At 68.0% G+C, this 57,671-nt stretch carries 50 protein-coding genes and 1 riboswitch (2 of these 51 cut by a window edge); of the genes, 26 read left to right on the top strand and 24 right to left on the bottom strand.

Features of this window, described 5'->3' with window-relative positions:
• Nucleotides 1-1,329 carry the 5' portion of a fatty-acid--CoA ligase FadD5 gene (gene fadD5 / locus NX1_RS18420; protein WP_068060616.1) on the bottom strand. Its footprint begins 243 nt before the window's first position, so the window shows 1,329 of its 1,572 coding nt (coding positions 1-1,329); it begins with the start codon at nucleotides 1,327-1,329; the stop codon falls past the left edge of the window.
• 441 nt (nucleotides 1,330-1,770) lie between these two features.
• On the opposite strand from fadD5, the gene NX1_RS18425 reads away from it, so the two are divergent.
• From NX1_RS18425 to NX1_RS18435, 3 genes are all read left to right on the top strand, one after another.
• Entirely contained in the window at nucleotides 1,771-2,742 is a 972-nt protein-coding gene (locus NX1_RS18425) for an NAD(P)H-dependent flavin oxidoreductase (protein ID WP_169812252.1), read from the top strand.
• 566 nt (nucleotides 2,743-3,308) lie between these two features.
• The gene (locus NX1_RS18430) at nucleotides 3,309-3,605 is read left to right on the top strand and encodes an acyl carrier protein (RefSeq protein WP_084501539.1); all 297 of its coding nucleotides are present in this window, start codon (nucleotides 3,309-3,311) and stop codon (nucleotides 3,603-3,605) included.
• The gene (locus NX1_RS18435) at nucleotides 3,602-8,416 is read left to right on the top strand and encodes a type I polyketide synthase (protein WP_068060622.1); all 4,815 of its coding nucleotides are present in this window, start codon (nucleotides 3,602-3,604) and stop codon (nucleotides 8,414-8,416) included. The genes NX1_RS18430 and NX1_RS18435 overlap by 4 nt, the downstream gene beginning before the upstream one ends.
• Before the next feature lie 172 nt (nucleotides 8,417-8,588).
• Here the strand turns inward: NX1_RS18435 and NX1_RS18440 are convergent, their stop codons facing one another.
• The 3 genes from NX1_RS18440 to NX1_RS18450 form a co-directional block, all read right to left on the bottom strand.
• A complete protein-coding gene (locus tag NX1_RS18440) occupies nucleotides 8,589-8,984 on the bottom strand; it encodes an RNA-binding S4 domain-containing protein (RefSeq protein WP_068060625.1) in 396 nt (131 codons plus the stop codon).
• Between the two features lie 77 nt (nucleotides 8,985-9,061).
• Nucleotides 9,062-9,718: a C40 family peptidase gene (locus NX1_RS18445; protein ID WP_084501540.1), complete on the bottom strand. Its 657-nt coding sequence runs from the start codon at nucleotides 9,716-9,718 to the stop codon at nucleotides 9,062-9,064.
• Between the two features lie 15 nt (nucleotides 9,719-9,733).
• Nucleotides 9,734-9,904, bottom strand: a riboswitch (cyclic di-AMP (ydaO/yuaA leader).
• A gap of 206 nt (nucleotides 9,905-10,110) precedes the next feature.
• On the bottom strand, nucleotides 10,111-10,395 hold the full coding sequence (locus tag NX1_RS18450; RefSeq protein WP_068060629.1) for a hypothetical protein: 285 nt from the start codon (nucleotides 10,393-10,395) through the stop codon (nucleotides 10,111-10,113).
• A gap of 147 nt (nucleotides 10,396-10,542) precedes the next feature.
• Here NX1_RS18450 and NX1_RS18455 point away from each other — a divergent pair, with 147 nt between their 5' ends.
• From NX1_RS18455 to NX1_RS18485, 7 genes are all read left to right on the top strand, one after another.
• A complete protein-coding gene (locus NX1_RS18455) occupies nucleotides 10,543-11,724 on the top strand; it encodes an ATP-binding protein (protein WP_068060632.1) in 1,182 nt (393 codons plus the stop codon).
• Nucleotides 11,725-11,922: 198 nt separating this feature from the next.
• Nucleotides 11,923-13,875 (top strand): acyl-CoA dehydrogenase family protein, encoded by a 1,953-nt coding sequence (locus NX1_RS18460; RefSeq protein WP_068060827.1) that lies wholly within the window; start codon nucleotides 11,923-11,925, stop codon nucleotides 13,873-13,875.
• Nucleotides 13,876-14,259: 384 nt separating this feature from the next.
• Nucleotides 14,260-15,222 (top strand): alpha/beta fold hydrolase, encoded by a 963-nt coding sequence (locus NX1_RS18465; RefSeq protein WP_068060635.1) that lies wholly within the window; start codon nucleotides 14,260-14,262, stop codon nucleotides 15,220-15,222.
• 262 nt (nucleotides 15,223-15,484) lie between these two features.
• Complete coding sequence (locus NX1_RS18470; protein WP_068060637.1) at nucleotides 15,485-15,772, top strand: Rv0250c family protein; 288 nt, start codon at nucleotides 15,485-15,487, stop codon at nucleotides 15,770-15,772.
• Between the two features lie 465 nt (nucleotides 15,773-16,237).
• Nucleotides 16,238-17,068 (top strand): succinate dehydrogenase subunit SdhC, encoded by an 831-nt coding sequence (sdhC, locus tag NX1_RS18475; protein WP_068060641.1) that lies wholly within the window; start codon nucleotides 16,238-16,240, stop codon nucleotides 17,066-17,068.
• Between the two features lie 27 nt (nucleotides 17,069-17,095).
• The gene (locus NX1_RS18480) at nucleotides 17,096-19,036 is read left to right on the top strand and encodes a fumarate reductase/succinate dehydrogenase flavoprotein subunit (RefSeq protein WP_068060644.1); all 1,941 of its coding nucleotides are present in this window, start codon (nucleotides 17,096-17,098) and stop codon (nucleotides 19,034-19,036) included.
• 2 nt (nucleotides 19,037-19,038) lie between these two features.
• Nucleotides 19,039-19,785 (top strand): succinate dehydrogenase/fumarate reductase iron-sulfur subunit, encoded by a 747-nt coding sequence (locus NX1_RS18485; protein ID WP_068060649.1) that lies wholly within the window; start codon nucleotides 19,039-19,041, stop codon nucleotides 19,783-19,785.
• A gap of 63 nt (nucleotides 19,786-19,848) precedes the next feature.
• On the opposite strand, the gene NX1_RS18490 is transcribed toward NX1_RS18485, so the two are convergent.
• The 4 genes from NX1_RS18490 to NX1_RS18505 all read right to left on the bottom strand — a co-directional run bounded on the left by NX1_RS18490 (nucleotide 19,849) and on the right by NX1_RS18505 (nucleotide 21,482).
• On the bottom strand, nucleotides 19,849-20,034 hold the full coding sequence (locus NX1_RS18490) for a hypothetical protein (RefSeq protein WP_245668565.1): 186 nt from the start codon (nucleotides 20,032-20,034) through the stop codon (nucleotides 19,849-19,851).
• A gap of 166 nt (nucleotides 20,035-20,200) precedes the next feature.
• Nucleotides 20,201-20,434, bottom strand: a complete 234-nt coding sequence (locus NX1_RS18495) for a DUF397 domain-containing protein (protein ID WP_068060654.1) — start codon at nucleotides 20,432-20,434, stop codon at nucleotides 20,201-20,203.
• 2 nt (nucleotides 20,435-20,436) lie between these two features.
• Nucleotides 20,437-20,640, bottom strand: a complete 204-nt coding sequence (locus NX1_RS18500; protein WP_068060658.1) for a DUF397 domain-containing protein — start codon at nucleotides 20,638-20,640, stop codon at nucleotides 20,437-20,439.
• A complete protein-coding gene (locus NX1_RS18505) occupies nucleotides 20,637-21,482 on the bottom strand; it encodes a helix-turn-helix domain-containing protein (RefSeq protein ID WP_068060660.1) in 846 nt (281 codons plus the stop codon). The genes NX1_RS18500 and NX1_RS18505 overlap by 4 nt, the downstream gene beginning before the upstream one ends.
• 462 nt (nucleotides 21,483-21,944) lie before the next feature.
• Between NX1_RS18505 and NX1_RS18510 the strand changes: the two genes are divergently transcribed.
• A complete protein-coding gene (locus tag NX1_RS18510; protein ID WP_307651033.1) occupies nucleotides 21,945-22,235 on the top strand; it encodes a hypothetical protein in 291 nt (96 codons plus the stop codon).
• Nucleotides 22,235-22,441 (top strand): hypothetical protein, encoded by a 207-nt coding sequence (locus NX1_RS18515; RefSeq protein WP_068060666.1) that lies wholly within the window; start codon nucleotides 22,235-22,237, stop codon nucleotides 22,439-22,441. The genes NX1_RS18510 and NX1_RS18515 overlap by 1 nt, the downstream gene beginning before the upstream one ends.
• 1 nt (nucleotide 22,442) lies before the next feature.
• Here NX1_RS18515 and NX1_RS18520 read toward each other — a convergent pair whose 3' ends face one another.
• Both NX1_RS18520 and NX1_RS18525 read right to left on the bottom strand, forming a co-directional pair.
• On the bottom strand, nucleotides 22,443-23,372 hold the full coding sequence (locus NX1_RS18520) for a DNA-3-methyladenine glycosylase family protein (RefSeq protein WP_068060831.1): 930 nt from the start codon (nucleotides 23,370-23,372) through the stop codon (nucleotides 22,443-22,445).
• Between the two features lie 340 nt (nucleotides 23,373-23,712).
• On the bottom strand, nucleotides 23,713-26,553 hold the full coding sequence (locus NX1_RS18525) for an FAD-binding and (Fe-S)-binding domain-containing protein (protein WP_068060671.1): 2,841 nt from the start codon (nucleotides 26,551-26,553) through the stop codon (nucleotides 23,713-23,715).
• A gap of 138 nt (nucleotides 26,554-26,691) precedes the next feature.
• On the opposite strand from NX1_RS18525, the gene NX1_RS18530 reads away from it, so the two are divergent.
• The gene (locus NX1_RS18530) at nucleotides 26,692-28,572 is read left to right on the top strand and encodes an ABC transporter ATP-binding protein (protein ID WP_068060673.1); all 1,881 of its coding nucleotides are present in this window, start codon (nucleotides 26,692-26,694) and stop codon (nucleotides 28,570-28,572) included.
• Nucleotides 28,573-28,632: 60 nt separating this feature from the next.
• On the opposite strand, the gene NX1_RS18535 is transcribed toward NX1_RS18530, so the two are convergent.
• Nucleotides 28,633-29,628: an oxidoreductase gene (locus NX1_RS18535; protein WP_068060835.1), complete on the bottom strand. Its 996-nt coding sequence runs from the start codon at nucleotides 29,626-29,628 to the stop codon at nucleotides 28,633-28,635.
• Between the two features lie 102 nt (nucleotides 29,629-29,730).
• The gene (locus NX1_RS18540) at nucleotides 29,731-30,798 is read right to left on the bottom strand and encodes a DNA polymerase IV (protein ID WP_068060838.1); all 1,068 of its coding nucleotides are present in this window, start codon (nucleotides 30,796-30,798) and stop codon (nucleotides 29,731-29,733) included.
• 90 nt (nucleotides 30,799-30,888) lie between these two features.
• On the opposite strand from NX1_RS18540, the gene NX1_RS18545 reads away from it, so the two are divergent.
• Together NX1_RS18545 and NX1_RS18550 are read left to right on the top strand one after the other, a co-directional pair.
• Entirely contained in the window at nucleotides 30,889-31,470 is a 582-nt protein-coding gene (locus tag NX1_RS18545; RefSeq protein WP_068060675.1) for a TetR/AcrR family transcriptional regulator, read from the top strand.
• On the top strand, nucleotides 31,467-31,907 hold the full coding sequence (locus NX1_RS18550; protein WP_068060677.1) for a PaaI family thioesterase: 441 nt from the start codon (nucleotides 31,467-31,469) through the stop codon (nucleotides 31,905-31,907). Before NX1_RS18545 ends, NX1_RS18550 begins: the two co-directional genes overlap by 4 nt.
• A 140-nt stretch (nucleotides 31,908-32,047) precedes the next feature.
• Here the strand turns inward: NX1_RS18550 and lon are convergent, their stop codons facing one another.
• Nucleotides 32,048-34,423 carry an endopeptidase La gene (gene lon / locus NX1_RS18555; protein WP_068060841.1) on the bottom strand — a complete coding sequence of 792 codons (2,376 nt, stop codon included), beginning with the start codon at nucleotides 34,421-34,423 and terminating at the stop codon, nucleotides 32,048-32,050.
• Nucleotides 34,424-34,690: 267 nt separating this feature from the next.
• On the opposite strand from lon, the gene NX1_RS18560 reads away from it, so the two are divergent.
• From NX1_RS18560 to NX1_RS18585, 6 genes are all read left to right on the top strand, one after another.
• Nucleotides 34,691-36,046, top strand: a complete 1,356-nt coding sequence (locus tag NX1_RS18560; protein WP_068060679.1) for a DUF445 domain-containing protein — start codon at nucleotides 34,691-34,693, stop codon at nucleotides 36,044-36,046.
• 110 nt (nucleotides 36,047-36,156) lie between these two features.
• Nucleotides 36,157-36,948, top strand: coding sequence for a TIGR03084 family metal-binding protein (locus tag NX1_RS18565; protein ID WP_068060681.1), 792 nt, complete (start codon nucleotides 36,157-36,159; stop codon nucleotides 36,946-36,948).
• Nucleotides 36,949-37,308: 360 nt separating this feature from the next.
• Complete coding sequence (locus tag NX1_RS18570; protein ID WP_157119837.1) at nucleotides 37,309-37,980, top strand: hypothetical protein; 672 nt, start codon at nucleotides 37,309-37,311, stop codon at nucleotides 37,978-37,980.
• Nucleotides 37,981-38,052: 72 nt separating this feature from the next.
• Nucleotides 38,053-39,243 (top strand): L-2-hydroxyglutarate dehydrogenase, encoded by a 1,191-nt coding sequence (lhgD, locus tag NX1_RS18575; RefSeq protein ID WP_245668566.1) that lies wholly within the window; start codon nucleotides 38,053-38,055, stop codon nucleotides 39,241-39,243.
• 95 nt (nucleotides 39,244-39,338) lie between these two features.
• Nucleotides 39,339-39,809 carry an SRPBCC family protein gene (locus NX1_RS18580; protein ID WP_068060690.1) on the top strand — a complete coding sequence of 157 codons (471 nt, stop codon included), beginning with the start codon at nucleotides 39,339-39,341 and terminating at the stop codon, nucleotides 39,807-39,809.
• Between the two features lie 10 nt (nucleotides 39,810-39,819).
• Nucleotides 39,820-40,428 carry a ribonuclease H family protein gene (locus NX1_RS18585; protein WP_068060693.1) on the top strand — a complete coding sequence of 203 codons (609 nt, stop codon included), beginning with the start codon at nucleotides 39,820-39,822 and terminating at the stop codon, nucleotides 40,426-40,428.
• 93 nt (nucleotides 40,429-40,521) lie between these two features.
• Here the strand turns inward: NX1_RS18585 and NX1_RS18590 are convergent, their stop codons facing one another.
• From NX1_RS18590 to NX1_RS18630, 9 genes are all read right to left on the bottom strand, one after another.
• Nucleotides 40,522-41,283, bottom strand: a complete 762-nt coding sequence (locus tag NX1_RS18590; RefSeq protein ID WP_068060696.1) for an Rv1363c family protein — start codon at nucleotides 41,281-41,283, stop codon at nucleotides 40,522-40,524.
• A gap of 129 nt (nucleotides 41,284-41,412) precedes the next feature.
• The gene (locus tag NX1_RS18595; protein WP_068060698.1) at nucleotides 41,413-42,591 is read right to left on the bottom strand and encodes an MlaD family protein; all 1,179 of its coding nucleotides are present in this window, start codon (nucleotides 42,589-42,591) and stop codon (nucleotides 41,413-41,415) included.
• Nucleotides 42,588-43,679 (bottom strand): MlaD family protein, encoded by a 1,092-nt coding sequence (locus NX1_RS18600; RefSeq protein WP_068060844.1) that lies wholly within the window; start codon nucleotides 43,677-43,679, stop codon nucleotides 42,588-42,590. Before NX1_RS18600 ends, NX1_RS18595 begins: the two co-directional genes overlap by 4 nt.
• An 8-nt stretch (nucleotides 43,680-43,687) precedes the next feature.
• Nucleotides 43,688-44,797, bottom strand: a complete 1,110-nt coding sequence (locus NX1_RS18605; protein WP_068060700.1) for an MCE family protein — start codon at nucleotides 44,795-44,797, stop codon at nucleotides 43,688-43,690.
• Nucleotides 44,797-45,795 (bottom strand): MCE family protein, encoded by a 999-nt coding sequence (locus NX1_RS18610; RefSeq protein WP_068060703.1) that lies wholly within the window; start codon nucleotides 45,793-45,795, stop codon nucleotides 44,797-44,799. The genes NX1_RS18605 and NX1_RS18610 overlap by 1 nt, the downstream gene beginning before the upstream one ends.
• Nucleotides 45,792-46,835, bottom strand: a complete 1,044-nt coding sequence (locus tag NX1_RS18615) for an MCE family protein (protein ID WP_068060706.1) — start codon at nucleotides 46,833-46,835, stop codon at nucleotides 45,792-45,794. The genes NX1_RS18610 and NX1_RS18615 overlap by 4 nt, the downstream gene beginning before the upstream one ends.
• Nucleotides 46,832-48,301: an MCE family protein gene (locus tag NX1_RS18620; protein ID WP_068060708.1), complete on the bottom strand. Its 1,470-nt coding sequence runs from the start codon at nucleotides 48,299-48,301 to the stop codon at nucleotides 46,832-46,834. Before NX1_RS18620 ends, NX1_RS18615 begins: the two co-directional genes overlap by 4 nt.
• 7 nt (nucleotides 48,302-48,308) lie before the next feature.
• Nucleotides 48,309-49,172 carry an MlaE family ABC transporter permease gene (locus NX1_RS18625; protein WP_068060715.1) on the bottom strand — a complete coding sequence of 288 codons (864 nt, stop codon included), beginning with the start codon at nucleotides 49,170-49,172 and terminating at the stop codon, nucleotides 48,309-48,311.
• Nucleotides 49,173-49,176: 4 nt separating this feature from the next.
• Complete coding sequence (locus NX1_RS18630; RefSeq protein ID WP_245668569.1) at nucleotides 49,177-49,995, bottom strand: MlaE family ABC transporter permease; 819 nt, start codon at nucleotides 49,993-49,995, stop codon at nucleotides 49,177-49,179.
• A 525-nt stretch (nucleotides 49,996-50,520) separates the two neighbouring features.
• Between NX1_RS18630 and NX1_RS18635 the strand changes: the two genes are divergently transcribed.
• Nucleotides 50,521-51,192 carry a S1 family peptidase gene (locus tag NX1_RS18635; protein ID WP_068060724.1) on the top strand — a complete coding sequence of 224 codons (672 nt, stop codon included), beginning with the start codon at nucleotides 50,521-50,523 and terminating at the stop codon, nucleotides 51,190-51,192.
• 68 nt (nucleotides 51,193-51,260) lie between these two features.
• Here the strand turns inward: NX1_RS18635 and NX1_RS18640 are convergent, their stop codons facing one another.
• Together NX1_RS18640 and lppU are read right to left on the bottom strand one after the other, a co-directional pair.
• Entirely contained in the window at nucleotides 51,261-52,748 is a 1,488-nt protein-coding gene (locus NX1_RS18640; protein ID WP_068060732.1) for an MFS transporter, read from the bottom strand.
• Between the two features lie 19 nt (nucleotides 52,749-52,767).
• Entirely contained in the window at nucleotides 52,768-53,385 is a 618-nt protein-coding gene (lppU, locus tag NX1_RS18645) for an LppU family putative lipoprotein (protein ID WP_068060737.1), read from the bottom strand.
• A 220-nt stretch (nucleotides 53,386-53,605) separates the two neighbouring features.
• On the opposite strand from lppU, the gene NX1_RS18650 reads away from it, so the two are divergent.
• From NX1_RS18650 to NX1_RS18665, 4 genes are all read left to right on the top strand, one after another.
• A complete protein-coding gene (locus NX1_RS18650) occupies nucleotides 53,606-54,124 on the top strand; it encodes a DUF6764 family protein (RefSeq protein WP_068060847.1) in 519 nt (172 codons plus the stop codon).
• Nucleotides 54,125-54,169: 45 nt separating this feature from the next.
• Nucleotides 54,170-55,513, top strand: coding sequence for a cytochrome P450 (locus NX1_RS18655; protein ID WP_068060740.1), 1,344 nt, complete (start codon nucleotides 54,170-54,172; stop codon nucleotides 55,511-55,513).
• A gap of 369 nt (nucleotides 55,514-55,882) precedes the next feature.
• Nucleotides 55,883-56,785: a L,D-transpeptidase gene (locus NX1_RS18660; protein WP_084501543.1), complete on the top strand. Its 903-nt coding sequence runs from the start codon at nucleotides 55,883-55,885 to the stop codon at nucleotides 56,783-56,785.
• A gap of 200 nt (nucleotides 56,786-56,985) precedes the next feature.
• Nucleotides 56,986-57,671 carry the 5' portion of a carbohydrate ABC transporter permease gene (locus tag NX1_RS18665; protein ID WP_157119838.1) on the top strand. The gene runs 244 nt beyond the window's last position, so the window shows 686 of its 930 coding nt (coding positions 1-686); it begins with the start codon at nucleotides 56,986-56,988; its stop codon lies off the right edge, out of view.

Below are 57,671 nucleotides of genomic sequence, written 5' to 3' on the forward strand. Positions count from 1 at the left end.
GTGCCCGAAGAGCACGTTCTCGACCTCGGCGCAGTAGATGTTCTCGCCGCCGGAGATGATCATGTCCTTCTTGCGGTCGACCACCCAGACGAACCCTTCGTCGTCCGCGCGGACCAGATCGCCGGAGTGGAACCAGCCGCCCGCGAAGGCCTCCGCGGTGGCTTCGGGCTTGTTCCAGTAACCCTGCATGAGAGTCGGTCCCCGGTAGACGATCTCGCCGACCTCGCCGGGCGCGACGTCGTTCATCTCGTCGTCCACGATGCGGGCCTGGATGGTCGGGATCGGCTTGCCCACCGAACCGAGCTTGCGCAGCGCGTCCTCGCCTTCCAGCACACAGGTGATCGGCGACATCTCCGTCTGACCGAAAACCGCGACGTTGGCGGCGTTCGGGAAGCATTCGGCCATGGCGCGCAGCACCGAGTCCGACGCGGGCGCCGCGCCCCAGCTGAGCATGGTCAGCGCGAGCTTGCGGTCCTTGACCGTCGGCTCGGCGCAGATGGCCTGCCACTGAGCAGGCACACAGAACGCGGTGGTCGCCTGCTCCTTCTCGATGGCGTCGAGGAACTCGGTGGGATCGAACGCGCCGAGCGGATGCAGCACGGTCTTGCCGCCGAGCAGGAAATACGGTGCGAGACTTCCCAGTCCGGCGATGTGGAACAGCGGCGAGGTGCAGAAGCCGATGGATTCGGGTCCGAGGTCCATGGCCCGGATGCAGGTCAGCGCCTGCGCGTTCATGTTCGCGTGCGAGAGCACCGCGCCCTTCGGGCTGCCCGTGGTGCCCGAGGTGTACATGATCAGGGAGGGGGTGTCCTCGGGAATGTCCAGCGGCGTGTGGGGCGTCCCCTCCTCGGCCAGCGCGTCGTCGTAGCCGAGCACGCCTTCGGCGGTCTTGCCGCCGATCACGATGCAGGTCTCCAGCGCTGGGGCCTGGGCGAGCACGGCGGTGGCCAGCGGCTGCAAGACCGTGTCGGTGACGATGGCCTTGGCCCCGCTGTCGCCGACGATGTAGGCGACCTCCGGCGGGGTCAGCCGGAAGTTCACCGGCACCGCGATGGCGCCGAGCGCATTGATACCGAAGACCGCCTCGATGTATTCGGGGTAGTTCAGCGCGAGGATGAGCACTCGGTCGCCGAACCCGACGCCACGCCTGGCCAGCGCGTCGGCGAACTTCTGCGAGCGCTCGTGCAACTGCTGCCACGTCGTGTCCACGCCACGGAAACGAAGGGCGACCGCGTCCGGGCGCATCTGCGCGTGGGAGGCGATCTGGTTGTTCCAGTGGTTGCGCCGCGACCTGAACGGCTCGTCGAGCGCCTGTGCACCGGTGGTCATGCCACGTACTCCTCTCGGACCGCCTGCGCGTCCGCCGGGTGGCCGACCGCATGGCGGGCTGAATTGAGATGAGAATAACAACTAACTTAACCGAGCGGCAAGAGATCAAGAGATGAATCATCATTAATCGACTCAATGTGGTTCCACGATCGAGAAAACCATCTCTAGCTGTTCTTTTTTCGGTATCGTTCGCCTTCATTCGCGCCTATCGAGCGGCCAACACCCATTAAGTCGTGCGAACGACGGCTCACTTACTAGTTGTAAGCAAGACGATTCCCGTGTCACCATCATGGCGTCGGGGCGGCCCGGCACGCCCACGCGAGCACGGCGGTGCGCGGCGCCGCCACGGTTCGAGGAACACAGCGGTTCCGGCAACACAGCGGTTCGAGGAACACAGCGGTGCGCGATCCCCAACGCCACCGTCACACGGAGGAGAGCGCAATGCTGCGTACCAGGTTCACCGAGGAATTCGGGATCGAGCACCCGATCGTGCAGGGCGGCATGATGTGGGTCGGCCGGGCCGAACTCGTCGCCGCCGTCGCCAACGCGGGCGGGCTCGGTTTCATCACCGCGCTGACCCAGCCGACTCCCGATGCTCTGCGCCAAGAGATCGAGCGCACCCGGCAGCTGACCGACAAGCCCTTCGGCGTGAACGTCACCATCCTGCCCTCGATCAACCCCCCGCCGTACGCGGAGTACGTGCAGGCCATCATCGAAAGTGGCGTGAAGATCGTCGAGACGGCGGGCAGCAACCCGGAACCGTTCCTGCCGTACTACAAAGAGGCAGGCATCAAGGTGCTGCACAAGTGCACCAGCGTGCGGCACGCGCTCAAGGCGCAGAAGATCGGCGTCGACGGCGTGAGCATCGACGGCTTCGAATGCGCCGGACACCCTGGTGAGGACGACATCCCGGGCCTGATCCTGATCCCCGCCGCGGCCCGCGTGCTGGACATCCCGATGATCGCCTCCGGCGGCATCGCCGATGCCCGCGGCCTGGTCGCCGCGCTCGCGCTCGGCGCGGACGGCGTCAACATGGGCACCCGCTTCCTGTGCACCGCGGAGTCTGCGATCGACCAGAAGGTGAAGGAACAGATCGTCGCCAACAGCGAGCTCGACACCCAGCTGATCTTCCGCACCCTGCGCAACACCGCGCGCGTCGCGGACAACGCGATCAGCCGCAAGGTGGTCGAAATCGAGAAGGCGGGCGGCACTTTCGAGGACGTGCGGGAGCTGGTCGCGGGAGCCCGCGGCCGCCGCGTCTTCGAAGAGGGCGACCTGGACGCGGGCATCTGGTCGGCGGGTCTGGCCCAGGGCCTTATCCACGACATCCCGACCTGCGCCGAGCTCATCGGCCGCATGGTGGCGGAGGCGGAGGAGCTCATCAGCGCTCGCCTCACCTCGATCCTCGTCTGAGCCGTCGGTCCGTCCCGAGTCCCGGCCCGCCGCGCGACGGCGAACGCGATCGTCAGCGCGACCGGTTGCGGCGTGGTCGTGACGCCGCGAAGGTGTCGTTTCCGCCGGGCAGGGTGTGGATGACGGCGGAACCGTCGCCGAAACAATCTGCCCCGCGGGAAGGTATCGCCCTGCGCCAGCACGGTTAACCGTACGGTTGCGGAGGGCCGTGGCGGCTCGGCGAAGGTCGGCCGGGCGAGCTGGTTTGCGCCGGGCCGACACGGGCGCAGCAACCGCGCCGGACTAGCGGCGAGCGCGGCACGGAGCGCGGCACGGTGGGCAGCGTCGGCGGCCACTCGGCGCGCGACGCACGGTCGGTTTCTCGCACGGTTGTCACCTTCATTGCCGGGCCGACCTCCGGAAAGCCTCCGGGCGACACGCGCGGCAGCGGAAACTCTCGGCGTGTCGTCAAACGCGCAGGCGCACAGCGGAAAACAGACGTTTTCCGGTCCCTCTCCGGTGCGGCATAATCGCGGGGGTACCGTTCCCGGGCCGCGATCCGCCGGGAGACGGGGAGGGAGGACGAGATGCGGCCCAGTCACCCGGACGGGCGAAGTGATACCGATCGAAACGGCCATACCGGCGTGCGCGGCAGGCGTGCCGCGCTCACCGACGCCGCGGTCACCGCGATCGCCGAGTTACTCGGCGTAGAGCCCGCGGCCGTGTCCACCAGTACGCCGTTCGCCGAACTCGGTTCGAGCTCAGCGCCACTCGCGCGGCTGACCGCACAGCTCGAGGACGCGATGGGCGTCGAGGTGTCGCTGGAAGCCGTGTACGACCACCCCGAGATCGAGCAACTGGCCGCGTTCCTCGCGATGCCATGACGGCGGGCATCCCGTCCACGCAGCCACCGGTCGCCATCATCGGCATGGCGTGCCGGGTACCCGGCGCAGCGGGCTTGGACGAATTCTGGCAACTGCTGACGAGCGGACGCGACGCCACCGGCGACCCGCCGCCTGGCCGCGCGGTGACGAGGCGGGCGGGCTACCTGGACGACATCGAGTGGTTCGACAACGACTGGTTCGCCATCTCCGCCCGCGAGGCCGCGCTGATGGATCCGCAGCAGCGCGTCGCGCTGGAGGTATCCGTCGAAGCGCTCGACGACGCCGGAATCGGCTATCGCACCCGCGGTTCGGACGCGGCGGTGATCTTCGGCGCCTGCAACTTCGACCACGGCGTCACGGTGCTCGGCGGCGGCGAGCAGGACGCGCCGTACGCGGTGACCGGTTCGGCGTTGAGCATCATCGCCAACCGGCTTTCCTACGCGCTGGATCTGCACGGGCCGAGCCTGGTGGTGGACAGCGCGTGCTCGTCCTCGCTCGCGGCGGTGGACCTGGCCCTGCGGCTGCTCGCGGACGAGACGGTGCCGTTCGCGATCGTCGGCGGCGTGAATCTGACGCTGCTCCCGCACACTTCCGACTACCTTGCCGAGAGCGGATTCCTCGCGCCCGACGGACGCAGCAAACCGTTCTCCGCCGCGGCCGACGGCTACACGCGCAGCGACGGCTGCGGCGTGCTGGTCCTGCAGCGCACCGAAGACGCGCGGCGCGAGGGAAATCGGGTGTACGCCGAGATCCTCGGCGCGGCGGTCGGTTCCGGCGGACGCTCGAACGGCCTCTACGCGCCGAACGGGCGCGCTCAGCGCGAGACCATCCGCTCCGCGTGGTCACGCGCCGGGCTCGACCCGCGCGACGCCGGATACATCGAATGCCACGGCACCGGAACGGCGCTCGGCGACGCGGTGGAAGTCGGCGCGCTCGCCGCGGTACTCGCCGACGAGAATGGCGTGGACACCTGGATCGGCTCGGTGAAGTCCAATCTCGGCAACCTCGAGGCGGCGGCGGGCGTCATCGGGCTGATCAAGACCGCGCTGTCGATCCACCGCGGTGTCATCCCGCCGACCATCCACTTCGACACTCCGAATCCGCTGCTGAAGCTCGATGAGCGCGGGCTGCGGGTGCCGCGGGAGCCGGTCGACTGGAGCGCGACCCCGCCGCGGGAGCGGCTGGCCGGGGTGAGCTCGTTCGGGTTCGGCGGGACCAACGCGCACACGGTGTTGCGCGGGTATCCGGAGACGGCGGCATCGCGCGGCGAGGAGCCTCCGGTGCTGATTCCGGTGACCGGGCGCGACGTGGCCGATCTGCAGATCCAGGCGCTGGCGCTGGCGCAGCGGCTCGATGCGGCGGACGAGTCCGCGGCGAATACCTTGGCCGCGGCGGCGGCCCGGTTGCTTCCCGAACACGCGCGCGCGGGCGTAATCGCGCACGACCGGGCGGAGGCGATCGCCGGACTGCGCGCGCTGGCCCGCGGCGAGAGTGGCCCCGGGATCATCGGTCCGAGCACGGGTGGGCAGCGCGGCGGTGTGCTGTTCCTGTTCTCGGGGCAGGGCGGGCAGCATGCGCGGATGGGTCGGGCGTTGGCCGCGCGCTATCCCGTGTTCGCGAGCGCACTCGCAGAGGCCGCGGACGCGATCGCGGCGCAGGGCGGCCCGCGGGTGTGGACACCGCGCTACGGGTTCGGTCTCGGCGGAGACGGCCGCGCGGCCACCGAACTGGTGCAGCCCGCGATCTTCGCCTACCAGGTGGCATTGGCGAAGTTGCTCGGCTCCTGGGGTGTTCGGCCCGACGCGGTTGCCGGGCACAGCCTCGGCGAGATCGCGGCGGCGGCGGTGAGCGGCGGGTTGACGCTCGCCGACGCGGCGCTGGTCGCGGTGCGGCGCAGCCGCGCCTTGGCGCGGCTCGACGGTCAGGGCGCGATGGCGCTGCTCGAGGCGACGCCGGACGAGGCGGAGCGGCTGGTCGCGCCGGTACGGGCCGAGGTCGGTATCGCCGCCGTCAACGGACCTCGTTCGGTGGTGGTGTCCGGGACACCGCGCTATGTCGACACCATCGTGCGGCGAGCGAAGCGCCGCGGCATGTTCGCGCAGCGCATCGCCGTCGACTTCGCCGCGCACAGCCCGCAGGTGGCCTCGGTGCTCGCCGAATTCACCGAAGGATTGACCGATGTGGCGCCGCGCGCTCCGCACACGCCCATGTACTCCACCGCGCGTCGCGCCGCCGTGCTGAAGACCGCCGCGCTGGACCGCGACTACTGGGCCGAGAACGCCTCGGGCACCGTGGAACTCGCGTCCGCTCTGGAACGCGCGGCCGCGGATGGACTGGAGACGGTGCTGGAGTTGGCGCCGCACACCGTCCTCGCTTCGGCGGCCCGGGAATTGCCCGAATTCCGCGATTCCACCCATCCGGTGACGGCCCGCGACGACGAGGCGGGAGCGTTCCTGCGCTGCCTGTCCCGGCTCTACGACGAGGGTCACTCGCTGGACTGGTCCGCGAATGGACGCTATCTCGTCCCGCCGCCGCGAAGACGCTGGCGGCGTACTCGATTCGCGCCGGTGACGCAGACGCGAACGGGGACGTCGATCCCCGCGTTCCGCCCGGATTCGCTGGACGACCATGTGGTGCAGGGTGTTCCGACCGTTCCGGCCGTCTACTGGATCCGCCGGCTGCTGCACCTGGCGCACGGCGCGGCGGCCGGAATGATCGCCGATTTCGTGATCGACGAACGCGCCGACCTGACCGTGCTGACCGCCGCCGAGTACCACGCGGACGACATCAACGTGCGGGTGCGCGCGGGCGACACCGTGCTGGCTTCGGCGCGACCCGCACCGGGCCCTACGCCGGCCGACATCGTCGCGTGGATGCGCGCCGTCGACGCGAATCGCGCCGTCCAGCATCGGATGCGGCCCTTGGCGCCCGGCGCCTTCTACGAAGCGCTGCGCCGCAGGGGACTGGAGTACGGTCCGCGATTCCGTTCGCTCCGTGCGCTTTCGGCCGCCCCCGGTTGCGCCGTCGGGCACTTCGACGCGGCCGAATTGCACAGTGCCGCAACGCTGGACGGTTGCCTGCATCTTCTCGCCGCCGCCGCGGACGGCGCACTGCCCGACGGACTCGTCCCGCTGCCCATCGCGATGGACGCGGCGTGGGTGTCCACCGAGCCGGGGCGCGTCGCGGCCGAGGCGCACGCCGTCGTCCGTGAGCGCACGGCGCGTGGATTGATCGGCGACATCGTCGGCACCGATCAGCACGGTGTGCCGGTACTGGCGTTCTCCGGTGTGCGCGTGCGTTTCGCGGACGCGGCGACGCTGGATCACATCGGTCATGGTGAAGATCTCGCCGACGAGGAAGGCGGCGTCTTCCGCATCGAAACGTGGCAGTCGATCGTCGCGGGTGAGCGCGGCCCGCAGCAGTTTCCGCGAAATGGTCTCGGCCCGAATGCGTCTCATATCGCGCCCCTTCGGCGCGCACTCGTGGTCGGTGACTCCGATTTCGCCGTTCGACTGTCCCGCGCGCTGGAACGCTCGCTGCCGACCGAACGGATCGCGCGCGAACCCGACGCCGCGAGCGCCATTCTCGCATCGGTGTTGCTGGCTCGGGAAGCCGCCGACCGCACCGCGCTGGTCGTGGTCTGGCCGGACGACAGCGCTGATCTCGGCGCGGCCTCGACCACATCGCTCGGCCGGGTGCTCGACCTGCTGCAACGCGCCCAGGCCGACACCTCGATCGTCTCGCTGACAGTGGCGCTTCCGTCGCGTGCGCGGCGCGGCGGTGTCATCGCCAACGCCGTGGCCGGGCTCATTCGCACGCTGCAACTCGAATCGGGCCGCGAGGTGCGGTTGGTGTGGGCAGACTCCGATCCGCGCACGGTCGCCCGGCTCACCGAGCTCGTCACCGAATCCGAGGACACCCTTCCGACGGAACTCGAAGTGGCCGAGGGCGAGATGGCCGTCCGGCGGTTCGTCCCGGCCGCGCCCGACGCCGCGCCGATCGTGATCGATCCGGCCGGAACCTACGTGGTGACCGGTGGTCTCGGTGCGCTAGGTGCGGTAGCTGTGCGCTGGCTGCTCGACTCCGGCGCACGCGACGTGGTGGTGCTGACGCGCTCGCCCCGCCCGGTGCCCGCCGTGCTGGACGGGTCCGAGGATCACGTTGTCGTCGTCCGGTGCGACGTGACCGACCGCAGCGATCTCGCCAACGCGCTCAACGATATTCGCGAGTGCGGTTCCACAATCCGCGGCGTGGTGCATGCCGCGGGCGAGCTGGAGGACGCGGCCTTCGATGCCGTGGACGCGGATCAGCTGGCGCGGATGTTCGCGCCCAAGGTCGGCGCCGCGGCCGACCTGCTCGCGCTGACCGCGGCCGACCCGACCGATTTCGTGCTGCTCTTCTCCTCGGCCACCGGCGCTTTCGGCGCTCCTGGTCAGGCCGCCTACGCCGCGGCCAATGCCGCGATGGACGCGATCGGGGCGTCGGCGGACGGCGAGCGCGTGCTCAGCATCGGCTGGGGCGTGTGGACATCGGGCCTCGCGGCGGCGGCAGGCGGCGCTGAGCATCTGAGACGCGCCGGGATCGCCGCCCTCGATGCGGAGCGAGGCGCGGCGATGCTGGCCAAGACCTTGCGTTACCGCGGTCCGTATCTGCTGGCATTGGACTACACGCCCACCGGCCACCGGTCTCCGGTAGCGGACCGGCTCAGCGAGCTCTTCGGCGAATCGGTATCCGGGCGGATTCCAGACGCGGTCGGTGCGGCGACCCATCGACACGCTGCCGAATCGCGCAACGGGTGGCCGACCCGGTGACACGGACCGAGCTGCCCGCGGCGCCCGTCGGCGAGATCTGGGTGGCGGGACCGAACGTCGGCGCCGGGTACTTCGGCAATCCCGGCGGACCGCGGCGAATGCCGCAGGCTCTTCGGCGCGGGCAGGCTGCCGCACCTGGTCACGATCGGGAACCAGCCGACGGCCTGAGAAGTCAGTCCTCGGTGCGGCCGAGCAGACGGTCGGTCTCGCGGCGCTCGCGTTTGGTGGGGCGACCGGAACCGCGATCTCGGCGCGGCATGGTCGCGAGTACTTCGCGGGAGGGAGGCGGCGGGCTGCGATCGATCAGGCATTGCGCGGCGACCGGAGCGCCGACGCGCTTGGAGATGACCCGCTCGACGATCACGATGCGTTCGACACCGCCTGCCCGGATACGGATTTCGTCACCCGGCCGTACCGGTTGGGCGGGTTTGGCCGTCGTGCCGTTGACGCGGACGTGCCCGCCTCGACAGGCCTCCGCGGCCGCGGACCGGGTTTTGAACAGGCGCACAGCCCAGGTCCAGGAATCTACCCTGGCCTGCGATGGGGCAGTCCGTTCTCCCTGTGGCACTGGTCCAGACTAGGCGTACTCCCGTCGTCGCTCCAGCCGTGCGGCGGGCGACGACGGACCTCGTCCGACGGTGTTCGTCAGTCCACGATGCGACGCGCGGTGACCACCATGTCCGGACGCAGCGGGGTGTAGGACACCGGCTGGCCCGACTGAACGGCGTTGAGCAGCTTGCCGTCGCCCGCGTAGAGGCCGACGTGGCCACCGCCGTTGGTCACGACGATGTCACCGGGCTGCAGGTCCTGGAAAGCGACCGGAGCGCCGACGTGGGACTGCTCGAAGCTGGTACGGGGCAGCTCGATGCCCGCCTGCCGGTAGGCCCACTTCACGAGGCCGGAGCAGTCGAACGTCGACGGGCCCGCGGCGCCCCAGGAGTACATGGCGCCGACCTTGCTCTTGGCGGCGTCGAGAGCGATGTCGCCCGGGCTGCTCTGCTGCTCGAACAGGTTGGGCATCTGGAAGTTCGGGAACTGCGGCGCGGCGAGCGGCGCCTGCTGGGCACCGGCCTGCGGCGCGGCGAGCGCCTGCTGAAGCTGCTGATTGAGCTGCTGGACCGGCTGCTCGAACTCTTGGGGTACCGGAACATCGAAACCACCGATGCCGGGGATGTTGATCGTGGCGGCCATCGCGGGCACCGCGGGCATCGCGCCGGTAGTGGCGGCCACCGCACCCATGACGAGAGCACCCTTCACGGAATTCGGCAGTCGCGATTCCCGCTGCAAGCTGTGTTTACCCACCGAGCTGAGTCTCCGATCTTCCTGCTCTTCCGCCGACCGGGTTAGCTGACGGGTTCGGGCCGGGAAGATCGGCCCTACCACTCCGGCCATGCGGCCTTTGCGGATTCACCCCAGACGAACCTGTGGGTCCCCGGTTCGGCAGCCGGATCCTGGTGGTACCGACCGCCGATTAGGCGGTGACTCCATGGCGCCACTCCACTTACGAAGCGACTCCCTCCACGAAGTCACGAAGAGATTACGATGTCAGTCCCGGTGTTGTCCAGCGCACAGTGCGGCTAATTCGGTGTCTTGTGAAAATTCACTGGACGACCGGGCGGAATGCTACTGGGGGCGTTGGGTCACGGCCAGGTCTCGGGGGGTCCGGCAACTGTTACGAACCGCGCAAGCCCGGTTCACGATCGCGAGTCGCGATCGGCGACCTTCCGCTCCAGTTCCTGGATCCGCCCGCGCGCCTCGGCGAGTTCGGCTTCGAGGTTGCCCACCGCGAGCTCGAGTTTGCCCAACGCCATCACCAAAGGACCGACCGCGAGATCGGCGACCAGTTGCGGGTCGTCGTAACCCTGTTCGATGGCGACGAGGATGTTGGACCGGATCAGCCGGGCCTGGGTAGCGCCCGCGGGCACGGTCCACGACTCGACCACCTCGGCGGTGGTGTGGGGAGCTGACTCCTCGGACATGCCTCCTCCGTTCCCGCGCCGACCGTTCACCGAACCGCCCCAAGCGTAAAGACTTCCACGCAGAAGACAAACGCGAAATACCCCTCTCTACGACATCGCGTAGAGATAGCAAGATTCCCGTGTACGAACGCGCTACGGTGTGTGGGCATGGACCCCGTGCGCAATCCGTATGCACCCGGCGCGGGTCAGCGCCCGCCCGAACTAGCCGGGCGCGACAAGCAACTCGCCGCCTTCGACATCGTGCTCGAACGCATCGCACGTGGCAGGCCGGAACGCAGCGTGATGCTCACCGGATTGCGTGGCGTCGGAAAGACCGTGCTGCTCAACCAGCTTCGCTCGGCGGCCATCTCGCGGGGATGGGGCACCGGCAAGATCGAGGCGCGCCCGGATCAGGAACTGCGCAGGCCGCTCTCCTCCGCGCTGCACATGGCCACCCGCGCCATCGCGATGGCGCACCGCAATCCGGAGCGGGTCGACGATTTCCTCGGCATTCTCAAGGCCTTCGCGTTGCGGGCCACCGCGGACAAGGGCATGCGGGAACGCTGGCAGCCCGGCATCGACGTGCCCGCGGTATCGGGGCGCGCCGATTCCGGCGACATCGAGATCGATCTGGTGGAGCTGCTCAAGGAGGCCGCGGCGCTGGCGGGCGACATCGGCGTCGGCATGGCGATTTTCATCGACGAGATGCAAGACCTCGGCGCCGCCGACATCTCCGCCATCTGCGGCGCCTGCCACGAACTGAGCCAGGACGGCGCGCCGCTCATCGTCGTCGGAGCGGGTCTGCCGCACCTGCCCGCGGCGCTCTCCGCGTCGAAGAGTTATTCGGAGCGTCTCTTCAGCTACCACCGCATCGATCGGCTGGACCGGGAGTCGGCCGACCGCGCGCTGATCGCACCGGCCGAGCGCGAGGAGGTGAAGTTCACCGAGGAGGCGCTCGACGCACTTTACGAAAAGGCCGATGGATATCCCTATTTCGTGCAGGCCTACGGCAAGGCGGTCTGGGACCAGGCGCCGGAGAGCCCGATCACCGCCGAGGATGTCGAGGTGGCTTCTCCCGCGGCCGAGGAGGAGCTGGCGGTCGGCTTCTTCGGTTCTCGTTATGAACGAGCAACCCCGGCGGAGCGGGAGTACATGCGGGCCATGGCGGATCTGTCCGGCGACGACGGCCCGGTCGCGACCGCCGCGGTGGCCGCCGAGCTCGGACGCAAACCGGCCTCGCTGTCGCCGGCGCGCGACGGCCTGATCAAGAAGGGGCTGATCTACTCGGCCGAGCGCGGCACGATCGGCTTCACGGTCCCGCACTTCGGACGCTATCTGCGCAGGGTGTGATCGCCGCCGCGCTGGGTACCCGCGCGCCGTAGGACGTCGTCCGCCCGCAGCCCCGCGCGCTGACGAGCGCATCCGTGTATTCAGCTTTCTATCAAGATCATTAGAAATCGATAGAAATCGATGTCCCAATCACCTACCGGCGAGTAACCAACTTTCCTACACTCGATTGTGATTCTGATCACGTCCGAGGAGGACACCATGGCGACTGCCGCGAAAGTCGACGCCACCGAAGAACAGGCTCGCGCACTTGTCGAGGAATCCCGCGAAACCAGCTGGGTCAAACCGTCGTTCGCCAAGGAGATGTTTCTCGGACGGTTCCGGCTCGATCTGATCCACCCCTACCCGCGGCCCAGCGCGGAGGACGCCGCCCGCACCGAGGCCTACCTGGCGCGGCTGCGGCCGCTCTGCGAGAGCATCGACGGCTCGGTGATCGAGGCCCAGGGCCGCATACCGGACGAGTACGTCAAGGGCCTGGCCGAACTCGGCTGTTTCGGCCTGAAGATCCCCGAGTCCTACGGCGGCCAGGGCCTGTCCCAGTACGGCTACAACCGCGCGCTCATGCTCGTCGGTTCGGCGCATCCGAGCCTCGGCGTGCTGCTCTCGGCGCACCAGTCCATCGGCGTGCCCGAACCGCTGAAGCTGGCGGGCACCCCCGAGCAGAAGGCCGAGTTCCTGCCACGCTGCGCGGCGGGCGCGGTGAGCGCGTTCCTGCTGACCGAGCCCGACGTCGGTTCCGATCCGGCCCGCATGGCGAGCACCGCGACCCCGACGCCCGATGGCGAAGCCTACGAGCTGAACGGCGTGAAACTCTGGACCACCAACGGCGTCGTCGCGGAACTTCTCGTGGTGATGGCGCGGGTACCGAAGAGCGAAGGGCATCGCGGCGGCATCTCCGCCTTCGTGGTGGAGGCCGACAGCCCCGGCATCACCGTGGAGCGGCGCAACGCGTTCATGGGTCTGCGCGGCATCGAGAACGGCCTGACACGTATGCACAACGTGCGGGTACCGAAGCGCAACCTCATCGGCAGGGAGGGCGACGGCCTCAAGATCGCGCTGACCACGCTCAACGCGGGCCGTCTCGCCATTCCGGCCTTGTGCACCGCCGCGTCCAAATGGTCGCTGAAGATCGCCAGGGAGTGGAGCGCCCAGCGGGTGCAGTGGGGCAGGCCGGTCGGCGAGCACGCCGCGGTGGGCGAGAAGATCTCCTTCATCGCCGCGACCACCTACGCGCTCGAAGCGGCGCTCGATCTCTCGGCCACCATGTGCGACGAGGCACGCAACGACATTCGCATCGAGGCCGCGCTCGCCAAGCTGTGGGCCAGCGAGATGAGCTGCCAGATCGCCGACGAACTGGTGCAGATCCGCGGCGGACGCGGCTACGAGACCGCCGCGTCGCTCGCCGCCCGCGGCGAGCGTGCCGTCGGCGCCGAGCAGCTGCTGCGCGACTTGCGCATCAACCGGATCTTCGAGGGCTCCAGCGAGATCATGCGGCTGCTGATCGCCCGCGAGATGGCCGACGCGCACATGGCCGCCGCGGGCGCGCTCGTCGACCGCAACGCCGAGCTCAAGGACAAGGCCAAGGCCGCTGTCGGCGCCACCGGCTTCTACGCCAAGTGGTTCCCGCAGCTGGCCGTCGGGGCAGGCACCGTCACCGGCACCTACGCCGAATTCGGTTCGCTGGCAAGGCATCTGCGGTTCGTCGAACGCAACTCGCGCAAGCAGGCACGTTCGCTGATGTACGCCATGGCGCGCTGGCAGGCCGGCCTCGAGTACCGGCAGAACTTCCTCGGTCGCATCGTCGACATCGGCGCCGAGCTGTTCGCCATGTCCGCGTCCTGTGTGCGGGCCCAGGCCCAGCTCGCGAGCGGAGGACCCGAGGGCCACGCGGCCGTCGAACTCGCCGACACCTTCTGCCGCCAATCGCGCGTCCGGGTACGCAGGCTCTTCGACGCGCTGTGGGAGAACACCGACGACGAGGACCGCACCCTCACCAGGGGCGTGCTCGACGGGCGGTACCAGTGGCTGGAGGACGGCATTTTCGACCCGAGCGAGGGCACCGGGCCGTGGATCGCCGACTGGCAGGTGGGCCCGTCCACCGAGGCCAATCTGCTGCGTCCGTTCCTGCCTTCGACGCGAACCCACGCCACGTAGGAGTCGGCGCTGACACCCGGTGGGACCGGTCCCACCGGGTGTCAGCCGTATCTGCGCGAGTATTGCCGATTCGGTAGAGGGACATAGGTTGCCGACCTCTCATGCGTCAGCGAAATCTAGAGATTTCTAGGAGGTTCGGTAGGAACCCCTATACGAAGATCGCGAGCGGGCCCGGCGAGCGGAATCTACATCTATCTAGCGATAGGGCTAGCTTCTCGTAGATTCTCCTGCGAAGAGGTCGGTCGACCGAAACCGATCGACCGGCGGCCTCGGTTGGACAACGTGTCCATAACGTCCGGTATAGGCGGCTAACGGCGCGGAAATGGATATCGAACAACCTGTCAAGACGCTCCGGCAAAGGTGCCAGGCCGCAGGAGAGAGCCAATGTCGACGATCGCCCGCCGCGCCGCCGATTACGACGGCCACCATGTCACCGTGTCGGCCGATGACGGGGTTCCGATCGCGGTCCGCATCTTCGGCGCCGACGACGCGCCGCTCGCCATCGTTTTCGTGCACGGACACTGCCTGCACACCGAATCGTGGTCCTTCCTGCGGGAAGAGCTGACCCGGCAGTGGGGCGACACGATCAGGATGGTCTTCTACGATCACCGCGGCCACGGCGCGTCCGGCGTGGCCCACCCGTCGACCTACACCATCGACCAGCTCGGCCACGACCTCGACGCGGTGCTGCGCGCGGTGACGCCGGTCGGCCCGGTGGTGCTGGTCGGACACTCGATGGGCGCGATGGTGCTGCTCGCCTACGCCCGGCTGTTTCCGGAGGCCATCGGGACGCGCGTGGTGGGCGTCGGCCTGATCGCGGGGGCCGCCACCGGGCTCACCGAGGTCGGCATCGGCCGCCTGCTGCACCGGTACACGGTCGTCTCGCTGCAAACCGCGGTGCTGCGCGCGCCGCGGGTCATGCAGGCGTCGAAGCGGTTCTCCCGGCGCATCTTCGAGCCGATCATGCGCGAGGCCAGCTTCGGCACCAGGAAGATCAATCCGAGAATGATCGCCGTCGCGACGGCCATGCTCAACGAGACGCCGCTGCTGACCATGTCCAGCTTCCTCGGCTCGCTGATCACCTTCGACGAGACCGCGACATTGCACCGGCTCGGCAGCATCCCGGCGCTGGTGCTCGCGGGCTCGGCGGACATCGTCGTGCCGTTCGCGCACTCGGTCGTACTGGCCGCGCAACTGACCAGCGCCGAGCTGGTCCGGGTCGAGGGCGCCGGCCACAGCGTCATCCTGGAGCGGGCCGAGGAGGTCGCTCTCTCGATCGTCGCCCTGGTGAATCGGGTCTCGGCGACGATGACCAACCCGGGTCCCGAGTACGCCGCCGCGAGCTGATCCGGCCGAACTTCGCCGGTGCGGTTGCGAACCGTCGCGGGCGCGGGCACCCTCGAAACATCCCCCGAAGATGCGGGCAACATATCCGCAAATCTGAGAATCCCGAATCGCACGAGCTTGTTCCGGATTCTTTATGTACTGTGTTGTAAATCACGTTGTGTGGTGAGTCACACGACTCGGTGGCGCGCGGCCCTGGGGAGATCCCCGGGAACCGCCGTGCCGGCCGGGCTCGCACGGCCACCGGGGAACTCAGGAGGTAACGATGACACGCAGCGATATCGCGGAACTGCGCTACGCGGTCAACCAGCTCCGGCAATCCATCGGCGCACTGCGCACCCACTACGGCGACGCGAACACCGTGCGGCGACTCGAAAACGACCTCGACCGGCTCGTCATCGATGCCGACGAGTTCGAGCAGTCGCCGCCGCCCGAGGTGAGCCGACGCCCCCAGGAGACCATTTACGTACCGGACAGCAAATCCGACGAGGCGGCCTGGATGGGCGCCCAGGACGAGGGCCTAGGTTTCCACTCTCGCCCGCGCACCAAGTAGCGACTCCTCAGCGGTGCTCGCCCGTCGATTCGGGCGAGCACCGCCGCGTATCGCGCGAGAACTCCCGTCGACCGGTGACGTCCGATGGTCTGCCCGGTCGACGCGCATGCGGTCCAGCCGAATCGGACCCATGGACCGCGAGACATTCGGATCCGAGGGCTCCCGCGATCCATCGACCGCCGTTGCCGCAGAAGCTGATTCGTGCACACCGGAGGCCGCCAGCGGTTTTGTCACCATCCGCGGCGCGCAGACGGGCTCCGTGTTCGAAACTTCGGCGCCCTCCGGCCATCCGGCCACAGCCGCGCCCCGCCCCTTGTGTGGCGTAAATCATAGGCAGCAGGCCGGGTCGGTATTACCAGGACCCCGCTCGAGCCATAGCTGACGTGTCGTATGGTGCTCACCATCACATTGGATCGCGGACGGTATCGATCCCGTCCGCAGAGCAGATCAGCGAGGCATCCACCTGTGAGTGCCGCACCGACAGCCACCCCCCAGCAGGGGACCGGCGTTTTCAGCAAGACCAGGGCCCGCATCTCCGAGCGCACGCTCCGCACCGACCGCTGGTGGGTACCACCGCTGTTCACCGTGCTCGGGCTGGCCGCATTCATCATCTACGCAACCGTCAGATCGTTTGTCCGAACGGCATATTGGGTGCCGGACTATCACTATCTGACGCCGTTCTACTCGCCGTGCCTGAGCGCGTCGTGCGTCCCGGGTTCCAGCCACTTCGGCGAGCCCTTCGGCGAACTGCCGATGTGGATACCGCTCGGCTTCGTCGTGCTCCCGTTCCTGCTCGGCTTCCGTTTGACCTGCTACTACTACCGCAAGGCCTACTACCGCGCGGTGTGGTTCTCCCCGCCGGCCTGCGCCGTGGCCGAGCCGCACGGCAAGTACACCGGCGAGACCCGGCTGCCGCTGATCATCCAGAACGCGCATCGCTACTTCTTCTATGTGGCGACGGTGGTTTCGTTGATCAACAGCTACGACGCGATCGTCGCTTTCCACGGCAAGGACGGCGGGTTCGGCTTCGGCCTCGGCAACCTCGTTCTGCTCGGCAACGTGATCCTGCTGTGGGCCTACACGCTGTCGTGCCATTCCTGCAGGCACATCGCGGGCGGCAGGTTGAAGAACTTCTCGGCCCACCCGGTGCGGTACTGGTTCTGGACCCAGGTGTCCAAGCTCAACACCCGTCACATGGCGCTGGCGTGGACCACGCTCGGCACCCTCGTGCTGACCGACTTCTACGTGATGTTGGTGGCCAGCAACACCATTTCGGACCTGCGGTTCATCAACTGACCGCTCGACTCAGGAGTACTCGCGGCAATGCCAGAAGTGGAACGGCACAAGTACGACGTCGTCGTTATCGGTGCCGGTGGCGCCGGACTGCGCGCGGTGATCGAGGCCCGCGAACACGGGCTCTCCGTCGCGGTGGTGTGCAAGTCCCTGTTCGGTAAGGCGCACACCGTGATGGCCGAGGGCGGCTGCGCCGCCTCGATGGGCAACGCCAACGAAAAAGACAGTTGGCAAACGCATTTCAGGGACACCATGCGCGGAGGCAAGTTCCTCAACAACTGGCGCATGGCCGAACTGCACGCCCAGGAGGCCCCGGACCGGGTTTGGGAGCTGGAGACCTACGGTGCGCTGTTCGACCGGACCGAGGACGGCCGGATCAGTCAGCGCAACTTCGGCGGCCACACCTATCCGCGGCTCGCGCACGTCGGCGACCGCACCGGCCTCGAGATCATTCGCACGATGCAGCAGAAGATCGTCTCGCTGCAACAGGAGGATCACGCCGAGACCGGCGATTACGAGTCGCGCATCAAGGTGTTCGCCGAGTGCACCATCACCGAGCTGCTCAAGGACGGTGACCGGATCTCCGGCGCGTTCGGCTACTGGCGCGAATCGGGCAAGTTCGTGCTCTTCGAATCGCCCGCGGTGGTGCTCGCGACCGGCGGCATCGGCAAGTCGTACAAGGTGACCTCCAACTCGTGGGAGTACACCGGCGACGGGCACGCGCTGGCGCTACGGGCGGGCGCGACGCTGATCAACATGGAATTCCTGCAATTCCACCCGACCGGCATGGTCTGGCCGCCCAGCGTGAAGGGCATCCTGGTCACCGAGGGCGTGCGCGGCGACGGCGGCGTGCTGAAGAACACCGACGACAAGCGGTTCATGTTCGACTACATCCCTTCGGTGTTCAAGGGCCAGTACGCCGAGACCGAGGCCGAGGCCGATCAGTGGCTGAAGGACAACGACTCGGCTCGCCGCACGCCGGACCTGCTGCCGCGCGACGAGGTGGCGCGGGCGATCAACTCCGAGGTCAAGGCCGGGCGCGGCACCGAGCACGGCGGCGTCTACCTCGACATCGCCTCGCGGCTGCCCGCCGAGGAGATCCGGCGCCGCCTGCCCTCGATGTATCACCAGTTCAAGGAGCTGGCCGACGTCGACATCACCAAGGAGCCGATGGAGGTCGGCCCGACCTGTCACTACGTGATGGGCGGCATCGAGGTCGATCCGGACACCGGCGCCGCGACGGTGCCCGGGCTGTTCGCGGCGGGCGAATGCTCCGGCGGCATGCACGGCTCGAACCGCCTCGGCGGCAACTCGCTGTCGGATCTGCTGGTCTTCGGACGCCGGGCCGGGCTCGGCGCGGCGACCTACGTGGAACAGCTGACCGAGCACCCAGAGGTGGCCGACGCCGACATCGCCGCGGCGGCGAAAGCCGCTCTCGCGCCGTTCGATCCGCCCGCCGATGGCTCCGGTGAGAACCCGTACACGCTGCACACCGATTTGCAGCAGGCGATGAACGACCTGGTCGGCATCATCCGCAAGGAACACGAGCTGAAACAGGCCATCGAACACCTGGGACGGCTGCGGGAACGCTTCTCGCACGTGATCGTGGAAGGGCATCGTCAGTTCAACCCGGGGTGGCATCTGGCCATCGATCTGCGCAACATGCTGCTGGTCAGCGAATGCGTGGCGCAGGCCGCGCTGCTGCGCACCGAGAGCCGCGGCGGGCACACCCGCGACGACTTCCCCGCGATGGATGCGGCCTGGCGCAACAAACTGCTTGTCTGCGCGATCGACCCGGCCGACGCGTCGGCCGACGTGCCGCGTGTGCGGGTGACGCCGGAAGATCAGAAGCCGATGCGCGCCGACCTGCTGGCGCTGTTCGACCTCACCGAACTCGAAAAGTATTACAACTCCGCCGAGCTCGCCGGGCACCCGGCCAGTTCGGCCTCGGCCACTGAAGGTGAGGCGTGACAATGGGTTACGACGCCAAATTCCGCGTGTGGCGCGGTGATCAGGACGGCGGCGCGCTCGAGGACTTCACCGTCGAGGTGAAGGAGGGCGAGGTGGTGCTCGACATCATCCACCGGCTACAGGCCACCCAGGCGCCGGATCTAGCGGTGCGGTGGAACTGTAAGGCGGGCAAGTGCGGTTCGTGCTCCGCTGAGGTGAACGGCCGCCCGCGCCTGCTGTGCATGACCCGCATGTCGACCTTCCAGCCCGACGAGCTGATCACCGTGACCCCGATGCGCACCTTCCCGGTGATTCGCGACCTGGTGACGGACGTGTCGTTCAACTACGAGAAGGCAAGAGAGATCCCGTCGTTCACCCCGGCGCCGGATCTGAAGCCCGGTGATTACCGGATGAACCAGGTGGACGTGGAACGCTCGCAGGAGTTCCGCAAGTGCATCGAGTGCTTCCTGTGTCAGAACACCTGTCACGTGGTGCGTGACCACGAGGAGAACAAGCAGTCGTTCGCCGGACCGCGCTTCCTGATGCGCATCGCCGAGCTGGAGATGCATCCGCTCGACGTCGCGGATCGCCGCGAATTGGCCCAGCAGGACCAGGGTCTCGGCTTGTGCAACATCACCAAGTGCTGCACCGAGGTGTGCCCGGAGCACATCAAGATCACCGACAACGCGCTGATCCCGCTCAAGGAACGGGTGGTCGACCACCAGTACGACCCGCTGGTCTGGCTGGGGAACAAGCTCTTTCGGCGTTGAACCGTACGCGGGGGCGCCGATGACAACCGGCCGGGTTTCGGCCCGGCCGGTCGGCGCACCCGTTCACAGCGTCGCGACGACACCTATGGCGACCAGCCACACCAGCGCACCGACGAACAGGGCCGACAGCAGTGAGCTGGTGAGTACGTACACGCCCACCGATGACACCGCGAAGAGCGGCGCGACGATCAGCCATTCCACCCAATCGCCTGGTCGCAGCTTCTTGTACCGGGGTGGGGAGTTCTTCAACCCGCGGTCCACAAGCTGTGGGCTACCCGCTCTCGGCCGAGGCAAACGTGTAACCGTTGTCGAATGTGCTTAGTTCTGTGATCTTTTCGCCAAAGATGATCATGGTCGCGGCTACCTCACGGCCCGGTCGGCGGGCTTTCGCTCCGCCGGGCCGGACCGCCGAACGTCAAGGTAGATCGAACTCGCCGTCGTGCACCCCCGCGGTGAAGGCGGCCCATTCCCCCGGGGTGAAGACCAGCACGTGACCGTCCGGGTCCTCGGCGCTACGCAGCGCGACGTGGCCCGCCGCGAGCAGGGCCACTTCCACACCGCCGGATCCCGCGCCGCCCGCAGCGCGCCACTCAGCGCCGGTCAGATCGACTGCGGCGCCGAGCTTGCCGTACGCGACGTCCTCGGACATGTTCAAGGACGCGCGAATTCGCCGTCGGCGACGCCCGCCGAGAAGGCGTCCCACTCGCTTGGCGTGAAGATCAACGCGGGCCCCTCGGGATTCTTGCTGTCGCGCACGCCGACCTGCCCACTGGGCAGGAAGGCCACTTCCACGCAGTCCCTGCTGCCCGAACGGGTGCTCTTGATCCAGGTCGCGCCGACGAGTTCGGTGCTCATACCGCACACTCCTTCGCTAACTGCCGAAGCAGATGTCTACTGGGTTGGATGTCCAGCGCAGAGCGCTGGAGGCACTCGTGTGCCAGGTTGTAACGCTGAACATCGGCCGGTCGTTCGAGGTAGAGGTCCCCGGTGAAGCCTTCTACGTACACCACCGGGGGCTCGACCTGATGTCCCTTGCTGTCGGTGCCGAACCCTAGAACGGTGAACGGACCCGTGGAATCGCCGAGCGGGACGCCGGCCGCGAACGGCAGGATACGCAGGGAGACATTGGGTCTGGTGCTGAAATCGGCAAGATGACGTAGCTGCGCCGCCATCACTTTGGCGCCACCCACCGCGCGGTGCAGCACCGACTCGTGCAACACCACATCCACCGTAGCCGGTGAGGCCTTCCTAGTGACTAGAGCTTGGCGTTGGATGCGCAGTTGCACCCGTCGCTCGATCTCGTCCTCGGTGTCTTCGGGATAGCAGAGCCGGTTCAGCGCCCGCGCGTAATCGGGGATCTGCAACAGGCCGAGCACCAGCTCGGGTTGGTAGGAGCGCAGCTCACGCGCCGAAGCCTCCAAACCGACATAGACGTCGAAGTTTTCGGGGATCAGATCGCCGAAGGCGTGCCACCAGCTCTTCACCGCGGCCTGCTGCGCCAGGCCCTTGAGCCCGTCGCAGAGCTCGTCGGGGATGCCGTAGATGCGACACAGCTCCTGGATGTCGATGGTGCGAATGCGGTCGGCCTGGCCCTTTTCCAGCCGCTGCAAAGTGGTGGCGCCCCACTCCATCAGGCGGGCGGCCTCGGCGATGGTGAGCCCGGCCTGGGTACGCCAGTCCCTGAGGTATCGGCCCAATTGCCGGCGCGGTAGGGTGGACGAGCCGTCGCCGGAGGTCGCGGGCGTGCGGTGCGTCTCCGAGGCCGCGCGCTCCGAATTCGCTGCTGTTCTCGCCGAACTCGCTGACACAGTACGCTCCGTTCTGTGCTCGGACTCCTCACCCGAGGCGATCCGGGGCGCACCCTCGAGCTCGGTTCCCCGTGACTTCGCTTGGGCAATAAGGGCAATGGGGCTTCGTGTGGCTCTGCTGTGGCGTTGTCGAACGTCGATCGCGGACTTCTTCGTCCACTATGGAGAATCCTGCCTTCCCGGTTGGATTTCGTGCTGGGAATTCGCGTGAAATCTTCTGAGATCCCCGAACACTGCCGTGCCGCGGCGCCTCCGGTGGTGTGCTGGAAGTGTGCTCGGATCGAGCGCCGCATCGGGAAACGCACCCAGGAACGAGGAGTCATGGCCGTATACGTCATAGGGTCGTCGTTGATGACCAGCGATCTGACCCCGCATCGAGCGCGCAGCGTAGGACAGGAGAGCTGGGTGGTCTCCTACCTGCCCGGGCGCACACTCACCTGCGCGCAAGCGGTTGCGGCGCTGCGGGTTGCCGAAGTGGTGCCAACCCTGCTTGACACTGTCGGTGAGCTCGCCGACGAGGTGGGGCTCACGGCGCTCGAGGCGGTCGGTATGGCGGTGCACCAAGCGCCGTGGGACGAAAGCCCTGCGCCGCGGCGCACTCGACTATTCGGCGCCACCCGCGAACGGGTGGGGGTCGCCTGATGCAATCGACGAATCTGAATATGCACGTCGCCGGATTGCTGGTCTGCGGACGCGACCCCGGCGTGATGACCGACGAACAGGCCCACGCGGCAATGCAATTACATATCGACTGCACGGTCGACCGTTGCCTGGTGCGCCGCCGGGCCAGGACCACGCTGGTCGAATCCGGCAAATGCGTCTTGGACGAGCGGGCGCTGCAACTCTGACTCAGTGCCAGGTGTGATCGGTGAGCGGGGTGCGCGGGCCGAATTTCGGCTTGTAGGCCAGCCCGCTGATCTCCAGCAGACGGACGGCCCGATACCGGTGGGGGCGAAGGGGTTCGAGGTACTCGACCATCGCCTCGTCGTCGATCGGGCGTCCGAGCAAGGTCCAGCCGACGACGGCGGCCAAGTGGTAATCGCCGACCGAGAGCGCGTCGGCGTCGCCGTAGACGCGCTGGGCGGTCTCGGCGGCCGTCCATATGCCGATGCCGGGCACCGAGCACAGCCTGCGTGCCGCTTCTGCCGGATCATGATCTGCGGTGCGTTCCAGCGATTCCGCGAGCCGGGCCGCGCGCACGATCGTCTGCGCGCGTTGGGGTCCGACGTTCGCGCGGTGGAACGTCCAGGACGGAATGCGCCGCCAGGTTTCGGCGTCCGGTGGCAGGCGCAGTCCCTCCGGAGCGGGGCCCGGCGCTGGTTCACCGAACTGACGCACCAGCTTTCGCCACGACGCGCGCGCCGAGATGGTGTGCACCTTCTGCTCGAGCACGGCGGGCACCAGTGATTCGAGGACCAAGCCGGTGCGCAGCATGCGCAGACCGGGGAAGCGGCGGTGCGCCTCGACCACCTTGGGATGCTCGGGAGCGAAATCGGACAGGTCCTCGTCGAGGCAGAGCATGTGCTCGAGCCGGTCGAGGAACTCCGCCGCGCCGGGCCCCCACGCCTGTCCGCGCACCGAACACAGGTCGTCCTGGACGAGCCGGTAGGTCACCGGACCGCTCGGCATCCGGGAGGCGTGCCAGTGCGCGCCGTCGGCGGTCTCCCGGTGACACGGGTCGCCCGCCCCGCGGCGCAGCGGCGCGATGGTGTGCGCGAGATCGATCGGGCGGTCGGACCGCACCGTTCGAACCAGGCCGGACCGCGCGGCCGTCGCCATCTGTTCGCGCACGCACCTATTGTGCGGGTATCCGGCGCGGCGAGCGCACCCGGCCGGTCGTTTTACGGCAGATTGGCTGAGGAACGCGCGCTGCGATACGGCGCTCGTATTTCGTAACGTGATGAATTGGCGTCGCGATATTCGTTCGATCGGCAAACAGCTGGCAGTCGCACAAGGGAGGATTGAATGATCACCAACGCGCTCAACTGGTTGCTCAATGCGTGGGGCAGCGTCTTCGCCGGCAGCTCCGGTTACCAGATCCCCCCTGGCACACTGCCCTTCGGCAGCTGAGACAAGCGCGCACTCGCCGCGAGTATTCCGCGGCGAGTGCGCGAAATACCTACTCGCCCAAGAGAAATTGGACCAGATGCTGCCCTGGTCGACCGGCCAGCTGAGCGCTTTGCGTGCGGCACGAGAATCCGTCGGCGACGAATATCGTGTCTTCGGCGGCATCACGCAGCGCGGGCAGTAAGCCATTACCGGCCACCGCGACGGAAATGTCGTAGTGGCCCTTCTGCATTCCGAAGTTTCCCGCCAAGCCGCAACATCCGGAGACCTCGGTCACTTTCGCGCCGGTTCGGGTCAACACCCGGCGATCCGCATCGAAGCCGAGCACCGAATGCTGGTGGCAATGCGGTTGCACCACCACCTCGGCGTCCGGCCGCGACGGCGGACGCCAGTCCGGGTGTTCGGCCAGGAACTCGGCGAGCGTGCGGACGGCCGCCGCGGTGCCCGCCGCGCGCGGGTCCTCGGCGAGGAGTTCGGGCAGATCGGCGCGCAGGACCGCCGTGCAGGAAGGCTCGAGGCCGACGACTACGCCGCCCGCGCGCACGTGCTCGTCCAGTTCGGCGAGGGTGGCGCGGAGTCTGGCGCGCGCACCGTCGAGTTGTCCGGTGCTGATCCAGGTCAGGCCGCAGCAGACCCGTCGCTCGGGGATTCGTACGCGGTGGCCGAGCGATTCGATCAGGGTGGCGGCCGCCTCGGCGATGTCGGGGTCGAAGGCGTCGGTGAAGGTGTCGATCCAGAGCAGCACGTCGGCGCGCTCCTGCGACGGGCGTCCGGTGACCTGCGCTTCGCTCGGTACGGCGATTCGAGGTTGGTAAGTCGACGGAGCTCGCAGCGCGCGGGCCCGTTCGGTGCGGCGGAAGGGACGGTCCGCCAGCCGGGGTATGTCGCGGCGGGGGTCGATGCCGGCCGCGCGCAGGCCGGTCCGGCGCAACCAACCGACACCGGCGATCGCGTTGGCGGCGCGAGGTATTCGGCTCGCGGACCGCAGCCAGCGGGGCAACCAGCCGAGCGCGTAGTGGTCGAGCGGGCGCGGTCGGCGGCGGTATCGGCGGTACAGCGCCTCGGCCTTGTAGGTCGCCATGTCGACGCCCGCCGGACAGTCGGAGCGGCACGCCTTGCACGAAAGGCACAGGTCGAGCGACTCCGCGACGGCCGTCGCCGACCACGGCAGCTCACCGCGCACCACCTCTTGCAGGACGCGGGCGCGACCGCGGGTGCTGTCCTTCTCATCGGCGGTGGCCAGATACGAGGGGCACATGAAGCCGCCCGCGGCGGAGCTGTCGGCGCGACACTTCCCGACACCGACGCAGCGGTGCACCGCGGTGCCGATGTCGCCGCCGTCGTGCGGGAAAGCGAAGCCGCCCGCGGTGGGAATCCGCGGCAGGCCCGCGACGCGCAGGTCGGCGTCGACCGCGTGCGGCTCGACCAGCACGCCGGGGTTGAGCACGGCATCGGGATCGAACAGTGCCTTGTATCCGGCGAACGCCGTGAGCGCCTCGGGGGAGTACATCACCGAGAGCAGTTCCGAGCGGGCCCGCCCGTCGCCGTGCTCGCCGGACAGCGAACCGCCGTAGCGCACCACGAGTTCGGCCGCGTCGAACAAGAATGTCCGGAAGCGTCGCGGCGCTTCGGTGATCGGCAGGTCGAGGCGGACGTGGATGCAGCCGTCGCCGAGGTGGCCGTAGAGCAGACCATCCACACCGTGCTGTGCGGTGAGCTCGGCGAAATCGCGCAGGTAGGCGCCGAGATGCTCGGGCGGGACGGCGGAGTCCTCCCAGCCGGGCCAGGCTGGTCGGCCTTCGGCCGTGCGCCCGGCCAGACCGGCGCCGTCGGCGCGGATTCGCCAGAGCGCCGCGGTCGCCGCGGCGTCGGTGACGATGCGGCTGTCCAGCGCGTGCGTCGTCCGGCACAGCCGCTCGGCCGTCGCGAGCGCCTCCGCGGCGTTTTCGCCTGTGGTCTCCACGAACAGCCAGCCGCCGCCGCGCGGAAGCTCTGGCACCGAGCCCCGATGCGTGCGCACCACGTCGACCAGGCGGGCATCGATGCCCTCGACCGCGGTCGGCGCGTACGCCATGACCGCGGCGACGTCGTCGGCGGCCGTGGCGATGTCCGGGTAGCCGAGCACCGTGAGCACGGTGACGCGCGGCAGTTCGACCAGCTCGACCTCCGCGTCCAGCAGCAGCCCGCAGGTGCCCTCGCTGCCGACGAACGATTTGGCGAGCGACGAACCGCGCTCCGGCAACAGATGTTCCAGGCCGTAGCCGGAGGCTTGCCGTTCGAAACGGCCCAGGTCGGTGCGCAATACCGCGAGGTTGGACCTGGTGAATTCGGCCAGTCCGGGCACTGCGGCCGGATCGTTCGCGAGAACGCGCTCGGTTCCCGTTCCGTCCAGGATGCGTAATTCGCGCACGGTATCGGAGGTGCGGCCCCAGGCGACAGCGCGCGGCCCGCAGGCGTTGTTGCCGATCATGCCGCCGAGGGTGCACCGGTTCTGCGTGGAGGGATCGGGGCCGAGTCGCAACCCGTGCGGGCGGGCCGCGCCCTGCAAAGCGGACAGTACGAGGCCCGGCTGCACCTTGGCGGTTCGCCGGTCCGGGTCGATGCGCACGATCCGGTTCATGTGCCTGCTGAAGTCGAGCACGAGACCGCGTCCGATCGCGTTGCCCGCCACCGATGTTCCCGCGCCCCGCGCGGTGACCGAGAGGCCGTGTTCGCGAGCGAAGCCGAGGGTTTCGGCGACATCCGAATCCGAGCGGGGGAAGACCACGGCGGTCGGCGGCACGCGGTAGTTCGACGCGTCGGAGGAGTACTCCGCGCGCCGCCGCGGTGACGCGTCGACCTCGCCGTCGATCCGCCCGCGCAGCGCTGCCGTTATCCGCTCCTCGGTCACGATGTCAGCCTAGGCGCGATGGGTCGTCGACCGATGCCGGGCGATTCGACGCGCGGCGGGAATCGACTTGCCCTCAACCTTTGTTGAGGTCCTAATGTCGGTGACCAGCAGTTGGATGGCGGGGGTCGAGAGGGAGCGATCGTGAGTATCGAATCGGTGGCGTGGAGCCAAATGTATCGGCGGATGAACGCGCCCGACGAGCAGCGTCCGTTCAGTCTCGCCACCGCGAAGCGGATCCTCCGGTTCGCCGCGCCGCATCGGCGGCGGATCGGGGTGTTCCTGGTGTTCAGCGTGATCTCCGCGCTGCTCGCGGTGGCGACGCCAGTGCTGGCCGGCCGGGTGGTGAACGACATCGTCGGCGGGGCCGCGCCGCGCGTGGTGGCGACGGTCGCGGCGATCATCGGCGTGCTCGCGGTGCTCGACGCGGTGCTGGGGCTGGCCATCCGCTGGCTGTCGTCGCGGATCGGCGAGGGCCTGATCCTCGATCTGCGCAGCGCGGTGTTCGACCACGTGCAGCGGATGCCGATCGCGTTCTTCACCCGCACCAGGACCGGCGCGCTGGTGAGCAGGCTGAACAACGACGTGATCGGCGCGCAGCGCGCCTTCAGCGACACGCTGTCCGGCGTGGTCGCGAACCTGGTGACGCTGGCACTCACGCTGGGCGTGATGCTCGGCATCTCGTGGCGGATCACGCTGCTGGCGCTTGTGCTGCTTCCGGTGTTCGTGATCCCGGCGCGGCGGATGGGCAACCGGCTGGCCGGACTCCAGCGTGAGGCGGCGCGGCTGAACGCGGCTATGAGCACGCAGATGACCGAGCGGTTCTCCGCGCCGGGCGCCACCCTGGTGAAGCTGTTCGGCCGTCCGGAACAGGAATCCGACGAGTTCGCGCTGCGGGCGCGGCGGGTGCGCGACATCGGCGTGCGCACCGCGATGCTGCAAACGGTGTTCGTCACCTCACTGACGCTGGTCTCGGCCCTCGCTGTCGCCCTGGTCTACGGACTCGGCGGCTGGTACGCGCTGCGCGGGCAGCTGGACGCGGGCGCGGTCGTCGCGCTCTCGCTGCTGCTGACCAGGCTGTACACCCCGCTGACCGCGCTGGCCAGCGCCAGGATGGAGATCATGTCCGCGCTGGTGAGCTTCGAGCGCGTCTTCGAGGTGCTGGATCTGCGACCGCTGATCGAGGACGCGCCCGACGCGATCGCGGTGCCGGAGGGTCCGGTCGCGGTGGAGCTGGACGACGTGACCTTCGCCTATCCGTCGGCGGACAAGGTGTCGCTTGCCTCGCTGGAGGAAGTCGCGACGCTGGACACCAGGGGCGGGGTGGACGTGCTGCACAATGTGTCGCTGCGCGCCGAACCCGGGCAGCTGGTCGCGCTGGTCGGCTCCTCGGGAGCCGGTAAATCGACCATCGCCCAGCTGGTCTCGCGCCTGTACGACGTGGACGGCGGCGCGGTGCGGCTCAACGGCGCCGACGTGCGGCAGATCGGCGCGCGCTCGCTGCACGAGACGGTCGGCCTGGTCACCCAGGACGGCCACCTCTTCCACGACACGATCCGCGCGAACCTGCTGCTGGCCCGCCCCGAGGCCGCCGAGACCGAGCTGTGGGACGCGCTGCGGCGGGCCCGCCTGCACGATCTGATCGCCGGGCTGCCGGACGGGCTCGACACCGTGGTCGGCGAGCGCGGTTACCGCCTCTCCGGTGGTGAACGTCAACGCCTCACCATCGCGAGGCTGCTGCTCAAGCAGCCGCGCGTGGTGATCCTCGACGAGGCGACCGCGTCACTGGATTCGACCTCGGAAGCCGCCGTGCAGGAAGCGCTTTCGGAAGCACTGGAGGGCCGCACCGCGTTGGTCATCGCGCACCGGCTTTCCACGATCCGCGCCGCCGACCAGATCCTGGTGCTGGAGGACGGCCGCGTCGTGGAGCGCGGCACCCACACCCAGCTGCTGGCCGCCGAAGGGCGCTACGCCGAGTTGTATCGCACCCAATTCGCGGACGATCCGGTCACCGTCGCGGCCTGAGAGGGTTCACGCGAAAGGCCGCGTCGGGATGATCTCGACGCGGCCTGCTGCGTGTCCGGCTCAGAATTCGCCCGCGACGCCCAAGACGGTGCGTCCGGAGTGCTTTCCGTTCTTGATGTCGGCGAGCACCGCTGCCGCCTCGGTGACCGGCGCGTAGCTTTCCAGGGTCGAAAGATGCTGGGGCCGGAGCTCTTTGCCGATACGCGACCAGAGGTCGCGGCGCTTCTCGATCGGCATGTTGACCGAGTCGATGCCGAGCAATGCGACGCCGCGCAGGATGAACGGCATGACCGTTGCGGGCAGGTCGTGGCCGCCGGTGAGGCCGCTCGCCGCGACCGCGCCGCCGTAGCCGATGCAGCTGAGCACGTAGGCCAGCGATTTTCCGCCGACGCTGTCGACCGCGCCGGCCCACTGCGCTTTGGCCAGCGGGCGCAGCTTCGCGTCTGGATCCTCCGGCAGGCGGCCGATAACCTCGTTGGCGCCGAGTTCGGAGAGCAGGTCGCCCGCGTCCTTCTTGCCGGTGGATGCGATGACCTCGAAACCGAGACCGGACAGGATATCGACGGCCACGGTTCCGACACCGCCGGTCGCGCCGGTCACCAGGATCGCGCCGTCATCGGGGGTGATGCCGCGGTCGAGCAATGCCTGCACGCTCATCGCCGCGGTGAAACCCGCGGTGCCGAGGGCCGCGGCGTCGCGGGTGCTCAGCTCGTCGAGCTTCACCACCCATTCGTCCGGCACCTTGGCGTATTCGGCGAAGCCGCCGTGGTGTGAGACGCCGATGCCATAACCGTGTGCGACGACCTGGTCACCCGGCGCGAAATCGTCGGACTCGGAGGCGACGACCTCGCCGGTGATGTCGATGCCGGGCACGATCGGGTAGTCGCGGACCACACCGCCGCCCGGCGTGATGGCGAGTCCGTCCTTGAAGTTGGCGCTCGAGTAATGCACCTTGATCGTGACGGTGCCCTGGCCGAGGAATCCCTCGTCGACCTGCTGCCGCGTCAACACGATCCCACTGTCCGATTCGTGTGCCACCATCGCCCAGAACTCCATGCGGTCGAGCATACGAGGATCGGCGTCCGCTCGCGGTGCTCCAGCACAGCCCCGCACGCCATCCCGCGCGCTCGATATGACAAGGGGTCGCTGCGGACGCGACTACTCCTCGGGGACGAACTCCAACCGCACACCGAGCAGGCGGACCGGGCGGTCGAGTTCGAAGCGGTCGATGATGCGCAGGGCCGTCTCGGTGATGGTGGCGACGTCGGCGGTCGGTTCCGGGAGTTTGGCCTGTTTGCTGCGAGTGAAGAAGGTGTTGGTCCGCACGGTGACGGAGACGCGGATGCTGATCCGGCCCGCTTCGGCCATTTCCCCGGCGACCTCGGTGGCGATGCGCGCCACCTGCGCGTGGATCTCGGCGGGATCGGTGAGATCGTGCGGGAATGTCTCGGACTTGCTGCGGCCCACCGGGATTCGCGGCTCGGTGGTCACTTCTGTGTCGCCCTTGCCGTGGCCGAGCACCCAGAGGTAGGGACCGGTGGCGGGACCGAACGCGTCGGCGAGGCGGTGCCGGTCGGCCGCCATCAGGTCGGCGACGGTATGGATGCCGAGTTCGGCGAGGCGGGCGGCGATACGGCTGCCGATGCCCCACAGCGCGTCGGTGGGACGGTGGGCCATCACCTCGGTCCAGTTGGCGGCGGTGAGCCGGTACATGCCGGCCGCCGCGCCCGCGCCGGGCGCGTCCGAGGATTTGCCCGCCGACTTGGCGAAACCGGTCGCGAGCTTGGCGGTGAGCTTGTTGTCGCCGATGCCGATCGAACAGGTCAGGTCCAATTCCGCGATGGCGCCGCGGATTTCGCGGGCGAGGCGTTCGGGATCGTCGGTGTCGGCGGCCAGGAACGCCTCGTCCCAGCCCCACACCTCGACCCGGCCGGGAAACGTGCGCAGCAGCGCCATGATCTCCTCGGAGGCTTCTTCGTAGGCGGCCATGTCGAGCGGCAGGAAAACGCCCTCCGGGCATTTGCGCAGCGCGCTGCGCAGCGCCATTCCCGCGCGGACGCCGTAGGCGCGGGCGGGATACGACGCGCAGGTCACCACCTTGCGCGGTTCGTTCGGGTCGCCGCTGCCGCCGACGATGACCGGCAGGCCACGCAGTTCCGGATGGCGGCGGAACTCCACCGCCGCCTGGAACTGGTCGAGATCGACATGCAACAGCCACCTGGCCACCTGTCCGTCATACCGCACGGGTATGACAGCCAGGCACTACTCGCCGCATACGGCGTTGCGCCAACCAGAAAACAGAACTAAATTCTGGGTATGAAGATCCGAGATCGGTTGCTGCTGGCGGCCGAGCGCCAGTTCGCCGACCGCGGGGTGCTGGACGCGACGCTCGCGCAGATCCGCGAGGCGGCGGGCGCCAGCGTCGGCGCGCTCTACCACCACTTTCCGGACAAGGCGGACCTGTACCGGCAGGTCTGGGCGCACGCGCTGACCGACTACCAGCAGCACTTCTGGGTGGTGGTCGGCCAGAGCACCGACGCGCGCGAAGGCATCACAGGAGGCGTGCGCGAGCACCTGCGCTGGGTGACCGAAAACCAGCACCGGGCAAAGGTTCTCACCTCGGCCCGCCCGCCCGGCGTCCGCGAGAGCGAGAGCAACCGCACCTTCATGATCGACATCGCCCGCTGGTACCGCACCCACGCGGCGTACGGCGCGGTGCGCTCGCTGGATCTGGATGTCGTCTACGCACTCTGGCTCGGCCCGGCGCAGGAGTATGCGCGGCAGTGGCTCGGCGGCAACATCCGCACCGCGCCGACGGAGGTCGGCGCGGAACTGGCCGAGGCGGCCTGGCTTGCCCTGGACGCCGGATCGACACCGAAAAGAATGGAGCGGCAATGACCGTGGACACCGCAGCACTCGATTTCCAGCAGGCCGAACAGGTACTGGCCGCGCAACCTTTCGCGGGTCTGGTCGGCACCGAGATCACCCGGTTCGGCGACGGTGCCGCCACTCTCGTCATCCCGATCCGCCCCGAGCTGGGCCAGCAGTTCGGCTTCGTGCACGGCGGGGTGCTCGCCTACGCGGCCGACAACGCGCTCACCTTCGCGGCGGGGACGGTGCTCGGCGCGAACGTGCTGACCGGCGGCTTCACCATCACCTATCTGCGCCCGGCCGCGGGTGTTCGCTTGCGCGCGGAGGCATCGGTGACGGGGTCCACCCGACGGCAGGCGGTGGTGCGGTGCGAGATCTACGCGGAATCCGACGGCGGAGAATCGGTCCTCTGCGCGGTAGCGCAAGGAACAACCCGAAGCGTCGAACGCACCCTCGCCCACTGATTCACGATCGGCGGCAGGCTCGCAGGGGCTTTCGTACGCTTCGCAGCAGATGCGAGGCATGAAAGCCCGCGAGGTGGACTTGGTTCGGGTAGGCCGAATGGCCGGGCGCGGTTTCCCGTGCCCGGCCCTCGAGGTTGGAGTTATGCGGTGGCGGCGAAGGCGGGCCGGTTCAGCGTCTCCTCGATGACCGGTTCGATGGCGTAGGCCAAGATGTCCGCCACGTCGGCGACCGGCCGCACGTCGAGTGCTGCCAGCACCTCGGCGGGGACCTCGTCCAGGTCCGGCTCGTTGCGAGCGGGAATGAACACGGTCTTCAGTCCGGCGCGCTGGGCGGCGAGCAGCTTCTGCTTGACGCCGCCGATCGGCAGGACCCGGCCGTTCAAGGTGACCTCGCCGGTCATGCCGACATCCGAGCGCACCTGGCGGCCGAGGGCCAGCGACACCAAGGCGGTGACCATGGTGACGCCCGCGGACGGGCCGTCCTTCGGCACCGCGCCCGCCGGGAAGTGGATGTGGATGTTGCGGTCGAGCACCGACGGTTCTATGCCGATCTCCTCCAGGTGCGAGCGCACGTAGGTCAGCGCGATCTGCGCCGATTCCTTCATGACGTCGCCCAGCTGGCCGGTCAGGGTCAGCGAGCGCTCGCCCTCGGCGGCATTGGCCTCGATGTAGAGGACGTCGCCGCCCGCGCCGGTCACGGCCAAGCCGGTCGCCACGCCGGGGACCGCGGTGCGTTCCACCGAATCCGGGGTGAAGCGGGGACGGCCGAGGTAGTCCTTCAGGTCGCCGATACCGATGGTCAGGCGGCCAGAAGCGATTGTCGGCGCGGCTGTTTCGGGCGTGTCGTAGCCGAGTTCCGGCTCGTAGCCGAGATCGATGTCGGAACCCGTTGCGCCGGAACCGACTTCGCCCTCCGATAGCCGAGTCGCCGCCTTGCGCAGCGCCTTGGCGATCAGGCGCTCCATCTGCCGCACGCCGGCTTCCCTGGTGTAGTTCGCCGCGACCTCGCGCAGCGCCTCCTCGGTGATGGTCACCTCGTCGGCGGTCAGCGCGTTGCGTTCCAGCTGCCTCGGCACCAGGAAGTCGCGAGCGATGGCGACCTTGTCGGCCTCGGTGTAGCCGTCGGCGGTGATCAGTTCCATGCGGTCGAGCAGCGGGCCGGGAATGGTCTCCATGACATTGGCCGTGGCGATGAACAGCACGTCGGACAGGTCGAGATCCAGATCCAGGTAGTGATCGCGGAACGTGTGGTTCTGCGCCGGATCCAGCACCTCGAGCAGGGCCGCCGCCGGGTCGCCGCGGAAGTCGGAGCCGACCTTGTCGATCTCGTCGAGCAGCACGACCGGGTTCATCGAGCCCGCCTCTTTCATGGCGCGGACGATGCGGCCGGGCAGGGCGCCGACGTAGGTGCGGCGGTGCCCGCGGATCTCGGCCTCGTCGCGCACGCCGCCCAAGGCGACGCGAACGAACTTGCGCCCCAACGCCCGTGCCACGGACTCACCCAGCGAGGTCTTCCCGACGCCGGGCGGACCGACCAGCACGAGCACCGCGCCGGAACCGCGTCCGCCGACGACCTCCAGTCCGCGCTGAGCGCGCCGGGCCCGCACCGCCAAGTACTCGACCATGCGGTCCTTGACCTCGTCCAGGCCGTGGTGATCGGCGTCGAGCACCGCGCGGGCGGCCGCGACATCGGTGGAGTCGGTGGTCTTCTCGTTCCACGGCAGCTCGAGCACGGTGTCCAGCCAGGTGCGGATCCAACCGGATTCCGGGCTCTGATCGCTGGCCCGCTCCAGCCTGCCGACCTCGCGCAGCGCCGCCTCGCGGACGGACTCGGGCAGGTCGGCCTGCTCCACGCGGGTGCGGTAATCCTCGGCGCCGTCGGGCTCGTCCTCGCCGAGTTCCTTGCGAATGGCGTTGAGCTGCTGGCGCAGCAGGAATTCGCGCTGGCTCTTCTCCATGTTCTCGCGGACCTCGTCACTGATCTTCTCGGTGACCTCGGTCTCGGCGATGTGCGCTTTTGTCCACTCGATGAGGGTGGTCAGGCGCTTGGCGACGTCGGGAGTCTCGAGCAGTTCGCGCTTCTGATCGGCGGTCAGGTATGGCGCGTAACCCGCGGTGTCGGCGATCGCCGAGGGATCGGTCAACTGGTTGACCGCGTCGATGATCTGCCACGCTTCCCGGCGTTGCAGCACCGAGACGACCAGCTTCTTGTATTCGGCGGCCAGCTCCTTGGTGCGGCCGTCCGGGGTGGGCGTCTCGACCGGCTCGGCCTCGACCCACAGCGCGGCGCCCGGTCCGGTGACGCCGTGACCGATCTTGGCCCGACGTTCCGCCTTCAGCACCGCCGCGGGCGCTCCGCCGCGCATCCGGCCGACCTGTTCGATGGTCGCGACGACGCCGTAGGAGGCGTAGCCCTCGTCCAGGCGCGGCGCGAGCAGCACCGCCTCGGTCTTGGCGGCGCGCGCGGCGTCGATCGCGGCCTGCGCCGATTCGTCCAGTTCGATGGGCACGACCATGCCCGGCAGCACGATCGGATCGGTCAGGAACAGCACCGGCAGATTCTGAGGTGTAGTCACGTGTTCGACCCTTCCAAAGGTTGAGCGATGCCTACTCAACCCCACCCATTCCGGCTTTGTTCCGCCCTTCCCGGACGTTCGCTCAGAGCGAAGGTGAGATCGGAAGCGCGGCCGTCTGTGACAGTTCCCGCCTCCGCGTTGACACCCTCGCGAGCGCAATGAGAATGTGGGGACCTCTACAGCTCACGGCACTAAGGGGAACCGAGGATGAACACTCTCGCGTCCGGGGTGTTCATCGACTGGGAAGAGCTCACCGGCCAGACGAAGTTCGTGGTCGACCTGGTCACTTTCCCGATCTTCAGCGCACTCGCGGGCTGGCTGACCAACTGGACCGGCGTGCTGATGCTCTTCTGGCCGGTACAGTTCCGCGGCGTCCGGGTGCCCGGCCTGCACGTGCTGTACCCCTACCTGCCGCGGCGGGTGCAGGTGCTGCCGACCTTCTCGGGCGACGGGCGCAGGCTCGGCTTCCAAGGCTTCATACCCGCGCGGGCGGAGAAGATGGCGAGCATCTGCGTCGACAAGGCGCTGATGCGGATCGGCAGTCCGAGGGACTTCATTCACGAAATCGATCTGGACGGCATCGCCGACTACATCGCCGAGCTGGCGCGCGAACAGGTGCGCCCGCTCGTCAACGAGGTGATGTACCGGGAGAACCCGGACCTGTGGCGCTCGGTGCCGAGGCAGATGAGGCAGGTCATCTACCAGCGGATCGACCGGCAGCTGCCGAAACTGTGCCGCCGGGGCTTCGACTCACTCGGCGACAACATCGATCAGCTCATCGACATCAAGAGCTTCGTCATCCGCTACCTGCGTGAGAACCCGTACATCCTGAAGGATCTCACCACCACCATCGCGGCCCCCGAGCTGAAGTTCATGGTTCGCATCGGTCTGCTCGGTGCGCCCTTCGGCCTGCTGATGGCGCTGTATCTTCATGTGCACGAACGCATTCCGGTGCTCGGCTGGCTGCCCGCCTGGGTGATCGTGCTGCTCAGCGCGGCCGCGATCGGCGTGATCGTGAACGTCATCGCGGTGAAGATGGTCTTCGAGCCGGGCGAGCCGCAGCCGCGCTACAAGTACCTGTGGCGCCAGGCGCTGCTGGCGAAGCGTCAGTCGCAGGCCGCGACCGACCTCGCGCACATCTTGGCCTACCAGGTGCTCACGCTGCCCAATCTCTCGGCGGAGTTGCTGGAGGGACCGAACGGCGACAAGACCCGTCAGCTGATCGAGCGACTGATCTCCGAGGAGATCCACCGTCAGCTCGGGCCGACGCATTCGATGGTGCGCGCCGCGTTCGGCAAGCGGCAGTTCGACAACCTGACTGTCGGCGCGGCGGGGGCCGCGGTGGGGTTGGCGCCGAGCATGGTCGAGGACGAGGAGTTCGCGCGCGAGCAGGCGAAGAAGATCGACGAGTTCGCCGCGCGCAAGCTTCAGCAGCTGAGCCCGGGCGAGTTCATGGAGATGTTCTACGCCTCGGTGGAGCAGGACGCTTGGCTGCTGTATCTGCACGGTGCGGTCCTCGGGTTGGCCGTCGGCGCCGCCCATCTGGTGCTTTTCGGGTGGTGACAGAGGCGAGAGAAATACAAGCACGCGTGCTTGCATTTTTTTCGCGCCGCTGCGATGCTGGGTCACACCTGGCACACGCGGCGGTGTGCCCGCGACCGGCAAGGGGACTCATGGCTGACCTCGAGGCGCTGCTCGGCGATTTCGCCGACGAATGCGCGGACCTGGAACGACTGGTCGCCCCGCTGGCCCCGCAGGACTGGGCCCGGCCGACGCCCGCCCCCGGTTGGAGCATCGCGCACCAGATCGGGCACCTGACCTGGACCGACGAGATCGCCGCCGTCTCGGCGTCGGACGCCGACGAGTTCGCGAAGCAGGTGGCCGCGGCCGCGCCGAGGGCGCTCACCTTCGTCGACGAGGCCGCCGAGGAAGCCGCCGCCGCGCCGCCCGCCGAGCTGCTCGAGCGCTGGCGCGCCGGGCGAAAGACTCTCGTCGAGGCGCTGCGCGCGGTGCCCGCCGGCACCAAGCTGCCCTGGTTCGGGCCGCCCATGAGTCCCGCCTCGATGATCACCGCCCGGCTCATGGAGACCTGGGCGCACAGTCAGGACGTGGCCGACGCGCTCGGCGTGACCCGCGAGCCGACCGCGAGGCTGCGCAGCGTCGCCCACCTCGGCGTGCGGACCAGGAACTTCGCCTATTCGGTGCGGGGCAAGACGGCGCCCGCCGAGGATTTCCGCGTCGAACTGACCGCGCCCGACGAGACGGTCTGGACCTGGGGGCCGGAGGACGCGGCACAGCGGGTGACCGGGCCCGCGCTCGACTTCTGCCTGCTGGTCACGCAGCGCCGCCACCTCGACGACCTCGCCCTGCGGGCCGTCGGCGCGGATGCCGAAGAGTGGTTGACGATCGCCCAAGCCTTCGCGGGTCCGTCCGGGGAGGGCCGGGCGGCGGGGCAGTTCGCCTGAGACGATCGCCCCGAAAAGCGAGCAGCCCGGCCGGACGACGTCCGACCGGGCTTCTTCACCCGACCCGATCCGAAAATTCGGGAGCGGGCGAGCGCCAGACTTGGGTGCGCCGTTCGCGTCGACGGCCGGACGACGTTGGCCGGGTGTCTAAGAGTGGCAGTCGAGAATGACGCTCGCCAGCTAACCGCTTTTTACCCGCTCTTCAACCGGCGGAAACATCCGTAGTGCGGCCTATTGTGATCCTGCTCGCACGGATGCGGTGCCCCATCGGGCGGCATCGTAACCTGGACACGCGTTCGGTTTTCAACGGTGCGGGCCGATTACGCGAGGGGAGTCGGGGCGGAGGGAAAGGAACGCATCGTGACGGCACTCAATCCTGCTCAGATCGTGCGTCATACCGCGATCGTGCTGGCCGGCGCGGCCAGCCTCAGCCTGACTGTCGCTTCCGGCGCGTACATCGTGAACCAGATGGCCGACACCCAGCGCGCAGGGTCGGTACAAGCCGCGCCGCCGGCGTCTCCGCCTGTCGTCCAGCCCTTTACGCCGCACCCGGGGCCCGGGACCGCCGTCACCGTGCTGACCGGCGAGGCGCACCTGCTGCCGACGACCTACCAGGCCGCCGTCTTCCCGGCCGAACCGACTGTGCCGCAACCGGATCCGGCCGCCGCGCCGACCCGGCCCGCCGGACTCGGCGGCCGATTGGGGCTCGGCACCGCCTACGTCGGCGCGCAGGTCGCCCCGGTCCGCACCAACACCTTCGCGTTCACCGTGGACACCAACGCCTTCTCGGCGCTCACCGGCCTCGTACTGTCCGAACCCGTGCGCGACCACCTCGGCATCCACCTCGACCCGTCCGGAATCACCCAACTGCGCTCCGAATTCGACACCCGAACCGGCGAACTCTCCCTCGTCTTCTCCGACGCCGCCCTCGGCGAACACACGATCCAACTCCAACGCCACCCAACCCCGTCCGACAGCGCCACCCCGGAAACCCCCACCGGCCACGACCCGCACCCCACCACCACCATTTGACACCTCCTCGCCGGAGGTGGCGCGCATCGAGCCGGTGGGGAAGTACTGTCGGGTGGCGTGTACGACTTTTGCGTGATCGGGGGCGGGATCGTCGGGGTGGCGACGGCTCGGCGGCTGGTGGAGCGGTATCCGGGGGCTCGGCTGGTGTTGGTCGAGAAGGCCGCGGGGCTGGGGGCGCATCAGACGGGGCACAACAGCGGGGTGATCCACTCCGGTATCTATTACGAGCCGGGGAGTCTGAAGGCGGAGCTGTGCAGGCGGGGCGCGCAGTGGACGAAGGATTTCGCTGCGGCGCAGGACATCCCGTACGACGTGTGCGGAAAACTGCTGGTGGCCACCGACGCCGCGGAGTACGAGCGGATGCTGACGCTGTACGAGCGCTCGGTCACCAACGGGGTGAAGGTCGAGTTGCTCGACGCCGCCGAACTCGTGCGGCGCGAGCCTCGGATCACCGGTGTCGGTGCGCTGTTCGTGCCTGGCACCGGCATCGTCGACTACCGGAAGATCACCGCGGCGCTGGCCGAACAGGTCCGCGCGGCGGGCGGTGAGATCGTGCTCGGCGCCGAGATCACCGATATCGAGGAGACCGATACGGCGGTGACGGTCTCAAGCCCGGGCGGTGCGTGGACGGCGCGCGCCCTCGTGGTTTGCGCCGGCCTGCAGGCCGATCGGATGGCGCGGCTGGCGGGACTGCCGATCGACTTTCGCATCGTTCCGTTCCGCGGCGAGTACTACCAACTGCCGCGGGAACGCGCCGGACTGGTGCGGACGCTGATCTACCCGGTGCCGGACCCGAATCTGCCGTTCCTCGGCGTGCACCTGAGCCCGACCATCGACGGCGAACTCACCGTCGGCCCGAACGCGGTGCTCGGCCTGGCACGCGAGGGCTACCGAAAAGGCAGCGTCGATCTGCGCGACGCCAGAGAGATCGTCGGGTTCCCCGGCATGCACCGGGTGGCTCGAACGCACGTCAAAACCGGGCTGCGCGAACTGCGCAACTCGCTGTTCAAACGCGGCTACCTGGCCGAATGCCGGCGCTACTGCCCGGAACTCACGAGGGCCGACCTGCGGCCGCGCCCGGCGGGCATCCGCGCCCAGGCCGTGCTGCGCGACGGAACCCTGGTGCACGACTTCATGATCGAACGCACCGCGCGCTCGGTACACGTCCTCAACGCGCCGTCGCCCGCGGCGACTTCGGCCATGCCGATCGCGGAGTACATCGTCGATCGAATCCGACTCGACCAAGCAACCGGCCGGTCGTGAATCTGGAAAGCCCGCTCCCCTGAATTGAGCGCAACCTCTCGAATAAAGAGGATAGTTGTAGTACTTTTGTCGCAGCCGTGGATCAGGGAGGGCCTATGGGCCACATCAAGTACGCGAGTGACGTCGGGGCTCCGGTAGAAGTAGCGTTCACGTACACGGACAACCACCAGTTCGTGCCCGACTGGATGTTCGGCGTCGCTTCCTTCGAACCGACCGGCGAGGTGGACCAAGGTCTCGGCGCCCTGTTCGCGACCACTGCGAGACTCGGCCCGTGGCGTCCGAAGGTCTCCTGCGAGATCACCGAATACCGCCGCAACGTGGTGATCGGGTATACGCTGCGTGGGCGATTGTCGGGAACCCTGACGCTGCGTTTCGACCCGCTCGGGTATGGACGGTCGGTGCTGACTTCCGAAGCGGAGTACGCTGCACCTCGCGGCTTCCTCGGCCGCATGTGCGCACGCTTGGTCGACAGTGCCGTGCGATCGGCGCTACGTCGCACCGAGTCTCAATTGCGAAGGGAGATAGAGGAATTCCACGGTACCGATCTTGTCGGTCGGATTGCGTAGGGTGCCAGCCATGATCATCGTGAGCACCGACGGATCCTGCCTCCGAAATCCCGGCGGCGCTATCGGCTGGGCTTGGGTCAATCATCAAGGGGGCGCTTCGCGTAGCGGGGGAGCCGCGACGGGGACGAATCAGATCGCCGAACTACGCGCGATCCTGGAAGCCGTCGAGGCACACCCTGGAGCCGAACCCCTTCTGATCGAAAGCGATTCGCTCTACGCGATCAAGTGCGCGTCGGAGTGGATCTCGAGCTGGCGGCTGAACGGCTGGCGCACCTCGACCGGCGGCGCCGTCAAGAACGTGGAGCTCATCCAACAGATCGACCGCGCCATCTCGAGCAGGCCGGGTCCGGTCCGATTCCGCTGGGTGCGTGGCCATGTCGGCAACTACTTCAACGAGATGGCCGACACTCTGGCGGGCGAGGCGGCCCGCAAGGCCGCTGCTTCGGCGGCCGCTGAGGTCGACGCCCCCGAACCGACCGCCGTGAGCGCGGCGGAGAACATCGATCGGCTCGCGCCGACGACCGTGGCGAAAAGCCCTGCACCGCAACACAAGACCACCGGGCCGCGGGCCTCGGGGAAGGCGGTCGCGGCGGCTCCTCAGACCTTGACCCTGTTCTGAGCAGCTCCGCGACCGCATAGCAGGACCGCCCGAAAGACCTCCGGCGGTGGTGACTGGGCCCACCGCCGGAGGCGCTTTCGGAAAATCGCCGGATCAGTTACCGGGCTGCGGCTGGGTCGGAGCCGGAGTCTGGCCGGGCGCCGGAGCGCCGCCGGGCAGGCCGGTGCCCGCACCCTTGAGCATCGGCGAGTCGAGCTTGCTCACCTTCCACTTACCGTCTTCGTTCTGCAGATCCGCGACGATCACCACGAACTGCCGATCCGGCTGCGGCTGGGTGAAGTTGGTGCGGAACTGGGTCAGCGTCACCAGCACCTTGGCCTCGTCGGTGTTGCCGGACTGGTATCCGCACTGCACGTCGTCGGCCCAGGACTTGACCTGCGCCTGCGTCATGGCATCGGTGAGCGCCTTGGTCGCGTCGTCGAATTCCTTCAGGAATTCGCCGGTGGACCCTTCCTTGACCTTCTTGAAGTAACCCTCGAGGTCCTTGGAGTAGTCGTAGACCGAGACGTCGCGACCGAAGTCGCAGGCCGCGCGGGTGGCGTCGTTGACCGCCGCGAGCTCGTCGGACTTCTTCTGGGCCTGAAGATAGAAGACCACCACCGCGGTGACGGCAGCGACGAGCAGGATGCCCGCCACGAATGCCGCGATCACCGGCAGCAGAGTGGACCGGTCCTGGCCGGCCGCGGGCGCAGGCTTGGGCTTCGGCTTCGGTTCGCTCTGCTTCTCGCCCGCCTTCCCCAGGTCAAGCTTGGCCGTCTCCGCGTCGCTCGCCCCGGCCGCGGACTTCTCCTCGGCGGGCTCGACGTTCTTCGTGGTCTCGGCGTCTTTATTGGTGTCGGCGTCGTCGGTGGACATCGATAAATCCTGCACTTTCCCGGCGCGCGCACGCACCGTATCGGCTCGCCGGTCCGCATGAGCGAACCGTACGCGTTCTACCAGCGAGTATGCCGGGCCGATGGCTCAGCCAGCGGCCCGGGTGCACACTCACCGCACCGGGGGTAGGGTCCGCTCGTTCGGATCCACGCCCGGCGGCATCTGGGCGCCGTTGTTCGGCACGTCCGGCCGCGGGGCGTTCGCCGCACCGCGGATCTGCTGACCCGGCGGCGGGTTCACGCAGTAGTTCCACTTCGGGATGGAGCCGTCCTGCACGACCTCGTTACGGATCTGCGGGGTGTTGTAGGTGCAGTAAGGCCGGGGCCAGATGTCGATGATCGCGTGGAACTCGTTGTCGTGCGCCGGGATACCGAGCGCCTCGGCGCCGAGCGCGAGCGAAGGGAACAGCGCCCGCAGCGCGGGCAGGCGCAGCTGCGCGGCCTTGGTGATGGCGACGAAGTTGGTGGCGAGACCGGTGATCGGATCCGACGTTTTGTCCAGCACCGCGCCCAGGCTCTCCAGCTGGCCGGGGCCCGAGTCCAGCACGCTTTGCAGCTCCGCGTTGGCGGCGTTGAACTGGGCGAACAGCTCACCGGAGTTGGCGGTCAGGGTCGCCAGATCCGGCTGCGCGTGCGACGTGGTGTCGGCGATGGTGCGCAGGTTGGTGATCAGGCTGGTTGTCTGCGGCAGCAGCGAGTCCAGACCCGACGTGGCCAGGCTGATGCCGTTGACCAGGCCGCGCAGCTGATCGGGGCCGCCGCTGAGCGCGATGTCCAGCTCGGCGAGGATGACGCTGAACTTGTCCGGATCGATCTGGGCGATCAGCTCGCTGGTGTTGTCCAGCACCGACCACACCGGGGTCGGCGTCTTGACCGTCTCCGGATCGAACTGGACCACCGAGCCGTCGGCGAGGAACGGGCCGTCCTCGGTGCCGGGCCGGAAGTCGATGTACTGCTCACCGGCCGCGGACAGAGCTTGCACCGCCACGTCGGTGTCGACCGGGATCTTGAACCGGCTGTCGATCTCGGCCCTTGCGGCGATGGCCTGCCCGCGATCGGTCAGCTCGATCGAGGTGACCTTGCCGACGCGGTAGCCGCGCAGCGTCACGTCGTTGCCCGGCTGCAGACCGCCGGAGCGGTCCAGGTTCACCGTCACGGTGTAGCTGGACCGCAGCGGGTTGATCCGCATGACGCTCACCAGCAGGTAGGACGCGCCGACGAACAGCACGATCACCAGGCCGATCGCCGAGAGGATCAGCTTGTTCGAGAAGATCTTCGACACCCCGCTCATCGGTGACCTCCCGTCACCCGCTGCTGCACGAGTTGCAGCACCTGGATCAGGCTGCCCGCGAAGTCCTGCAGGTCTTCCAGGTTCGGCAACCTGCCGTGCTGGGGATCGGTCAGCGCGCTGAGGTCGAGGTTGGTCGCGGTGGCGTAGACGGCGAAGCTGCGGCCGCGGAAGGTGGCGTCCACCTTCGGACGGATTTCGTGCAGACGGTCCATCAAAATGCCGAAGTCGTCGCCGGTCCGAGCGATCGCGTCCATCAACGCCTGGGTGTTGTCGAGCAGAACGCCCAGCTGATCGCCGGTGGTGTCGGCGTAGTCGCCGAGCGCGGCGCTGGTGGTCGAGATCTTGGTCAGCAGTTCACCGATCGCCCGGTTGTTCTCGGCGATGGCGCCGATCATCTGGGGCAGCGTGTCGGCCACCTGGCCCAGTTCGGCGCGCCGCGAGTCGAGAGTGTTGGCCAGCGTGCTGAACTGGTTCAGCACCGCGTCGACCCGGGCGGTGTTGTCGTTCAAACTGCCGACCACGCCGGTCAATTCGGTGATCAGGTGGGCGACCTGCGGTCCACGCCCGCCGACGATGGAATCCAGTTCCGAGGTCAGCTTGGTGAGCGAGGCGATGCCACCGCCGTTGAACAGCATGGACACCGAGATCAGCAGCTGCTCGACGGTGGCGCCCGCCGAGGTCTCGTCGATGGTCAGGGTGTCGCCGTCGTGCATCATCGGCGCGCCCGGTTCGACCTTCGGCTTGGACAGCGCGACGAACACGTCACCGAGCGGGGTGGCCTGGCGCAGTTCGGCGGTGCTGCCCTTGGGCAGCTCGATGTCGCTGCGGATGCTCAGGTCGACGACCGCCTGGAAGTTCTTCGTCTTGATGTCGGTGACCACACCGACATCCGAACCGCCGATCTTCACCTTCGCCTGGTCGGGCAGGTTCAGCGCGTTCTCGAAAACGGCCTGCACGGTGTAGGTCTCTTCCGCCTGCCCCGGCTTGGGCAGCGGCAGATCCTCCACGGTGAGACCGCAGCCGGAGGTGATGCCGACCCCGGCCACCGCCGCGATGGCGACCAGCGCCCTGCGTGCCTTTATCGTCATGCGGTACGTCATTTCGTGAGTCCGAGCAGTGCGGCGGTGAGCCCGTAGTCGGGTCCGAAGTCCTGCATGTTTCCGGTGCGGCAGCCGTCGGCCTTCATCTGGATGCGCTCGCAGAACAGGGCGACGACCTCGCCGTTGAGCGCGGTGCCGATGATCGCGTGCAGGCGCACGTAGCGGCCCTCGCGGTTGACGATCCTGTCGATGTTCTGCAGCGCCATCGGGGCCACGTCGGCGACCTCGGTGAGGCCGTAGGCGTTGTCCCTGAGCTGCTGGGTGACGTTGGTCAGCCCGGTCAGGCTCCCCCCGAGCTGATCCTGGTACTGGGCGAGCGTGGTGCTCGTGTTGGCCAGGAAGTCGTTGAGCTGCTCGAGCGTGGCCTGCAGGCCCGGCGCCTGCTCGGCGAGCAGACCGCTCAGCTGCGTGACCTTGTTGCTGAAATCGCGCACGGATTGGTCGTTCTCGGCCAGCATCGTGGTCAGCTCGTTGAGCTGGATGATGATGTTGGAGATCGCGTCCTTGTTGTCGACGCCGACCTTCAGCGCGCCGGAGAGTGCGTTGAGGGTGTCGCGCATCTTCACGCCGTTGCCGTCCAGCATCGGGTAGAGCACCCGGCCGGAGAGCGGGCCGATCCCTTCGGAACCTTCCTGCGGCGCGAGCGCGGCGGCGAACTGGTCGATGGTCTTGATCATCGTGTCCAGCTCGACCGGAGTTCTGGTGCGCGCCTTCGGCAGGTGCGTGCCATCGCTCATCGCCTCGCCCTCGGTGTAGACCGGGGTGAGCTCGATGTGCCGATCGGTGACGATCGACGGCGAAACGATCGCCGCCTCGGCGTTCTTCGGGATCTTCACCCCCGAATCGACAGAAAGGTGGACCTCGACGAAGGCGCCCTTGGGCACGATCTTGTCGACCTTGCCGACCTGGAGACCGAGCACGGTCACCGGGTTGCCCTCGTAGATGCCCGCGATGTTCTCGAAGTCGGCGGTGATGTGCATGGTGCCGCCGAGCGCGTCGTTCACCGAGGTGGGCAGCAGCGAGCAGCTTCCGACCGTCAGCGCGGCGGCGCTGACCGCGAACAGCTTCGCGGCGGTCCTGAGTTTGCCCGCGGTGGCGAATTTCATCACTGGCACCCCTCGATAGCTTGTGCGAAGCACAACCAGTTGTCCGGGAACAGCCACGGCAGACCGACGTCGCCGTACGGGCCGCTGCCACCCCACGAGTTCGCCAGGTAGCGCACCGTCGGCGGCATGATCGACAGCATGCGATCCAGGTTGTCCTTGTTCTTCTGCAGGCCCTCGGCCATGGTGTTCAGCTGCTGGATGGTCGGGCCGAGCTGACCCTCGTTCTCGGCGCCGATCTGCTGCAGCTGCTTGGTCAGGGCCGCGATGTTGTCGAGCAGCTGACGCAGCAGGTCCTGCCGTTCCATCACCCGGTTGGCGATCGCCTCGCCCTGGGTGATCACCAGCAGGACGCTGTTGCGGTTGTCGCCGAGGATCTGGGTGACCCGGTCCAGGTCCTTGAGCAGCTTGTCGACCTCGCCCCGGCGGGCGTCGATCACCTTGGCCAGCGCGCCGACGCTGTCCAGCGCCTGTGCGGTCAGGTGGGGCGAGCCGTTCATCGACTCGTTGATGACGTTCAGCGATTCGGCGAGCTTGGCGGTGTCGAGCGCCTCGAACTTCGGGGTGCCGATCTGCACCACGTCGGCGAGGTTGTACGGAACCGCGGTGTTGGACAGCCGGATCCGGTTGTCCTTCAGTCCGGAACCGTCGCCCGGATCGAGATCGACGTACCTGGCGCCGAGCAGGGTGGCCATCTTGATCGAGGCGCGCGCGTCGGGACCGAGGTCGACGCTGTTCTCGACGTTCATCGTGAGCAGCACGTGGCTGCCCTCGAGCTTCGCGCCGGTCACCGTGCCGACCGGAACGCCTGCGGCATTGACCTTGTCGCCGACCTTGATGCCGGCCGCCTGCACGAACTCGGCCTCGACGGTCTGCTCACCGACGCCGATCATCCGGATGATGCTGGATGCCATCAGCAGCACCACGATCAGCACGGCGCCGATGACGCCGAGCCAGAAGTAGCGGTTGCTCTGGAAGCGGTTCTTCATCTTCGCGATCATGGGCGGCACACCGCCGAGTGCGAGTTGCCGCCGATCTGCGAGAACAGACCGCGCGGGAAGAGCACCCCGTACAGCGAGACGTCGAGACCGCACAGGTAGGCGTTGGCGTAGCCGCCCTCCGATGTGTGCCTGCCCGCGGCCGCGAGGACGTTCGGCAGGTCGATCGCGGCCTGATCCAGCTTGGCGCCGTTGCTAAGCAGCAACGTCAGCGCGGCGCTGGTGGAGTTCTGCGCCGCCCGCAGCTTGGGCTGGATGTTGTCGACCATGCCGACCAGCGACGTGGTCGCGCTCGCGATCTGCTCGGTGGACGCGAGCAGGGACTGGCCCTGGTCGTAGAGTCCGCCGATCAAGGCCCGGGTTTGTGTCACCAGGGTCTCCAATTCATCACCTCGTTTGGCCAAGCCCGCCATCACACCGGACAGGTTGACGATCACGTCGGACAGGATCGCGTCGCGGCGCTGGAAATCCGTGGCGAGCTGGGCGGCCTGGACGATGAACGAGCTCAGCGAGACGTTGTCGCCCTGCAGCGCCTGGATGAACGTCTCCGAGAGACGGTTCACCTGCTCGGGCTGCAGTACCTGGAACAGCGGCTGGAATCCGTTGAGCAGACCCGACACGTCGAACGACGGCTCGGTCCGCTCGAGCGGAATCGACGCGTTGTTCTTCAGCGGCGCGGGGTTGGACGCGCGGCCGGGGTCGAGCGCCACGTAGCGCTGGCCGATCAGGTTCTGGTAGCGGACCAGCGCCTTGGTGTCGTCGTAGAGGGTCTGGTCGCTTTCGACGATGAACGTCACGTGCGCGACCGACTCCTTGGTCCGGTCGTCGCGAGCCAGCTCGATCTTCTCGACCTTGCCGACCCGGACACCGGCCATGCGCACGTCGTCGCCCTCGCGGAGGCCGAGCACGTCGGTGAACGTCGCGGAGTAGGTCTTGGTGTCGCCGGGGACGACGCGTGCGAGCGTGTTCCAAACGACCACCGTCACCAGGATCGAGACGATCGCGAAGAGCCCGAACCCGATCAGCGGTTTTCGAATACTCATCGGACCGCACCTTTTTCGGACACTTGCAAGGTTCCGCCCTTCAAGATCGGACTCAGCAGCAGGTACTCCGCGGTGGTCGGCTTGCGGCCGAGCAGCTGCTCGATCGCCGCGTCACCCGAATAGGAGATCGGGCGCGCCGCCGCCGGTGTCGCCGCCGCGGGTGCGGGGGCGGGCGCGATGCCGGGCAGGCCGGGCAGCATCGGGAACAGTCCTTCGAGCGGCGTGCCCGCGAACGGCTGCTGCGCGTTCCCTTGCAGGTCGGCGACGACGCGGCCCGGATCGGGCATGGTGACGCCGGGGATCAGCGGCAGACCGGGCATCGGCACCACCGGGGGCAGCCCGGCCGCCGAATCCAGCGCGCGTGGCCGCAGGTTCTCCGGCAGCGGAGGGAGCTCGTTCACCTCGGGCGCGGTGGCGCAGCTGGGACCTGCCATCTCGCCGTAGCGGGGGCAGTCCGCGACCGTGTACGGCGTGTACGGCGTCAGCGTGATGCCCGCGTTCCAGACCTGCTGCTGCTGCGGACCCCAGTGGAAGGTGGTGTTCATCTTCCTGGTCGCCTCGCTCAGGTTCAGCAGCGTGTTGGTGATCGCCGCCGGGTCGGCGGCCAGCGCGCCGAACATGTCGGCGGTGCCGACGGTGACCTGCTTGCCGACATCGGGGTTCCGGGCGAACAGGGCGTTCACCGTGTCCACGGTGCCGCTGGTTCCGGTGATCAGCGCGACGAGCTCGTCGCGGCGATCGGCGATGGTGCTCGCGGTCTGCACCGAGCTGCCGAGCACGTCGAGCAGTTCGGGCGCCGACTGGTTCAGCGCGTGGAACGAGCCGGAGAAGTCGTCGAGCAGCACGCCGAGATCCGGAATCGACTCGTCGACGGCGAGCACCCAGCGATCGAGCCGCTCGATGGTCGAGCCAGGCATCCGCCCGCTGCCGTCCAGCGCCTGGGAGAGGGTGCCGAGAACGCGGCCGAACTGCACCGGGTCGATCTTGTCCAGGATGTTGCGGACCGTGGTCAGCGTGTCCTGCAGCGCGATCGTGCCCTTGCTGCGGTCCTCCTCGATGACCGAACCTTCCTTCAGGTAGGTATCGGCCGGTCCGTTGAAGACCAGTTCGATGGAGGTGACGGCGAACAGGTTGCTCGGCACCACGCGCGCTGTGACGTTGGACGGGATGTCGCCCGCGTACTCCGGCTTCAGTTCGATCTGCACCTTCTGCAGCTCGCCCTTCGCCGCGACCTCGACTTCGTCCACCGCGCCGACCAGGACGCCGCGGAACTTCACGTCGGCTTCCGACGGCAGGCCGTCACCGGTGGTGGTCAGGTTGGCGACGACGTTCACCTTGGGCACGAAGTAGCCGGTGTAGCGCGCCATCAGGAAGGCGAGCACCAGCGCGAACACGACGAGTCCGCACACGCCCGCGATCAGCAATTGCCGCATCGTGGGCCCGCGCCCACTGGGATCGATGATCATCTGGCCCTTACCCCGAGATCCGGATTCCGGGGTTGACCCCCCAGATCGCCAACGTCATGAAGAGGTCCGCGAAGACGACCAGGATGATGCACATCTTGATCGCGCGCCCCGCCGCGACACCCACGCCTTCCGGGCCACCGGAGGCGAAGAAGCCGTAGTAGCACTGGATGAAGGTGGTGATCGCGACGAAGATGATCGCTTTGAGCAGCGAATACAGCACGTCGGTCGGTATCAGGAACTGGTAGAAGTAGTGCGCGTAGGTGCCGCTCGCGGTGCCGCCGACCAACTGCACGGTCAGCGAGCAGGAGAGGTAGGCGGTGGCGAGGCCGAGGCAGTACAGCGGGACGATCGCGACGATCGCCGCGAACATTCGGGTGCTGACCAGGTAAGGCAGCGGCCGGATGGCCACCGACTCGAGCGCGTCGATCTCCTCGGAGATGCGCATCGCGCCGAGCTGCGCGGTGAATCGACAGCCCGCCTGCGCGGCGAAGGCCAGTGAGGCGAGCAGCGGACCGAGTTCGCGGGTGGTCGCGAAGGCGGAGATCGCGCCGGTGATCGGGCTGAGGCCGAGCAGGTTCAGCGAGGTGTAGCCCTGGATGCCGACGGTCATGCCGCCGAACGCGCTCAGGATCACGATGACGCCGATGGTGCCGCCACCGACGACGAGGTTGCCGTTGCCCCAGGTGACGTCGGAGAGCAGCCGCCACACTTCCTTGGGGTACTGCTTGAGCGCCAGCGGGATGGAGCCGACGGACCGCAGGAAGAAGAACACCTGATGCCCGAGCCGGGCGACGAGATCGACCGGTGCCTGCGCGGAACGCTTCAGTCCCTGAAGTGGCCGCAGCAGCGGCGGTACGTAGGTTGATGACACCGGCTCAGACCACCTGTGGGGGGAAGAGTGCGTTGTAGACCTGGGTGATGATGAGGTTCACGCCGAAGAGCATCAGCGCGGAGCTCACCACCGCCGAGTTCACCGAGTTGGCGACACCGCCGGGGCCGCCGCGGGTGTTGAGCCCGGTATCGCACGCGATGATGGCGGCGAGCAGGCCGAAGATCAGCGACTTCACCAGCGCGACCAGCAGGTCGCGGGTCACGGCGAACGACGAGAAGGTGCTGACGTACGAACCCGGCGTGCCCCCCTGGGCGAAGATGTTGAAGATGTAGCCCGTCAGGAAGCCGACGAAGACGACGAAGCCGCAGAGCAGAACGCTGACCAGCATCGCGGCGCCGAGCCGCGGCGCGACCAGGCGGCGCATCGGATCGACGCCCATCACCTTCATGGCGTCGATCTCCTCGCGGATGGTGCGCGAGCCGAGGTCGGCGCAGATGGCGGATCCGACAGCGCCCGCGATCATGATCGAGGTGACCAGCGGCGCGCCCTGCTGGATGATGCCGAGGCCGTTGGCCGCGCCGATGAACGACGTCGCGCCGACCTGACCGGCGACGGCGCCGACCTGAATCGAGACGATGACGCCGATGGGAATCGCGACGAGCAGCGTGGGGGCGGCGGCGACATTGGCCATGAAGGCGCACTGGCGCACGAATTCACCGAAGGGGAACCGCCGACGGAAGATGGCGATGACCAGTTCCGCCACCGCGGCGATACCCATCGTGATCTGTCGGCCGAAGGTCTCCAGTGAGCGTTTGGGATGATCCTCCCAGTACGACCTCGTCCAATCGACCGCTTCACTTATCCGTGATCCCGTGGGAGGACTCTTGGTCGACTGCACTGCCTAACCCCTCTCGACGCCGGTTGCTCACCCCGACGACTTGTTTGCTTGACGCACCTTACTACGGAGTAGTGCAGAACACACCATCCTCATGTGATTGCAGTCATAGATACGAGTCACCTTCGGGGAAACCTCATGAGAACGCCGCGACTTCTTTGTCTCCGGCACCAAAATTAAGCGGCAAACTTTTAGAACAGGTTACAGTTCAGGTGCCGTCATATGGGCTTCTGTTCTATCTCCGAGCAATTACGCGGAAATCATTCATCTAAAATCCACCCTCGTTTTGAATGCCTGCGCAATGAGTTCTACCGAATTAGAAACACATCGGGCGTGTCGTCCAATAAAGCTCTTTAATAGAGATTTGCTATGGCGATTACGATTCGGCGGCACCTCCGCGGCAACGTCGGTACGAGACGCGCCCGAGACCGAATACTGACACGATGGGTGCGACAGATTGATATCGTGCGGGCTTCCGACATCTGGAGGGACATGTTCAGCAAACTCGTCAAGGCGGCCAGCAACGCCGTCTTCGCCGTCGCCCTCGGCGCGGCGCTGCTCGGGACGGGCGCGGGCCCCGCGGCTGCCGCGCCGCCGGTGATCGGGGGCGGATCCGGCATCATCATCGACAACATGTTCGAGTGCACCGTCACCACGGTGGGTCACGACAGCGCGGGCAGACTCGTCGGACTGACCGCGGGACACTGCGGCGACGCGGGGGCGAAGGTGTACTCCGAGACCGATCGCGGCGCCGGTCAGATCGGTCGCTTCGTCTACTCCAACTCCGAGCTGGACTACGCCGTCATCGAGTTCGATCCGGGCGCGATCACCCCGGTCAACCGGGTCGGCAATGTCACCATCACCGGCATCGGCGCCCCGGCCCAGTTCCCGATGATCGTCTGCAAGGAAGGCCGCACCACCGGCAACACCTGCGGCATCGCGTGGGGCGACGTGTTCGGCACCAATGTCGAGACCTGGTCCCAGATGTGCGTCGTCGAGGGTGACTCCGGCGCTCCCGTGGTCGTTGGCACCACCCTGGTCGGCATGGTGAACGCCTACCTGGCCATCGCCTGTTTCGGTCCCGAGGTCGGCACCAACATGAGTGCGATCATGAACGACCTCAACGCGCGGGGCGGTCCCGGCTCCGGCTTCATGCCGATCTGATCGGTCACGTACGTGCTGTGGGGAGCGGGCGACATCACCCGCTCCCCTTCTTCGTCTCTATGGCGCTTCTAGGAGGCTTCAGCGCTGCCGTGCGATGGGTCGCCGACGAGCGTGCGCGGCGGTGCGACCGCGGGACCCGCCACGGCGCACTGCGGCAGGCACTCGACACTCTCCGGATCCGGCGCGCGGCGCTGCGGACGCAACAGCACGGCGGCGATCAGCGCGCCGACGACCAACAGCGCCGAGCAGATCCACATGGCGGTCTCGAAACCTTCGTCGAACGCGGCCGGGTCGGTGAGAGAACCGGAGATGCCTGCCATCCCCGGCAGCGCCGCGACCGCGAGCAGTTGCGCGGTCCTGGCCACGGCGTTGTTCACCCCGGAGGCGATTCCGGCCTCGGACGCGGGCACCGCGCCGAGTACGGCGCCGGTGAGCGGAGCGACGAGCACGGAGAGACCGAGCCCGAAGACCACCACGCCGGGCAGCACGTCGCCGAGGTATCCGGCATCGGGTCCGATGCGGAGCAGCAGCACCAGCCCCGCGGCGGCGAGCAACGGTCCGAGCGTCATCGGAATGCGCGGCCCGTGCGTCTGAGCCCAACGACCGGCGGGCGCGGACAGCGCCAGCATGATCAGCGTGATCGGCACCGTGGCCAGCCCGGACAGCAACGGCGAATAGCCCGCCACCAGCTGGAGTTCCATCACGAGCAGGAAGAAGACGCCGCCGAGCGCGGCGTAGACGGCCAGCGTCACCAGGTTCGCCGCGGTGAACACCCGCGAACGGAAGAGCGCGGGCGGCACCAGCGGATGGTCGCTGCGCAGCTCGATCACCACGAACACCGCGAGCAGCAGCACGCCCGACGCGGCGAGCAGGGGCATCGCGTCGATCAGACCGAAGGTCAGCGCGCCGAGCGCCAGCGCGACCACCACCGCGCCAGGGACGTCGAGCCGCGCGACGGCGTTGGGGTCGACGCTCTCCGGCACGTGCCGCAGCGCGACGGCCACGACCACCGCGACCAGCGGCACGTTGATGAAGAAGATGGACTGCCAGCCGACCCAGTCGATCAGCCAGCCGCCGAGGAAGGGCCCGATCGCGCCTGCCACGCCGCCGAAACCGGACCACAGCCCGATCGCCGCCCCTCGATCGCGCTCGTCGAGCGAGGCGGAGATCAGCGCCAGGCTGCCCGGCGTCAGCATCGCCCCCGCCACGCCTTGGAGCACCCGCGCCGCAACGAGCATCTCGATGTTCACGGCCGCGCCGCACAACACCGAGGCGACCGCGAAACCGACCGCGCCCCAGACGAAGACCTTGCGCCTGCCGAGCTTGTCGCCGAGCGAGCCGCCGAGCAGGATGAACGAGGCCAGCGTCAGTGTGTAGCCGTTGAGCGTCCACTGCAGACCGGCCACGTCGGTATCGAGGGACTCTCCGATGCGCGGCAGCGCGATGTTGACGACGGTGGCGTCCAGCGAGGCGACCGAGGAACCGAGGATGGTCGCCAGCAGGATCCACCGCCCGGTCGTCGAATGCAGCCGGGGCAACTCTCGGGCGGTGGTCACCGGTCCAACCTAGTGCGAGTTACAGCTCCTCGACACAGACCACGAAGCGGCGCTCGGAGTACTCGAAGCCGATGCCGCTGTCGCAGACACTCGCGTCGGTCGCGCCGGTCTTGATGTTGGTCACGCGTACGCCCTGGGTGCCGCGCTCGGTGCAGTCGATCCGCTTCGGGTCGTCGCCGCCGACGTCCATGCATCCGCCGACCACCCAGTCGATGTCGAGGCACAGCGCGCCCTGCTGCACGCCGTTGATGGTCTCGGCATAGTAGTTGTCGCGGTCGGCCGGGCAGCCCGAGCTGGTCGCCGTCTTGCCGATGACCTTGTAGTTCGCTGCCCGGCTTCCGCAAGAGGCCTTCGCGATGGTGGCGTTGGTCGTGGTGCCGCCGAGGGTGACGCAATCGCCGATGGAGGCCTCGAAATCGGTGTTGCCGCCGGTCGGAGTCGGCCTGCCGGAGGTGGGCCTGGCGCTCGTCCTCGGCGCGGAGGTCTTCGGGGTGCTGGTGTTGACGGCGTCGATGGTCCCGCTGTCCACCGCGGGCTGCGCGGTGCCGCTGATCGTCGAGCTACAGGCCACGAGGGCGAATACGGCGGCGGCTGTTCCGACCGCGAGCGCGATGCCGGATAGCAGTTGACGAGACACGTACAGTCCTCCCGAGCTGTAACGCTCCGAACTCACACCCCCGTAAGAATCCGAAGTTGACGATCTGATCTTCAAATATCACGCCATGCATACACCATCAGCGATGCGGTAGTCGAGTCGAAAGACGCTCGGTGGGCACACCGAAGGGGGCGTGCAGCGGCCCGGCTCCGGCGGCGACCGGCTGGGTATGGTGGGCCCTACGGTGCGAAAGGGGTTGACCGTGAAGCTGATCAGCGCACTCATCTGCTCGACCGCCGCGGTCGGTGCCTCGTTCGCACTCCCCGCCGTCGCGTGGGCAACCGATGTGCATTGCAGTTCGGATCACGACGCCGACATCACCGTCATCGATGGTCGCACCGGGTGCCGGGCCACCGCCGAGACGCTCGGGCAAGCACGTTCGGCCGGTTTCGACGGCGTCGGTTACGCCCGCGCAACCTCCGGAGCCACCGCGCTCGGCATCGGCGCGGCGGGCGGCGTCGGAGCGAGCGAAGGCGCGGGCGGTATTCCGGTCGCGATCGGCGTCGGCCCCGACGCGATCGCGCTCACCTCGATCGAGGGTTCCGACCCTGGCGACGGCAGGACCATCGCGTTGTCGATCGCCTTCGAAGGATCACGCGCACAGGTAAGCACCGAGGAGGGCACCGTAGTGTGCCTCGGCTCGGCGGCCTTCGCGTGGAACGCGGCCACCGGCGTTTCCTGCCTCGCGACGCCGTTCGGGCGCTGGGGCACATTGCTCTGATCTCTCCGGTCGAACCGCCACCGCGGGTGACTCGTAGGTAAGGGCATGCCGATCGAGACCGCCGCGCCCGCCCCGCCGCGGCTGTTCCCGTTGCACGCGCTCGCCGCCGGGCTGGACTTCGAACGGTATTTCCGCTGGCGGCGGGCGCGCGCGGGGGACCCGTTCTACGTCCGCTTCCCCGGCTTCGGCGCGGTGCTGTTCACCGGGACACCGGACGGCGCGCGAGAACTGTTCCGCGCGCAGGCGAATCTGCTCGAACCACCGCGGCCGAATCCCATCGAGCCGCTGGTGGGACCGGCCTCGCTCATCCTGACCTCGGGCGCGAGGCACCGGCGCGATCGAACCCTGCTCGCGCCCGCCTTCCACGGCGCGCGGATTCGCGCCTACGGCGAGCTGATCGAGGCCGCGACGCTCGACGAGATCGACGGCGGCGCCACGTCGTGGCGACCGGGGACGCGGATCGATTCGCGCGCCGTGGCGCGCTCGATCACGCTGCGGGTGATCATGGAGGCGGTCTTCGGGGTGCGCGCCGGCGAGCGACGAATCGCGTACACCGCCGCGATCACCGAGTTCCTCACCGCCTTCTCCGGCCCGCTGCTGCTGGCGCCCGCGCTGCGTCGCGGCGCCTTCGGTCGCGCGCCGTGGGATCGGTTCGTCGTGGCGCGCGAACACCTGGACCGGCTGATCCAGGCCGATCTCGCCGAGCGCAAAGGCACCGCGCGCCAAGACGACTCCGACATCCTCGGCCTGCTGCTGAGCACCCGCTACGACGACGGAACCGCCCCCACCGACGCCGAACTCGGCGATCAGCTGCGCACGCTGCTCGTCGCCGGGCACGAGACCACCGCGACCAGCCTGGTCTGGGCGCTCTACCACTTGCACCGCGCACCCGAGGCACTGCGCAGGCTGCGCGCCGAACTGGGCGCGGCGGGTGATTCGCCCACCGATCTCGCAGGGTTGCCCTATCTCGATGCCGTCTGCCAGGAGACATTGCGCTTGCATCCGCCGGTGCCGATCGTGCTGCGCCGGGTGACCGAGCCCGTCACGCTGCGTGGTGTGCGCGTGCCGGCGGGTGACACGATGGGCCTCGCGCTGCCCCTGCTGCACTCCGATCCGGACACCTGGGTCGACGCCGCACGGTTCCGGCCCGAACGATTCCTCGACCGCCGCTACGGTCCTTTCGAGCTCGCACCCTACGGTGGTGGACATCGGCGCTGTGTCGGCGCGAGCCTCGCCGACTACGAACTGCGCATCGTGCTGGCCACGTTGCTCCGCCGCGTCCGGCTCGCGCTGCCGTCGCGCTACGCGCGCGGACGGGCCCCGCTGTCGGTGCCGCACAACATCGCGACCGGGCCGCATCGCTCGATTCCCTTCGACGTCGTCGAGTGATTTACGTCACCAATACGTTTTAGCTTGCGCAAAACCGGATGGACCGCAGGTTGCCGCTCCGACGCCCCGGTTTCACACCTGACCGGGTCGTTTATCGAAAGGCGCTGACTGTCAACGGCTTATGTGTTCCAGGCCACATTCGACCGTTCAGACGAATAATCGGATATCAGCAGTGGCTTCCTGTGGTGTCGAACCGGTATCAATGAATGGGGTCGGGCCGTCATGCCCGTGGGGCGCTTCGCAGGCCCTCGGCAATACCCGTGGCAGCTCCGATGGACTCGCGACTTGGATCGCGAACGCACGAGCACCAAACCGATGAGACACCTCGCTCGCGTACGCGCGCGCGAGGGCTGGAATGGACGAATACCTATGCAAGCCGCTTCGAACAAAAGGTCGCTGTCGAGTTTCCGTGAGGAAAACCGGCTAGCCCGCCGCATTCGGCGGGGCGTCCTCTTGTCCGCGGCGATCGCGGCGGCCGGTGCCATGATCGTCGCTCCCGCTCAGGCCGAGCCGAGCCTTCCCGGATTCGGTGCGGGATCGGCGGCCGCGGCTACCGATCCCGCTCCGCAGGCCAACTTCGCACCCCCGAACATCAACATCGCCGACGGCGAGACGGTCGGCGTCGCGCAGCCGATCATCATCACCTTCCAGGAGCCGGTGACCGACCGGGACACCGCCGAGAACGCGATCAAGGTCACCTCATCGAAGGACGCGCCGGGCCACTTCTACTGGTTCAGCGACCGGCAGGTGCGCTGGCGGCCGAACGACTTCTGGCCGGACAACACCGACGTGACCGTGGTGGCGGGCGGCACGACCAGCTCGTTCCGCATCGGCGACGCGCTGATCACCACCGCCGACGACGTCACGAAGACCATCACCGTCACCCGCAACGGCGAGGTGGTGAAGGAAATGCCGACCTCGATGGGCAAGCCCAAGCACGAGACCCCGAACGGCATCTACATCGTCGGCGAGCGCAACCGCAAGATGATCATGGATTCCTCGACCTACGGCGTGCCGGTCGACGCGCCCGAGGGCTACAAGCTCGAGGTCGAGTACGCCACCCGCATCTCCAACAGCGGCATCTTCGTGCACGCCGCCCCGTGGTCGGTGGGTCAGCAGGGCGTGTCGAACGTCAGCCACGGCTGCCTGAACGTGAGCACCGAGGACGCCCGCTGGTTCTTCGAGAACGCGCAGAAGGGCGATCCGGTCATCGTGCAGAACACCGATGGCGGAACACTGAACTCCCGCGACGGCCTGGGCGACTGGAACTGATTCCCGGGTAATAGCAGCCAGAAAACGCCGACCGCGCATTACCGCGCGGTCGGCGTTTTCGTTATCCGCGCGCGTTTTCCCCGCCGAATAGCTGCTCACGAATCGCGGTTCGACGCCGTCACGCGAACTGGTCGAATGTTCAGCATGCCGCCGGGCGGCGTTCACCGAACATTTGCTGCGCGCGTCGTAAAGTCTCCGCCGTGCGCACACGGCCGGAGCGAGTGCTACCGCAACCCCGCGGCACGGGGTTTCGTGGCAAGCCGTGGCAGGACTACGGGCTGTTCCTCGTGCTCGTCGCGCCGAACCTGGCGCTGCTGACGCTGTTCGTCTACCGGCCGCTGGTCGACAACATCCGGCTCTCCTTCACCGACTGGAACATCTCCGATCCGGTGGCCCACTACATCGGCTTCGAGAACTACCGGGAGTGGTGGAGCCGCGCCGATTCCTGGGAAGTCGTCACCAACACGGTGGTTTTCACGCTGACCGCGGTAGTGGGCAGCATGGCGCTCGGGTTGGCGCTCGCGCTACTGCTCGATCGGAAGCTGTTCGGCCGCAACGTGGTCCGCTCGGCGGTCTTCGCGCCGTTCGTCATCTCGGGCGCCGCCATCGGGGTGGCTTTCCAGTTCGTCTTCGATCCCAGTTTCGGGCTGGTCCAGGATCTGCTGCATCGCATCGGCGTCGACGAGGTGCCGGATTTCTACCAGGACCCGAACTGGGCGCTGTTCATGGTGACGGTCACCTACATCTGGAAGAACCTCGGCTACGCCTTCGTCATCTACCTGGCCGCCTTGCAGGGCGTGCGAGCCGATCTGATGGAAGCCGCGGAGATCGACGGCGCGAGCCGGTGGACCATGTTCACCGAAGTGCTGCTCCCGCAACTGCGCCC

The sequence above is a fragment of the Nocardia xishanensis NBRC 101358 genome, assembly GCF_001613365.1.
Classification (GTDB): Bacteria; Actinomycetota; Actinomycetes; order Mycobacteriales; family Mycobacteriaceae; genus Nocardia; species Nocardia xishanensis.

Bases quoted from the DNA above. Each gene is read 5' to 3' on its own strand.
- NX1_RS18425 (WP_169812252.1), top strand. From the start codon at position 1,771: ATGCTGCGTACCAGGTTCACCGAGGAATTCGGGATCGAGCACCCGATC.
- NX1_RS18430 (WP_084501539.1), top strand. From the start codon at position 3,309: ATGCGGCCCAGTCACCCGGACGGGCGAAGTGATACCGATCGAAACGGC.
- NX1_RS18435 (WP_068060622.1), top strand. From the start codon at position 3,602: ATGACGGCGGGCATCCCGTCCACGCAGCCACCGGTCGCCATCATCGGC.
- NX1_RS18450 (WP_068060629.1), bottom strand. From the start codon at position 10,395: ATGTCCGAGGAGTCAGCTCCCCACACCACCGCCGAGGTGGTCGAGTCG.
- NX1_RS18455 (WP_068060632.1), top strand. From the start codon at position 10,543: ATGGACCCCGTGCGCAATCCGTATGCACCCGGCGCGGGTCAGCGCCCG.
- NX1_RS18460 (WP_068060827.1), top strand. From the start codon at position 11,923: ATGGCGACTGCCGCGAAAGTCGACGCCACCGAAGAACAGGCTCGCGCA.
- NX1_RS18465 (WP_068060635.1), top strand. From the start codon at position 14,260: ATGTCGACGATCGCCCGCCGCGCCGCCGATTACGACGGCCACCATGTC.
- NX1_RS18470 (WP_068060637.1), top strand. From the start codon at position 15,485: ATGACACGCAGCGATATCGCGGAACTGCGCTACGCGGTCAACCAGCTC.
- NX1_RS18480 (WP_068060644.1), top strand. From the start codon at position 17,096: ATGCCAGAAGTGGAACGGCACAAGTACGACGTCGTCGTTATCGGTGCC.
- NX1_RS18485 (WP_068060649.1), top strand. From the start codon at position 19,039: ATGGGTTACGACGCCAAATTCCGCGTGTGGCGCGGTGATCAGGACGGC.
- NX1_RS18495 (WP_068060654.1), bottom strand. From the start codon at position 20,434: ATGTCCGAGGACGTCGCGTACGGCAAGCTCGGCGCCGCAGTCGATCTG.
- NX1_RS18500 (WP_068060658.1), bottom strand. From the start codon at position 20,640: ATGAGCACCGAACTCGTCGGCGCGACCTGGATCAAGAGCACCCGTTCG.
- NX1_RS18510 (WP_307651033.1), top strand. From the start codon at position 21,945: ATGACCAGCGATCTGACCCCGCATCGAGCGCGCAGCGTAGGACAGGAG.
- NX1_RS18515 (WP_068060666.1), top strand. From the start codon at position 22,235: ATGCAATCGACGAATCTGAATATGCACGTCGCCGGATTGCTGGTCTGC.
- NX1_RS18520 (WP_068060831.1), bottom strand. From the start codon at position 23,372: ATGGCGACGGCCGCGCGGTCCGGCCTGGTTCGAACGGTGCGGTCCGAC.
- NX1_RS18535 (WP_068060835.1), bottom strand. From the start codon at position 29,628: ATGGAGTTCTGGGCGATGGTGGCACACGAATCGGACAGTGGGATCGTG.
- NX1_RS18545 (WP_068060675.1), top strand. From the start codon at position 30,889: ATGAAGATCCGAGATCGGTTGCTGCTGGCGGCCGAGCGCCAGTTCGCC.
- NX1_RS18550 (WP_068060677.1), top strand. From the start codon at position 31,467: ATGACCGTGGACACCGCAGCACTCGATTTCCAGCAGGCCGAACAGGTA.
- lon (WP_068060841.1), bottom strand. From the start codon at position 34,423: ATGGTCGTGCCCATCGAACTGGACGAATCGGCGCAGGCCGCGATCGAC.
- NX1_RS18560 (WP_068060679.1), top strand. From the start codon at position 34,691: ATGAACACTCTCGCGTCCGGGGTGTTCATCGACTGGGAAGAGCTCACC.
- NX1_RS18565 (WP_068060681.1), top strand. From the start codon at position 36,157: ATGGCTGACCTCGAGGCGCTGCTCGGCGATTTCGCCGACGAATGCGCG.
- NX1_RS18580 (WP_068060690.1), top strand. From the start codon at position 39,339: ATGGGCCACATCAAGTACGCGAGTGACGTCGGGGCTCCGGTAGAAGTA.
- NX1_RS18585 (WP_068060693.1), top strand. From the start codon at position 39,820: ATGATCATCGTGAGCACCGACGGATCCTGCCTCCGAAATCCCGGCGGC.
- NX1_RS18590 (WP_068060696.1), bottom strand. From the start codon at position 41,283: ATGTCCACCGACGACGCCGACACCAATAAAGACGCCGAGACCACGAAG.
- NX1_RS18595 (WP_068060698.1), bottom strand. From the start codon at position 42,591: ATGAGCGGGGTGTCGAAGATCTTCTCGAACAAGCTGATCCTCTCGGCG.
- NX1_RS18600 (WP_068060844.1), bottom strand. From the start codon at position 43,679: ATGACGATAAAGGCACGCAGGGCGCTGGTCGCCATCGCGGCGGTGGCC.
- NX1_RS18605 (WP_068060700.1), bottom strand. From the start codon at position 44,797: ATGAAATTCGCCACCGCGGGCAAACTCAGGACCGCCGCGAAGCTGTTC.
- NX1_RS18610 (WP_068060703.1), bottom strand. From the start codon at position 45,795: ATGATCGCGAAGATGAAGAACCGCTTCCAGAGCAACCGCTACTTCTGG.
- NX1_RS18615 (WP_068060706.1), bottom strand. From the start codon at position 46,835: ATGAGTATTCGAAAACCGCTGATCGGGTTCGGGCTCTTCGCGATCGTC.
- NX1_RS18620 (WP_068060708.1), bottom strand. From the start codon at position 48,301: ATGATCATCGATCCCAGTGGGCGCGGGCCCACGATGCGGCAATTGCTG.
- NX1_RS18635 (WP_068060724.1), top strand. From the start codon at position 50,521: ATGTTCAGCAAACTCGTCAAGGCGGCCAGCAACGCCGTCTTCGCCGTC.
- NX1_RS18655 (WP_068060740.1), top strand. From the start codon at position 54,170: ATGCCGATCGAGACCGCCGCGCCCGCCCCGCCGCGGCTGTTCCCGTTG.
- NX1_RS18660 (WP_084501543.1), top strand. From the start codon at position 55,883: ATGCAAGCCGCTTCGAACAAAAGGTCGCTGTCGAGTTTCCGTGAGGAA.